Origin of the sequence: Nonomuraea sp. NPDC005650 (assembly GCF_040605375.1) — a bacterium.
Classification (GTDB): Bacteria; Actinomycetota; Actinomycetes; order Streptosporangiales; family Streptosporangiaceae; genus Nonomuraea.
The window spans coordinates 1-57,303 of sequence record NZ_JBEXCR010000014.1; the positions used below are offsets into that span (position 1 = coordinate 1).

A 57,303-nucleotide genomic window follows, 5' to 3' on the forward strand; every position below is an offset into this window, starting at 1 on the left:
CAAGCAATAACCGTCAATAATGACGGGGATATGCATGTGTTACTCATGCACTGGCTTTTAACACACTGTTGAGTTCTCAAGAAACGGACGCGTACATCTTCGCTCAAGTCTCTCGACTTTCGCTCGGAGGCGTGCCTCGCGTTTTCCTAAAATTTACCGAGCTGTTCGGCATCCGTCAAATCCAAGGGATTTACTGGGTACCACTCAGACTTGCTTAGGATGGTGCACCCCGGTTGTCCCAGGGCAACCCTCGTAACTTACCGTGTCATCCAGAGCCTGTCGAATCAACCGATTTTCCGGTGATCTCAAGCGCGCCAGACGACGACCCAGGCTCCGAGCGCGCCGAAGCGGCTCCGCCAAGTGGCTCGTCATTTCAAAGGGCTTGCGCAGGGGCCCGTCCGCCGTGATCGGCGTCCGGCTCACTCCCGGCGCGAACTGAAAGACTAGGTCGCGATCGGCGACACGTCAAATCGCCTCGCCAGAGGGCGTGTCACGGCCATCCCGCCGAATGGCGGACACCCAGTGGCGGGCACCCCACATCCCCCGCCCTCGACCCCGCCCAGCGACACAACCGGCCTGCCTTCACTGGCGTCACAGTTCCAGGGTTGCGCGGGCGATCGCCTCGTTGCATCGGGCCAGCAGGCTCCGCAGCTGCTCCCGCTCCTCCGCACTGAACTCGCTCGCGATCGCCCGTTCGATCACTGTGGCCCGCTCGTCCGCCGCCGTCAGCGCCGCGTGCCCGGCCTCGGTCAGCCGGGTCTCCAGAACGTTGCGGTGCCACGGGTGCGATGAGCGTTCGACGAAGCCGCGTTCCTCCAGGTTCTTGAGGACGACGGTCATGGCCTGGGGTGTGACCAGGCACGCTCTCGCCAGCGCCGCGCCCGAGATGCCGGGGTTGCCGACCAGCGCGAGCAGCGTCGCGTACTGGGGAACGGTCAGTCCCGCCGGCCGGACGGCGGCCTGCTTGGCCGCGATCAGGGTCTGCTCCGCGCGCTTGATGTCCAGACCGAGGCGTTCGTCTACAGGCATCCCCATGGCAGGAATAGTACAACATTGATAGGTATCAAAGCTTTGATAACCTCGTACGTATCTACGCTTTGGAGGAGAGACGTGATCATTCCCGACAGCCACTTGGACCTGCTGGAGCGCCCGCTGTTCGCCCACCTGGCGACGATCGGGGCCGACGGGGCGCCCAACGTGAACCCGGTCTGGACGATCTGGGATGGGGAGTACTTGCGCTTCACGACCACCACGGATCGCATGAAGTACCGAAATGTCGTGCAACATCCGCAGATAGCGGTCTCTATCAACGATCCTGAGCAGCCGTACCGCTACCTGGAGATCCGTGGCGTGGTCGAACGGGTGGACCCCGACCCCTCGGGTGACTTCTTCGACGTGCTGGCCAATCGGTACGGGCTGGAATACGAGCGGCCGGTTGGGGATGCCGAGCGGCGGGTGGTGATTGTTATGAAGCCGACACGCGTCACTCGGCAATGACCGCGTCGGTCCCGGCGACGCCATCCCCGGGTGTCTCTCAGGTGCCGTAAGGGTTCTCTTCTCAAGGGGCGCTGTCCGTAGGTGCTCGGCGCGGATGAGGGGATGGCTGGTGGGCTCGGCACAGGGGCACGGGGAGGGGGCGCACTGCTGTCTTGGACGTGCCCGGCGGGCCGCGGTTGCCAGGAAGGCGCCGTGCTTGAAGCGCTGCACGGCTGCTGTGTGAGCGGCAGGCGTTGCTCAACGCAGATAGCCGTACGGGTGGATCCGGTGCCGATGCTCGGGCGGGCGGTTTTGGCGTGGATGGCCGGGCTGGAGAACGCCGACGTGGACGGCTCGGGTGGATGAATCCGGCGCGGAGGCCGGACGGGGAAACCCGACTCGGACGGCCGAGCGGGGTGGACCCGGCCCAGGCAGCCGGACGGAAGAACCAGCACGCGGACGGCCAGCGGAGCGGCCTGACGGAGACGGCTGAGCGGGTGGTTCCGATGCGGATGGCCGCACGGGTGGGTTCGATGCGGACGGCCGGGCGGGAGAACCCCGGCGCGGGCGGCCGGACGGAAGAGCCTCCACGCAGGCGGGTCGGATCGGTTCTGGGGTGAGACGTTCGTGGGACCGTGATCGCGCAAGGGCCGGCTGGGTGTCCCGGCCGGGCTCCCCCGCAGTCCTGCATAAGGGGCGAACGCGAATAATCCCAACCTTCACCCGCGTATCCTGCCCCGGTGACCACTGCCGCCACGCTCGCTCCCCCCGCCCGCCCCGCCAAACGCCCCCGTACAGGCGCCACCCCGTGGTGGATGTCCGTGGTCGCCGGCATCGCGGCATTCACGGGTACGGGGTCCGCCACCCTGAACGGCGACGAACTGGCCACCATCAGCGCCGCCTCCCGTTCGCTGTCCGGGATGTGGGAGCTGGCGCGGCACATCGACGGTCACTTCCTCCCGTACTACCTGTTCATGCACTTGTGGGTGAAGGCGGGCACGGCGGAGCTGTGGTTGCGGCTGCCGTCGGCGGTGGGGATCGGCGTGGCCGCCTGGTTTCTCGTCGATCTGGGGCGGCGGCTGCACAGCACGCGAGCAGGGGTGATCGCGGCCGCCATCTTCGCGATACTGCCCTCGGTGTCCTACTTCGGGGCCTTCGCCAGGTCGTACGCGTTCGCCGCGGCCGCGGTGGTGTTCTCGTTCTGGGCGCTGCATCGGGCCGTGGAGCGCTCCGAGGCCAGGCGGTGGGTGGTGTACGGGGTCGCGGTGGCCCTCGTGTGCTCCACCCACCTGTTCGCCGTACTGGTGCTGCCCGCCCACCTGCTGCTGGCACGGCGGGCCTGGGTGGTGCCGATGCTGGCGGCCATGGCCGTCGGGAGCGTGCCCGCCGCGGTGCTGGGGCTGGTGGGGTTCGGGGAGCGGCACGCGATCAGCTGGATCCCGCAGCGTGGGCCGGAGGTGTGGCTCAAATTCCCGAAGATGGCGGCGGGTGCGACCGGGCTGGGCGTGATGTTGTTCGTCTTGGCGCTGGCCGGTGCGGTGCTGCTGTGGAGGACCTCGCGGGGGGACGCGCAACCGGTGGCAGTGCGCGGGAGCGCGGACCCAAGAGCGTCGCGCGGGGACGCGGAACCGTTTACGCCGCACGGGAGCGCGGAATCGGTGGCGCCGGGTGAAGGCGCGGGACCGGTGGTGGGCAGGGTGTGGGTGTTCGCGCTGGTGGGATGGCTGGTGTTGCCCCCGGTGCTGCTGCTCGCCGTGTCGCAGCTCGTGACGCCCGTCTACGTGGATCGGTACCTGTTCGTGACCGCCCCCGCGCTGGCGCTGCTGGCCGGGCTCGCCGTGGCGGCGCTCCCCCGGTTCCAGGTGGTGGCCGCGGTCGTGGTGGTGCTGCTCGGGTGCGCGCTGTCCGTCCAGGAGCACATCACGGTACGTGAGGAGAACGGACGTTTCGAGAACATCCCCTGGGCCCTGCGCGTGATCAAGGCCGAACCCGACGACGCGATCGTGTACGGCCAGAGCCAGCTCCGCACCGGATTCGAGTACTACGCGGACTCCTTGATGCCCGTCGATGTGCTCAAGAGCGGTGAGGAGCCCTCGTCCGACGGGTTCGGGTACCCGGAACGGGCCGACGCGGCGGCGGCGCTGGACGGGCGCGAGCGGGTGTGGGTGGTGTGGCGCGGGAGCAAGCAGTCGGGCCTCGACGGCGACGCGGTTCCGCGGGTCGGCGAAGTGGTGAAGGCGGGGTTCAAGCTGAGCCTGGCCAAGCACTCGGCCGAGCTGCCGGGGCTGACGGTGGCGCTGTTCGTCCGGCGATGATCGGATGACGGTGATCGGATGACGGTGATCGGATGACGGTGATCGGATGACGGTGATCGGATGACGGTGATCGGATGACGGTGATCGGATGACGCGAAAGCGAGCCCTTCCCCCAACAAGAAAGCGGGCCCTCCCCAGCAAGAAAGCGGGCCCTTCCCCGACGAACAGGGAAGGGCCCGCTTCGGTGTACGGAGGTCAGCCGACCTCGACCCCGCCGATCGACTTCTTGCCGCGCCGGAGCACCATGAACCGCCCGTGCAGCAGGTCCTCCGAACCCGGCACGTACGCCTCGTCGGTGATCTTGACGTTGTTGAGGTACGCCCCGCCCTCCTTCACCGCCCGCCTGGCCGCCGACTTCGACTCCACCAGGCCGCTGTCGGCCAGGAGGTCCACGAACGGCGCCCCGACCTCCGGGATCACGGCCTTCGGCACTTCGGCCAGCGCCGCACCCAGCGTGGAGGCGGGCAGGTCTTCCAGCGCGCCCTGGCCGAAGAGCGCCTTCGAGGCCGCCACGACCGCGTCGAGCTCCTGCTTGCCGTGGAGCAGCTCGGTGAGGTCCTCGGCGAGCGTCCGCTGCGCCTCGCGGGCGAAGGGGCGCTCGGCGACGGCCTTCTCCAGGGCCTCGATCTCCTCGCGGCTCTTGAACGTGAAGACCTTGAGGTAGTGGATCACGTCACGGTCGTCGGAGTTGAGGAAGTACTGGTAGAAGGCGTACGGCGAGGTCATCTCCGGGTCGAGCCAGAGGGCGCCGCCCGCCGTCTTGCCGAACTTGGTGCCGTCGGCCTTCGTGATCAGCGGCAGGGTGAGCGCGTGGACGTGCGCGCCCTCGATGCGGCGGACCAGGTCGGCGCCGGCCGTGATGTTGCCCCACTGGTCGCTGCCGCCGATCTGCAGCGTGCAGTCGTAGCGGCGGAACAGCTCCAGGTAGTCGTTGGCCTGCAGGATCTGGTAGCTGAACTCGGTGTAGCTCAGCCCCTCCCCCTGCAGGCGCGCGGAGACGGACTCCCTGGCGAGCATGCGGTTGACCGGGAAGTGCTTGCCGATGTCGCGCAGGAAGCCGATGGCGCTCAGCTCGCCGGTCCAGTCGAGGTTGCTGACCATGCGGGCGGCGTTCGGCTGGACGTCGAAGTCGAGGAAACGCCCGACCTGTCCGCGCAGGCGCTCCACCCATTCCGCCACGACCTCGGCGGCGTTGAGCGAGCGCTCGCTGTTGCGCCCGCTCGGGTCGCCGATCAGGCCGGTGGCGCCGCCGACCAGGCCGATCGGGCGGTGCCCGGCGAGCTGGAGGCGGCGCAGCGTGAGCAGCGGCACGAAGTGGCCGACGTGCAAGGAGGGGGCGGTGGGGTCAAAACCGGAATAGACCGTGATCGGGCCCTTGGCCATGGACGCGCGCAGGGCGTCGAGGTCGGTGGACTGAGCGATAAGCCCTCGCCACGCGAGGTCATCGAGAATGTCGGTCACGGGTGCCGGCTTTCCGTTGAGACGTTGGACATGTTGGACGTTAGGTATGACAAGCGTGCCCGATCGCGTGGGCGAACCGCCACTTGGATACGCTCTGTCTCCATGTGGAGGGTCCGTCGCGAGCTGGCCGTTTTCAAGATTTTAGGGGCTCTGGCGTGTGCTGGGCTCGCCGTCTACTGGTGGGCCTCCGGAGATGTCCGCGGCGTGATCCTGGCCGTCCCGGCAACCGTGCTGGTCGGAGCGATGGGGCTGCGTGATCTGATCGCCCCCGTACGGCTGGCGGCCGACCAGAGCGGCATCACCGTGGTGCACGGGTTCGCGGGCAGGCGGCACGTGCCATGGGAGGCGATCCGGGACATCAAGGTCGACGTGGGCAGGCGCTGGGGGCGGCGGAGCGAGATCCTGGAGATCGACACCGGCGACCACCTGCACATCTTCAGCCGTCACGACTTGGACGCCCCTCCGACCGAGGTGGCCGCGGCGTTGCGGCGGCGGGGTACGTGAGCGCGGTAGGGCGACACGGTCGGGTCGCCGTCGATCCAGAACCGCCACGGCGTGTCCTTGGCGGTCGAGATGCCGGTACGCGGACCTGAGCTGACCGACTCCACCCCCGCCGGGATGCCTTCCAGGACCGCCGCGGCCCCATGGGGCACGCCGGTCAACCGGCGGCCGGAGGCGATGGGCGCCGGCGCGATCGCGTCGAGGCCGTTGTGCTCGCGCAGCAGGCCGAGGACCACGGCCAGTCTGGCCGGGCCGCGCGCGAGGTCCCGGTCGGGGATCGCCCTGCCGTTGCCGGAGCGCCGGGCGCGGGCCTCGTCGATGCCCGCCACCACCTCGCCGGCCCGCAGCAGCACGGCCGAGCCGAAGCCTTCCGGCAGGCACACCAGGTTCGCGCAGAAGTGCATGCCGTACGTGAAGTACACGTACAGGTGCCCCGGCGGGCCGAACATCACGGCGTTGCGCGGCGTCCTGCCCCGGTAGGTGTGCGCCGCCGGGTCCTCACCGGGGCCGCCGTACGCCTCGACCTCGGTCAGGCGCACGGCGACCGGGCCGTGCGCGAGCACGCGCCCGAGCAGCTCGGGCGCCACCTCGTGCGACGGCCGGTCGAAGAACCCCCGCGGCAGCGCGGCGGAGCTCAGCTCCCCGCTGCCCATGCCGCCTGCGTGTCGACCGCCTCCCGCAGCGAGACGAGCTGGTCGCGGACGCGGTCGGGCGCGGTGCCGCCGTGGGCCTTGCGCGCGGCCAGGGCGCCGGGCACGTTGAGCACGTCGCGCACGTCGGGCGTCAGGTGCGCGGACACCTTGACCAGCTCCTCGTCGGTGAGGTCGCCGAGGTCCTTGTCGTTGACCTGGCACCACACCACCAGGTGGCCGACCGCCTCGTGGGCCTCGCGGAAGGGGACCCCGCGGCGTACGAGCAGCTCGGCCAGGTCGGTGGCCAGCGCGAACCCGTCGGGCGCCGAGGACTCCATGCGGGCGGTGTTGACCCGCATGGTCGCGACCAGACCGGCCACCGCGGGCAGGACCAGCAGCAGCGTGTCGACGGCGTCGAAGACGGGCTCCTTGTCCTCCTGCAGGTCGCGGTTGTAGGTCAGCGGCAGGCCCTTGAGCGTGGTCAGCAGCGACATCAGGTTGCCGATCAGGCGGCCGGACTTGCCGCGGGCCAGCTCGGCGACGTCGGGGTTCTTCTTCTGGGGCATGATCGACGAGCCGGTGGAGTAGGCGTCGTCCATCTCGATCCAGCGGAACTCCTGCGAGGCCCACAGGACGATCTCCTCGCCCAGCCGCGACAGGTGCACGCCGATCATGGCCGCGTCGAACAGGAACTCCGCCGCGAAGTCACGGTCGGAGACGGCGTCCATCGAGTTGGGCGCGGCGGCCGCGAAGCCGAGCTCCTCGGCCACGGCCTGCGGGTCGAGCGGCAGCGACGAGCCCGCCAGCGCGCCGGCTCCGAGCGGGGAGATCGCGGCGCGCTTGTCCCAGTCGGTGAGCCGGTCGATGTCGCGGGCGAAGGCGTGCACGTGGGCCAGGAGCTGGTGGCCGAACGACACCGGCTGCGCGTGCTGCAGGTGTGTCATGCCGGGTGCGGCCGTCTCGGCGTGCTGCTCTGCCTGGGCCATGAGCGCCGTCTCCAGCTCGACCAAGCGGGAGACGATCGTGCGGGCGTGATCGCGCAGATAGAGGCGCAGGTCGGTGGCGATCTGGTCGTTGCGCGAGCGCCCCGCGCGGAGCTTGCCGCCCAGCGAGCCGAGCCGCTCCAGCAGGCCGCGCTCCAGCGCCGTGTGCACGTCCTCGTCGGCGACCGTCGGCCGGAACTCGCCCGCCTTGCAGGCCCGCTCCAGGTCGTCGAGCGCGTCGATCATGCGCTCGAGCTCCTCGTCGCTCAGCAGCTCCGCCCGGTGCAGCACGCGGGCGTGCGCCCTGGACGCGGCCAGGTCGTACGGCACGAGCCGCCAGTCGAAGTGCACGCTCACCGACAGCCGGGCCAGCGCGTCGGACGGGCCGCTCTCGAAGCGACCGCCCCACAGCCGCATCGGCTTGCCATCACTCACCGTTATCTCCTTCGTGTCCCCCGCGACCATAGTGCAAGTCACCCCTTCTTGGCGTCTCGTGCGGCGGCGATCTTGGTGCGGCCCGAGACAGTGGCCGGCCCGCCGTACAGGATCATGCGGATCTCGGCTCGGCGGCGCGCTAGGCGCGCCGGTCGGCCACCTTCAGCAGCGCGTCCGCGACGGCCTGGCCGCCGGCTGGGTCGCGGCTGATGACGAGAATCGTGTCGTCTCCGGCGACGGTGCCGAGGATCGACTCCCAGTCGGCGTGGTCGATGGCGGAGGCCAGGAACTGGGCCGCGCCCGGCGGAGTGCGTACGATGATCAAGTTGGCCGACGCCTCGGCGCCGACCAGCAGCTCCTCCGCGATGCGGTGCAGCCGCGCGGCCGGGCTCTCGCCGGTGCCCAGCCGGGTGAGCGGGATCCGGGCCCCGCCCTCGCCGGGCAGGGCGTAGACCAGGGATCCGTCGTCGGCGCGCAGCTTGAGCGCGCCGAGCTCGTCGAGGTCACGCGAGAGCGTGGCCTGGGTGACCTCGACGCCGCTCTCGGCCAGCAGCTTGGCCAGCTCCGGCTGGGAGCGCACGGGCTGCCGCATCAGCAGATCGGTGATCTTCGCCTGCCGCGCCGCCTTGGTCATCGGAATCGTCATGAGCCCTCCGGCCTCATGACGTCATTGCTGTGCTTATCGGTGCCCTCGCTCCGCGAGGGCACCCGTGACACCAGCCAGTGGAGGAGCGCCTTCTGGGCGTGCAGCCGGTTCTCCGCCTGGTCCCACACGACGCTCCTCGGGCCTTCGAGGACCTCGTCGGTGATCTCGTAGTCGCGGTAGGCGGGCAGGCAGTGCAGCACGATCGCGTCGGGTGCGGCGTGCTCGAGCAGCTCGGAGTTCACCTGGTACGGCATGAGCGCGGCGACCCGCTCCTCCTTGCCGTCCTGGCCCATCGACACCCACGTGTCGGTGGCGATCACGTGCGTGCCCTGGGTGGCGGCCACCGGGTCGGACAGCGCTATCACCGAGCCGCCCGTCGTGGCGGCGATGGCGGCGGCCTGGTCGAGGATGACCGCGTCGGGCTGGTAGGCGGCCGGGGCCGCGATCCGTACGTGCATGCCGGCGGTGGCCCCGCCGAGCAGGTAGGAGTGGGCCATGTTGTTGGCGCCGTCGCCCAGGTAGGTGAGCGTGACCCCGGCGGTCCGGCCCAGCCTCTCCTGAACGGTCTGCAGGTCGGCCAGGATCTGGCAGGGGTGGAACTCGTCGGTGAGCGCGTTGACGACCGGCACCCGGGAGTGCGCGGCCATCTCCTCGATGAGCTCCTGCCCGGTGGTGCGCCACACGATGGCGGAGACCTGCCGGTCGAGCACCCGGGCGATGTCGGCGGTGGGCTCGCCGCGGCCCATGAGGACCGAGACGTTGTCCACGACCAGCGGCAGGCCGCCGAGCTCGCCGATGCCGGTGTGGAAGGAGACGCGGGTGCGGGCCGACGGCTTGTCGAACAGGACCGCGACCGTCTGCGGGCCCTCGAACGGGCGGTAGCCGAAGCGGTCCTTCTTCATGGCCGCGGCGAGGTCGAGCACCTCCGCCTGCTCGGCGGGCGTGAGGTCGTCGTCGCGCAGGAAGTGTCTGATTTGCGCCGAGTCCGCGCCGTGTCGCACGGTCACTTGGCCGCCTCCGTGAGGATCGCCGGGTACGCGGCCACGAGCGTGTCGATCTCCTGCGCCGTGACCACCAGCGGCGGCGCGAGGCGCACGGCGTCCGGCTGGAGGGCGTTGACCAGGAAGCCGGCACCCTGGGCGGCCTTCTGGACCTCGGCCGCGCGCGGCTCGGTCAGCACGGTGGCCAGCCAGAGGCCGCGCCCGCGCACGCCCTTCAGCAGCGGGTGCCGGACCGACTCCAGGCCGGAGCGCAGCCGCGCGGAGGCCGACTTGACGTGGTCGAGGTCGAGGTTGCCGAGCACGGCCAGGGCCGCGGCGCACGCGACCGGGTTGCCGCCGAACGTCGAGCCGTGGTCGCCCTTGGCGAACAGCTTGCCCGCGTCGCCGAACCCGATGCACGCGCCGATCGGCAGCCCGCCGCCCAGACCCTTGGCCAGGGTCAGGATGTCGGGCGTGACGCCGTCGGCCTGGTGCGCGAACCAGTGGCCGGTGCGGCCGATCGCGGACTGGATCTCGTCGGCGACCAGGAGGGCGCCGGTGGAGTCGCAGATCTCGCGGGCCGCCTCGAAGTAGCCCTCGGGCGGCGGCACGACGCCGGCCTCGCCCTGGGTGGGCTCCAGGAAGACCGCGATGCAGTCGCCGGTCACGGCCTCCTTGAGCGCATCGGCGTCGCCGTACGGGACGAAGCGCACGTCGACGGGGAACGGGCCGAACTGGTCGCGGATCGACGGCTTGCCGGTCAGCGACAGCGCGCCGATCGTGCGGCCGTGGAAGCCGTTCTCGGCGGCCACGAAGTAGGAGCGGCCCTCGCGCCTGCCGTACTTGAGGGCGAGCTTGTAGGCGGCCTCGTTCGCCTCGGTGCCCGAGTTGGCGAAGAAGACCTTGCCCGGGGCGTTCAGCAGGGTGAGGAGCTTCTCGGCGAGCAGCACCTCGGGCTCGTGCAGGAACAGGTTGCTGGTGTGCGCGATCGTGGCGACCTGCTTGGAGACGGCCTCGACCAGGGCGGGGTGGGCGTGACCGAGCGAGCTGGTCGCGATGCCGCCGATGAAGTCGAGGTATTCGTTGCCGTCCACGTCCCAGACGCGAGTGCCCTCGCCTCGTGCCAGCGCCACCGGCGGCACGCCGTAGTTGGGCATGAAGGCCGTCTCGAACCTTTTGTACAGGTTCATGCGGCCGACTCCGTCGTCCGCATGAACCTAAGGCTGCTGTACTTATCGATTCGCTCGCTCATCCGGGCATCACCATCGTTCCGATTCCCTCATTGGTGAATATCTCAAGCAGCAGTGAGTGCGGCACGCGCCCGTCGAGCACGTGGGCCTGCGGGACGCCGCCCTGGACCGCGGTCAGGCAGGCCTCCATCTTGGGGACCATGCCGCTGGACAGCGTCGGCATCAGCGTCTCCAGCTCGCCGGCGCTGAGCTGGTCGATCACGTCGGTGTCGTCGGGCCAGTTGGCGTACAGGCCCTCGACGTCGGTGAGGACGATCAGTTTCTGCGCCTCGAGCGCCACGGCCAGCGCGGCCGCGGCAGTGTCGGCGTTCACGTTGTAGATCTCCCCGTCGTCCCCGCGCGCCACGCTGGAGACGATCGGAATGCGGCCGTTGTCGATCAGAGCCCCCACCGCGCCCGGATCGACCTTGATGATCTCGCCGACCTGGCCGATGTCCACGGGCTCGCCGTCCACGATCGCGTGCTTGCGCACGGCCGTGAACAGGTGGGCGTCCTCGCCGGACATGCCGACGGCGAACGGGCCGTGCCGGTTGACCAGGCCCACGATGTCGCGGTTGACCTGGCCGACCAGGACCATCCTGACGACCTCCATGGCCTCCGGCGTGGTGACCCGCAGCCCGGCGGTGAACGTGGACTCGATGCCCAGCCTGGCGAGCGCGCTGCTGATCTGCGGCCCGCCGCCGTGCACGACGACCGGGCGCAGGCCCGCGTGCTGCAGGAAGACGACGTCCTCGGCGAAGCCGGACTTGAGCGACTCGTCGGTCATGGCGTTGCCGCCGTACTTGATGACGACGGTCGCGCCGTGGAAGCGGGTGAGCCAGGGCAGCGCCTCGATCAACGACTCGGCCTTGGCCTGCGCGCTGAGGGTCCTCATGAGGAGTACGCCGAGTTCTCGTGGACGTACTCGGCCGTCAGGTCCGTGGTGTGCACGGTCGCGGTGTGCGGGCCCGCCGACAGGTCGATCGTGATCGTCACGTCCCTGGGGCGCATGTCCACCTTGGAGCGGTCGTCGCCGACCGCGCCGCCGCGGCAGATCCAGATGCCGTTGATGGCCACGTTGAGGCGGTCGGGCTCGAACACCGCGTCGGTGGTGCCGACGGCGGCCAGGACGCGGCCCCAGTTGGGGTCCTCGCCGTGGATGGCGCACTTGAGCAGGTTGGAACGGGAGACCGTGCGGCCGACCTTGACCGCGTCGTCCTCCGAGTCGGCGCCGATGACCTCGATGGCGATGGCCTTGGAGGCGCCCTCGGCGTCGACCAGGAGCTGCCTGGCCAGGTCGGCGCAGACCTCGTGGACCTTCTGCCCGAACTCGGCGAGGTCCGGCTTGACCCCGGCGGCGCCGCTGGCCAGCAGGAGCACGGTGTCGTTGGTGGACATGCAGCCGTCGGTGTCGAGGCGGTCGAACGTCCTGGCCGTGGCCCCGCGCAGCGCGGCGTCGAGCTCCTCGCTGGTGAGGTCGGCGTCCGTGGTGATCACGCACAGCATCGTGGCCAGCGCGGGGGCGAGCATGCCCGCGCCCTTGGCCATGCCGCCGACCATGTAGCCGCTGCCGCGCCGGAAGGAGATCTTGGAGACGGTGTCCGTGGTGCGGATGGCGTCGGCGGCGGCCAGGCCGCCGTCGCGCGAGAGCTGGGTGGAGACGGTCTCGACACCGGTCAGCAGCGCGTCCATCGGCAGCCGCTCGCCGATCAGGCCGGTGGAGCAGACCGCGACCTCGCCCGCGGAGTCCTGGAGCACCTCGGCCACCTTCTCGGCGGTGGCGTGGGTGTCCTGGAAGCCCTCGGGGCCGGTGCAGGCGTTGGCGCCGCCGGAGTTGAGCACGACCGCGCGCAGCCGTCCGCCCGCCAGGACCTGCTGCGACCACAGCACGGGGGCGGCCTTCACGCGGTTGGCGGTGAAGACGCCCGCGGCGGCCCTGCTGGGCCCGTCGTTGACGACGAGGGCCAGGTCACGCGAGCCGCCGGACTTGATCCCGGCGGCGATGCCCGCGGCCCGAAAACCGAGTGGTGCGGTTACGCTCACGCCGCCTCCTTCGTCGGCAACGCAAGCGTAGGACGCCCGTGCCCATTGGTTCGTTCGCTGCGCTCTCTCACGGTGCGACTCCTGTCAGGGGAAGGCCGAACTCTTCGGGGAGGCCGAGTGCGAGGTTCACGCTCTGGACGGCGCCTCCGGCCGTGCCCTTGGTGAGATTGTCGATGGCGATGACGGCGACCACGCGGCCCGCGCGCTCGTCGAGCGTCACCTGCAGGGCGGCGGTGTTGGCGCCGTAGGTCATGGACGTGGCCGGCCACGTGCCCTCGGGCAGCAGCTTGACGAACGGCTCCGCCTTCAGCGCGGCCTCGTACGCCGTCCGCAGCGACTCCTTGGTGAGGCCGGGCGCGGCCGGAGCGGTGCAGGTGGCGAGGATGCCACGGCTCATGGGGGCCAGCGTCGGGGTGAACGAGACGCGGACCGAGGTCCCGGCCACGGCCGACAGGCCCTGCTCCATCTCGGGCGTGTGCCGGTGGACGCCGCCCACGCCGTACGCGCTGACCGAGCCCATGACCTCGCTGCCGAGCAGGTTGGGCTTGAGCGACTTGCCGGCGCCGCTGGTGCCGCTGGCGGCCACGACGACCACGTCCGGCTCGGCCAGGCCCGCGGCGAACGCGGGCGACAGGGCCAGCAGGACCGAGGTCGGGTAGCAGCCGGGGACCGCGATGCGCCTGGCCGTCTTGAGGATCTCCCGCTGGCCGGGCAGCTCGGGCAGCCCGTACGGCCAGGACCCGGCGTGCTCGCCGCCGTAGAACTCCTGCCAGGCGGCCGGGTCGGTGAGCCGGTGGTCGGCGCCGCAGTCGACGACGATCGTCTCCGCGTCGAGCTGGGCGGCGACGGCGGCCGAGTGGCCGTGCGGCAGGGCGAGGAAGACGACGTCATGCCCGGCCAGCGTGTCGGCGGCGGTGTCCTCGATGACCCGCTCGGCCAGCTGGGGCAGGTGCGGTTGGTGGGCGCCGAGGCGGCTGCCCGCGCTGGACGCCGCGGTGAGCGCGCCGATTTCGAATTCGGGGTGACCGAGGAGGAGGCGGAGCAGCTCTCCCCCCGCGTAGCCGCTGGCCCCCGCGACAGCTGCCCTCATTCAGCCCTCTCTTCTGTATATTCATGCATCATTGCTCATGACCTTACTGTGAAGATAATGCACTTCACGGGATGGACATGCAAGCTGGAGGCGTCCAGATGACCACATGGTGAGACGGGGAGTGTTCCCAGTCGGCTGCAGGTGAATGCCCAGCGGGGGCGGCGACGATGGGGCGCATGAGCGACTTCTTGCCCGATGTGCAGTTCGTTACCCCTGGCGGGAGAGACCCGGGGCGGCTGGGGCGGATCGTCCTCGTTCTGCTCTGGCTGACGGCGTGCCTGGCGCCGGCGGCGTTCGCGATCGGCGATCTGGAGCTGGCCGCGGGGCGGACCGGCACGCCGGGGACGCTGCGGGTGGCCTCGTGCGCGGCGCTGGGCCAGGGCCGGTACGACTGCCGGGGGATCTTCACGCCCGACTCCGGCGGCGCCGCCGTGGCCGTGGCCGCCTCACCGGACTCCGAGGCGGGCGAGGTGACGCGGGCCCGGCTCTCGCCGGAGGGCGACCGCGCGGTGCCGGCCGGGACGAAGGGGGTCCTGGCGGCCTTGACGTTGCCGGCGGTCGGGTTCGGGGGGCTGGGCTTCCTGCCGTACGTGATCATGTGCTGGGCGGGCGCGCGCAGGGGTCGGCGGGCCGCCGTGACCGGGGGGTTCCTGGTCACGGCGGCCGGAGCCACGCTGACGGTGATCGGGATGGCGGCCGCTTACTCCTGAAGGGTCATCGCAGGAAGGCGGCGGCCACGCCCGCGTCCACCGGGATGTGCAGGCCGGTGGTGTGGGTGAGGTCGTCGCCGGTGAGGGCGAAGACGGCGGCGGCCACGTGCTCGGGCAGGACCTCGCGCTTGAGCAGGGTCCGCTGGGCGTAGAACTCGCCGAGCTTCTCCTCCTCCACGCCGTAGACGGCTGCGCGGTTGGCGCCCCAGCCGGAGGCGAAGATGCCGGAGCCGCGCACCACGCCGTCCGGGTTGATCCCGTTGACGCGGATGCCGTGCGGGCCCAGCTCGGCCGCCAGCAGCCGGACCTGGTGCGCCTGGTCGGCCTTGGCCGCGCCGTAGGCGACGTTGTTCGGGCCGGCGAAGACGGCGTTCTTGGAGGAGATGTAGACGATGTCGCCGCCCAGCGCCTGGTCGATCAGGACCCGGGCGGTCTCGCGCGCCACCAGGAACGAGCCCCTGGCCATCACGTCGTGCTGCAGGTCCCAGTCGTCCAGGGTGGTCTCGAGCAGCGAGCGCGACAGCGACAGGCCGGCGTTGTTGACGACCAGGTCGACGCCGCCGAAGGCCAGCACGGCCGCGCTTACCGCCGCGGCGACCTGCTCCTCCGAGGTGACGTCCACGGCGACCGCCGCCGCCACGTCGGACACCCGGTACGCGGCCGCGCCGAGCTCGGCGGCGATCTTCTCCGCGGCGGCCACGTCGCGGTCGGCGACCACCACGCACGCGCCCTCGGCGGCCAGGCGGCGGGCGGTGGCCGCGCCGATGCCCGAGCCGCCGCCGGTCACCAGCGCGACGCGGGTGGCCAGGGGCTTCGCCTTGGGCATGCGGCGGAGCTTGGCCTCCTCCAGCTCCCAGTACTCGATGCGGAACTTCTCCGACTCGGGGATGGGGGCGTACGTGGAGACGGACTCGGCGCCGCGCATGACGTTGATGGCGTTGACGTAGAACTCGCCGGCCACGCGGGCGGTCTGCTTGTCCTTGCCGAACGAGAACATTCCGACGCCCGGCACCAGCACGATCGCCGGGTCCGCGCCGCGCATGGGCGGCGAGTCCGGGGTGGCGTTGCGGTCGTAGTAGGCGGTGTAGTCCGCGCGGTAGGCGGCGTGCAGCTCGCGCAGCCGTTCGATGGCCTGCTCCAGGGGCGCGTCCGGCGGCAGGTCGAGCACCAGCGGCGCGACCTTGGTCCGCAGGAAGTGGTCGGGGCAGGACGTGCCCAGGGCCGCCAGGCGCGGGTGCTCGGCGCGGGAGACGAAGTCCAGCACCTCGGGCGTGTCGGTGTAGTGGCCGACGACGCGGACGTCGGTGGAGGCCAGGCCGCGGAGGTGCGGGAACAGCGCGGCGGCCCGCGCGTGCCGCTCGGCCTCGGGCAGGGTCGCGTAGATCACCGAGCCGAACGGGTCGGGGCGGCCGTGCTCGGCCAGGTACGCCTCCGCGGTGCGGATGATCTCCAGCGAGCGCGACTCGCACTCCTGCGCCGTGGCGCCCCAGGCGGTGATGCCGTGGCCGCCGAGGATGCAGCCGATGGCCTGCGGGTTGGCCTCCTTGATGGCGGCGATGTCCAGGCCGAGCTGGAAGCCGGGCCGCCGCCACGGCACCCACACCACGCGGTCGCCGAAGACGCGCCCGGTCAGCTCCTCGCCGTCGGCGGCGGTCGCGAGCGCGATCCCGGCGTCGGGGTGCAGGTGGTCGACGTGCGCGGAGTCGACCAGGCCGTGCATGGCGGTGTCGATCGACGGCGCCGCCCCGCCCTTGCCGTGCAGGCAGTAGTCGAACGCGGCGACCATCTCGTCCTCGCGCTCCACGCCCGGGTAGACGTTCACGAGCGCGCGGAGCCGGTCGAGGCGGAGCACGGCGAGCCCGGACTCCTTCAGCGTGCCCAGGTCGCCGCCCGAGCCCTTGACCCAGAGGAGTTCGACGTCCTCACCGGTGACCGGGTCGGGCGCCGCGCCCTTGGCCGAGGTGTTGCCGCCCGCGTAGTTGGTGTTGCGCGGGTCGGCGCCCAGCCGGTGAGAGCGTTCCAGCAGTTCCTTGACGACTTCCATGGTTGGTCAGGCCCCCCAGCCGGCCTGGGTGCCGCCGACACGCTCGGCGGCGATCTTCTCGAAATATCCGGACTTGGCGTACGCGGTCATCGGGTCGGGCGCCAGCCCCGACTCCTCCCGCAGCTCGGCGAGCAGCGGCCGCACGTCGGTGTTGTAGGCGTCCATGAACACGGCGTTCGCGCCCAGCACGTCGCCCTCGGACTGGGCGGCGGCCAGCGCCTCCCGGTCGACCAGCAGCGCCTTGGCGGTGGCCTCCTGGACGTTCATGACCGAGCGGATCTGGCCCGGGATCTTGGGCTCGATGTTGTGGCACTGGTCGAGCATGAACGCCACCCCGGTCGCGGGGTCGAGCCCGCCGCCGCGTACGACCTCGAACATGATGCGGAACAGCTGGAACGGGTCCGCCGCCCCCACCATCAGGTCGTCGTCGGCGTAGAAGCGCGAGTTGAAGTCGAACCCGCCGAGCTTGCCCTCGCGCAGCAGGAACGCCACGATGAACTCGATGTTGGTGCCCGGCGCGTGGTGGCCGGTGTCGACCACGACCTGCGCCTTGGGGCCGAGCTTGACGCAGTGGGCGTACGCGGTGCCCCAGTCGGGCACGTCGGTGGCGTAGAAGGCGGGCTCGAACAGCTTGTACTCCAGCAGGAAGCGCTGGCCCTCGCCGAGCCGCCCGTACACCTCGGCCAGTGACTCGGCCAGGCGGTCCTGGCGGGCCCTGATGTCGTCCTGGCCCGGGTAGTTGATGCCGTCCGAGAACCACAGCTTGAGCGTGTCGGAGCCGGTGGCGTCCATGATGTCCACGCACTCGAGCAGGTGGTCGGTGGCCTTGCGGCGCACCCGCGCGTCCGGGTTGGTGACGCTGCCCAGCATGTAGTCGTCGTCCTGGAAGACGTTGGAGTTGATGGCTCCGATGCCCACGCCCAGCTCGCGGGCGTGCCTGGCCAGGTCGGCGTAGTCGTCCACCTTGTCCCACGGGATGTGCAGGGCGACCGTGGGGGCGATGCCGGTGTAGGCGTGCACCTGGGCGGCGTCGGCGAGCTTCTCGTACGGGTCGCGCGGCACCCCCTTCTGTGCGAACACCTTGAACCGCGTGCCGCTGTTGCCGTAGGCCCAGGACGGCGTCTCGATGTGCTGGGCCCGCAGCGCGGCCTTGATGTCAGTCATTACTCCCCGATCAATCCAGGTGGAACACTTCGTCCAGCGGGTGCATGCCCTCGTCGGGCCGCCCGTCGAGACTCTCGAAGAACGGCGCCATCTCGGCCTGCCAGCGGGCGTTGACCTCGGTCTCGGCCATGGCCTTCCTGGCCGCCTCGAAGTCCTCGGTCTCCAGGTAGCCCACGAGGAGGCCGTCGTCTTTGAGGAAGAGCGAGTAGTTGTGCCAGCCGGTACGCGCGAGCGCCTCTCGCATCTCCGGCCAGACGTCTCGGTGGCGTTCGCGGTACTCCGCCAGCCGCTCTGGGCGGACTTTCAGCAGGAAGCAGACGCGTTGCACTGACACTCCCTTCAAAACGTTTTAATCCTTCGTGCAGGAAACTACGATTCCTGCTGCTCGCTGTCAATGCACCTGGGCCAGGGACCGTGCAGGGTGATCGCGCGGTCACGGTGACACGTTTTAATCCCCGGCCCAGGCGGAGTCGGGGTCAGGTGGGGAGTTTGTCGCCGACGAGGGCCAGATTCTGGATGGCGGCCAGGCCGTACAGGGCCGTGGTGTTGGTGGAGACCCAGGCCGCCTCGTCCGTCGGGTTGAGGGTCGTCGTGACCTTCTCCGACTTCCACGGCAGGTCGGGCGCGTAGCCGTCCCCCGTGGCGAACTCCGTCCACGCCCGCGTCGCGAGGTCGTCGCGCCGCAGCCGGACCGCCGCGTACGCCGTGAGCCGGGAGTGCCCCTGCTTGAGGATGAGGTTGCCGAAGTTCGCGCCCGTCTCGGCGGCCTGCTCGGCCTTGGTGGCGTTGAACAGGCGGCAGTACTGGAGCCAGGCCCGCTCGAACTCCGGCATGTCGACCAGGTCGATGAGCTCGGCGCAGATCTCGACCTGGCCGAACATCGCCGACAGGTGCGACACCGCGACCTTCTTGGCGGCCGGGGCGAACTCGCCGGTGCCGAGGTTGTAGAGGCCCTCGCCCGTGACGAAGCCGTTGGGCATGGCGGCGATGGTCCGCATGGTGGCCTTGAGCTTCTTCTCGGCCACCGGGTCCCCGCCACGCTCCCACTCGGTCAGCCAGGCGGCGGCCAGGCCGCTCCAGTCGGTGCCCAGCCCGATCGCGAGGGCCGAGGGGTCCGGCGTGTACGGCTCCGTGCGGATCTTGCGGAGCGGGTCGATGGCCAGGAACGTCTTGTCGGAGTCCACCAGCGCCCGCATGAGGTCGCCGGTGCGCTCGTCGGCGGTCAGGAAGTAGAAGATGCGCCGGTAGACCGCGGTCGAGATGCGCTGCTGCTTGGCGCTGCACCCCCAGTGCTGCACGTTGTGCCGGCTGCCGAGCCCGGCCCAGGGCCCGAGGTGGTAGACGTCCACCTCGCCGGTGTGCCGGGTCATCGCCTCGGCGAAGCGGAACACGTCGGCGCGGCCCGAGCGCAGGTACGCGTACCAGAGCCACAGGTCGGGCGAGAGCTCCGAGTTGTCCCAGGCGTAACCGCCGACGTCGTAGCGCCACACGTGCCGGTCCTCGTCGAACGTGTGCATGATGTCGCCGTAGTCCCAGAACCCGTACCAGTGCCGCTGCTCGACCTGCTTCGTGTAGTAGTCGAAGAGGAAGTCGAGGTGGTCCTCGATGGTCTTCCTGCCGGGCGTCGACCGGTCGACCGGGCTGAACAGGCCGCCGAACACCTTGGCGGCGGCCAGGTGCGCGGGCGGCGCGACGATCAGGGGCGGCGTGCGTACGGCGTCGGCCATCGCCCCGAGCCGGGCGGCGTCCGGGGTGGCGGCCAGCGCCCAGAACGTCAGCTCGCTGGTCCGCGCGATCCCGAGCGGCGTGCCGAAGCCGGGCTCGTAGTCCTCGTACGTGATGTTGAGGCCCTCGATCTGCTCCGGGTAGGTGTCCTGGCCCATGCCGTCGTGGTAGAAGCGGGTGTCCATCGGCCCGGCCTCCGGCGACCAGAGCCAGAGGGTGACCTCGGCCTCCTCCGTGGCGGCCCCGCGGATGTCGAGCTGGGTGGGGTGCCGCTGCCAGAAGTCCCGCAGGCCGAACGCGAACCCGCCGCTCGGCCCGCCCACGTACCCGAGCCCCGAGGCCCGCCGGCCCTGGTCGACGGCGACCCAGCCGTACCCCTTCTTGGTGCGCTTCTTGAGCGTGAAGCCCTCGGCGGAGAGCTGGGCGAGCGTGTAGTCGCCCCAGTCGGGGATGAGCTGGACGCGGCTGCTGACGCGGGTGTCCCAGGTGGCGATGTCCGGCAGCCGCTGCCCGGCCACCTGCGCCTTCCGCACGGCCGCGCCGGGGTCGCGGCGCAGCCCCGTGATGCCCTTGACGGCCTCGGTGAGCAGGCCGTGCCCGTCGCCGACGAAGCGGATGTGCCGGTTGTACGGCTCGTCCCGCATCGGGACGCGGAAGCGCACGCCGAGCCCGGCGACGAAGTCGTGCTGCCCGTCGCGGTCGAACACGAACGTGTGCGTCATCCGCACGCTCTCCGCGCCCGCGTAGAAGTAGAGCCGGATCGTGAACGGCAGCCACGACCGGCCCTTCTTGGAGGTGTGGCGGCCCTCGATCCGCACGACCGCGCGCACCGGGCCGGCCTGCTCGACCTCCACCTTCGAGATGTCGCTCAGGTAGGAGTCGACCTCGACCGTGCGGTCGTCATCGTCGTCGATCTTGCTCTGGCGGAGGTTGACGAGCTGCCCCTTGCGGGCGATCTCCGTCTCGCCGCGCCAGATCTGGCTGATCAGCTCGCTGCCGCTCTTGCGGACGCGGGCGCGGATCACGCCGGTGTCCACGTCCACGTACTGCTTCTCGTCCTTGACGGTGACCGGCCTGGCGGGCGCGGCGACTGTGGCCGCAACTGGGCCGGGCCGCAGCGTGTACGTCTCGGCCGCGGCCGCCTCGGGGCCGATCGCGTGGGCCGTCCACTTCAGCGACCCGTCCGGCCAGTACGCCAGCGGCCACGTCTGCACCGGCACGGCGGCCCCGCCGTCCGCGGTGAGCGCGAACGCCTGCTCCTTGGCCACCGCGCCCTTCGGCCACGGAACGCCCCAGGTGGTGCCGGGCGCCTCGGCGGGCCTGTCCTCCAGCCAGCGCAGGGGGACGTCGGGGACGGCCAGCGCGGCCAGCGCGGGCGACTCCAGGGCCGAGGCCAGCGGGACGGCGGCGCCGGCGACGGCTAACCCCTTCAGGGCGTCGCGGCGTGAGATCTGCTCGGACACAGTGCACCTCCAGGCGGGAAGGGGCGCGCGCCCCTTCGGGGGGGTTGATCGGTGGTACCGCTCCCAGGGGAAGCGCTTTCCAGAGCCGCACGCCGGGGCGCCCGCGGGCCTCCGCACCGGGACGCCCGCGAGCGCCCGGCGTCAGGCGATGATCACGCGGACGTCGCCCGCCGCCACCGTGACCGGGTCGCCGCCGGGCGGGGTCACGACCGCGTCCTCGCCCGTGTGGTTGACGGCGAACAGGTAGGAGCGGCCGTCGGCATGCGAGCGCCGTACGACCTCCACCCCGGCGGGGGCGGCGGCGACGGGCTCGACGCCCGCCTCCGTCGTGACGGCGGCGATGACATCGGCCAGGCCGTCGTCGTCGAGCCGGGTGGTGAGGTAGTGCGCGAACCCGTCGCCCCACTCGTTGCGGGTCCAGGCGGGCTCCCCGGTGGCGTACGCGTCGAGGACCTTCGCGCCGGTGACGTGCGCCACCTCGCTCCAGGCGGTCCCCGACGCGCCCGAGGCCAGCGGGATCGGCCCGTCGAGCGGGAAGAACTCCTCCACGCTCACCCCGAGCAGGTCGCGCCACGCCCCGGGGTAGCCCCCGAGCCGCACCCGGTCGTGCTCGTCCACGATCCCGCTGTACGGGCCCACGAGCGCGACCCCGCCCCGCTCCACGAACCGCGCGAGGTTGGCCGCCCCCGCGTCACTCACCAGGTAGAGCGCGGGCACCAGCACCAGGCGGTAGCCGGTCAGGTCGCCCTCGGGGTGGGCCAGGTCGCAGGTGACGCCGGCCCGCCAGAGCGCGGCGTGCCAGCGCTTGGCCTCCTCCACCGGGTCCATGTCCACGGAGGGCTGGGCGGGGTGGTCCTGGGCCCAGACGCTGGAGTGGTCGATGAGGATCGCGACGTCGGCGCTGACGGTGCTGCCCGCCACATCGGCGAGCCCGGCCAGCTCGGCGCCGAGCGCGGTCATCTCCCGCCAGATCTTGGTCCCGGTGCCCGCGTGCGGCAGCATCGCCGAGTGCCACTTCTCGGCGCCGGCGCGCGAGGCCCGCCACTGGAAGTACATGATCCCGTCCGCTCCCCTGGCCAGGTGGGTCAGGGAGTTGCGGCGCAGCTCGCCGGGGGCCTTGGCGCGGTTGCGCGACTGCCAGTTGACCGCGCTGGTCGAGTGCTCCATCAGCAGCCAGGGCCGCCCGCCGTTGAGCGAGCGGGCGTAGTCGGCGGCGAAGGCCAGATCGATGTGCGGCTCCGCGCGGGCGCCGATCAGGTAGTGGTCGGTGGAGACGACGTCCATCTCGGCGGCGAAGGCCCAGCAGTCCATGTCCCAGTGCGCGCCCGCCATCAGGTTGGTGGTCGCGGGCACGTCCGGGGTGATCTTCCTGAGCAGGTCGCGCTCGGCGGTGTAGAGCTCGATGAGCGCGTCGGAGCTGAAGCGGCGGAAGTCGAGCTGCTGGCCGGGGTTGGGGAAGGTGGGGGTGGCGCGCGGCGGCAGGATCTGGGCCCAGTCGCCGTAGCGCTGGGACCAGAACGCGGTGCCCCACGCGTCGTTGAGCGCGTCGAGCGAGGCGTAGTGAGAGCGCAGCCAGGCGCGGAAGGCCGCCGCCGAGGTGTCGCAGAAGCAGCGCGCGTTGTGGCAGCCGTACTCGTTGTGCACGTGCCACAGGGCCAGCGCCGGGTGGTCCCGGTAGCGCGTGGCCACCTGCTCGGCGATGCGCAGCGCCTTCTCGCGGTAGATCGGCGAGCTGGGGCAGAAGCCCTGCCTGCTGCCGTACGTCAGCCGCCGCCCGTCGGCGTCGACCGGCAGCGCCTCCGGGTAGGTGTCCCCGAACCAGGGCGGCGGGGCGGCGGTCGGCGTGGACAGGTTGGCCTTGATCCCGTTCGTGGCCAGCAGGTCCATAACGCGGTCGAACCAGCCGAAGTCGAACACTCCCTCGGCCGGCTCCAGCAGCGACCAGGAGAAGATGCCGACGCTGACCCGGTTGACGCCGGCCTCGCGCATCAGCGCGACGTCCTGCTCCCACGTCTCCTCGGGCCACTGCTCTGGATTCCAGTCCCCGCCATAGGCGATGACGTCCGGCATGAAACCTGCCTTTCGCAAGTCTGTTAGCGCTCACAGCGTGTTACGTCAGCGTTTACGGGGGATTAAAACGTTCCTCAAGCGCGTCGCACAAGGCCCGGCTCGCCCCCGACGACGGGTTCGTGCTGATCAACCGGGGTGATTGCGCAGGCAGGCCGGTCAGATCCGGATGTGACCCGTGATGCTGGTGTTATCTGAACGTTATGAATAGCGGGGAAAACAGCCCCTGTGCGCGTCTCGATACAAACGTTTTACTAGATGCGCGACGCAACTTCCCCCACACCAGACGCGGAAACGCGGTTCCACCGGTGCCGCGACTGGCGCCCCACTCGTTAGTACGTTTTAATTGGTCCCCATGGCCATGGTCAGCATCAAGGACGTCGCAGCCCACGCCGGCGTGTCCCCGGGCACGGTCTCCAACGTACTGAACCGGCCCGGAAAAGTCGCACCCGCGACCCGGGAGCGGGTGGAGGCGGCGATCAACGAGCTGGGGTTCGTCCGGCACGGCTCGGCCTCGACGCTGCGCGCCGGGCACAGCAGGACGATCGGCCTGAGCGTGATCGACATCGGCAACCCGTTCTTCACCGAGGTCGCGGCCGGGGTCGAGGACGTGGCCAGCGAGCTCGGCTACGCGGTGATCCTGGGCAACTCGGCGGGCTCGCAGGACAAGGAGGACCGCAACCTGCGGGTGCTGGCCGAGCACCGGGTGCGCGGCGTGCTGATCACCCCCTCCGGCGAGGACCCCGGCCGGCTCGACCGGCTGCGCGAGCGCGGCATCAGCGTCGTCCTGGTCGACCACCCGGCGCACCGGCCCGACCAGTGCGCGGTGGCCGTGGACGACGTCGCGGGCGGCCGGGCCGCGGTCGCCCACCTGCTGGCCAGGGGCGCGCGCCGCGTCGTCTACGTGACGGGCCCGATGACGATCAGGCAGTGCGTGGAGCGCTGGGAGGGCGCGAAGGCCGCGATGCGGGCCGCCGGGCTCGACCCCGAAGACCTGAAGGTGACCGAGGCCGCCACGATGACGGCCCGCGCGGGCGAGAAGGCCGCCGCCGACCTGATCGAGGGCGACCTGCCCGAGGCCGTGTTCTGCGCCAACGACCTGCTCGCGCTCGGCGTGCTGCGCGCGCTGCTGCGGGCGGGCGTGCGGGTGCCTGAGGACGTGGCGCTGATGGGCTACGACGACATCGACTTCGCCGCTGCCTCCACCGTGTCGCTCAGCTCGATGCGGCAGCCCACCTACCAGCTCGGCCGGATCGCCACCGAGCTGCTGCTGGACGAGTGCGACAACCCGGACACGCACGCGCACCAGCACATCATGTTCCAGCCGGAGCTCGTCGCCAGGGAGTCCACACAATGAGCCGCCGTTTCGCCGCCGTCGACCTCGGGGCCTCCAGCGGCCGGGTGATGCTGGCCGACCTCTCCGACGGGCTGGAGCTGACCGAGGTCCGCCGCTTCCCCAACGAGCCGGTGACCGAGGCGGGCCGCCTCCACTGGGACATCACCGGCCTGTATTCGGAGATCATCGCCGGCCTGCGCGAGGCGGGCCCGGTGTCGTCCATCGGCGTCGACTCGTGGGCGGTCGACTACGGGCTGCTCGACGAGTCGTACCGGCTGATGGGCAACCCGGTGCACTATCGCGACGACCGCACGCGGGGGGTGGCCGCGCGGGTGGCCGAGTCGGTCGGGGCGGAGACGCTGTACGACGTGTCCGGGCTGCAGGTGCTGCCGTTCAACACGATCTACCAGCTGCTCGCCGACCCGCTCGACGGGGCGGTGACGATGCTGCTGATCCCCGACCTGATCGGCTACTGGCTCACCGGCGAGGTGGGCGCGGAGGTGACCAACGCCTCGACGACGGGGCTGCTCGACGTGCGCACCAGGTCGTGGGCGTTCCCCCTGATCAAGCAGCTCGGGCTGCCGGCCGGGCTGTTCCCGCCGCTGCGGCAGCCCGGCGAGACGGTCGGCGGGCTGCGGCGGCACGTGGCCGACGTGATCGGCTGGTCGGCGCCCGTCACGGCGGTCGGCTCGCACGACACCGCCTCGGCCGTGGCCGCCGTGCCCGCCTCCGGGCCGGCGTTCGCCTACATCTCGTGCGGCACCTGGTCGCTGGCCGGGGTGGAGCTGCCCGAGCCCATCGTGACGCCCGAGAGCCGGGCCGCGAACTTCACCAACGAGGCCGGCATCGACGGCACCGTCCGCTATCTGCGCAACGTCATGGGGCTGTGGCTGCTGCAGGAGTGCCTGCGGGCCTGGCCCGGCTCCGACCTGGGCGAGCTGCTGAGGGCGGCGGCGGGCGAGCGGCCGTTCGCGGCCGTGGTCAACCCGGACGAGCCGGCGTTCCTGCCGCCGGGCGACATGCCGGCCAGGATCGCCGCCGAGTGCCGCCGCACGGAGCAGGAGCCCCCGTCGTCCCCGGCCGCGTACGTGCGATGCGTGCTGGAGAGCCTGGCGCTCGGGCACCGGCTGGCCGTGCGGCAGGCGATGGAGCTGTCCGGGCGCGACGTCGAGGTCGTCCACCTGGTGGGCGGCGGGTCGCGCAACGAGCTGCTGTGCCAGCTCACCGCCGACGCCTGCGGGCTGCCGGTGGTGGCCGGGCCCGCGGAGGCGACCGCGTTGGGCAACGTGCTCGTGCAGGCGCGGGCGGCGGGGCTCGTCTCGGACCTGGCGGAGATGCGCGCGCTGGTCGCCGCCTCCCAGCCGCTGCGCCGCTACGAGCCCTCCGGCGACCCCCAGGCGTGGGAGCGGGCCGCCGCACGTATCGCCTGAACCCTCCCGACCTGCGGGTTTTCGCCTCCCGGGAGGGGGGCAGGAACCCCGCCAGGGGTTTCGGGGGGCGTCATGGATGTGGGGTGGCCGCTGCTGCGGCAGCTGACCGGCGAGGACCGCAGCGGGCGGGGAGCCGCGGTCAAGTCGGCCAGAACGGCGGCGCTGCGAGCGCGCACCGCCACGGCCGACCGGGTGGTCAAGTCGGTCTGCCCGTACTGCGCGGTGGGCTGCGGCCAGAACGTGTACGTACGCGACGAGCGGGTCGTCCAGATCGAGGGCGACCCCGACTCCCCCATCAGCCGCGGCCGGCTGTGCCCCAAGGGCGCGGCCAGCCTCCAGCTCACCACCGCCTCCGGCCGCCGGCACAAGGCGCTCCACCGCCCGCCGGGCGCGGCCGACTGGCAGGAGATCGACCTCGACACCGCCATGCGCATGGTGGCCGACCGGGTCATCGCCACCAGGCGCGAGACCTGGGAGTGGGAGAAGGACGGCAGGCGCACCGCCAGGACCATGGGCATCGCCAGCCTGGGCGGCGCGACGCTGGACAACGAGGAAAACTACCTCATCAAGAAGCTGCTGACGGCCCTCGGCGTGGTGCAGATCGAGAACCAGGCCCGCATCTGCCACAGCTCCAGCGTGGTCGGGCTCGGCACGTCGTTCGGCCGGGGCGGGGCCACCACGTTCATGCAGGACCTGCAGCACTCCGACTGCGTGGTCATCCAGGGCTCGAACTTCGCCGAGGCGCACCCGGTCGGCTTCCAGTGGGTGATGGAGGCCAAGGCGCGCGGCGCGGTGATCATCCACGTCGACCCGCGCTTCACGCGTACGAGCGCGGTGGCCGACCTGCACGTGCCCATCCGCGCGGGCTCCGACGTGGCCTTCCTCGGCGCCGTCATCAACCACGTGCTGGAGAACGACCTGTACTTCCACGAGTACGTGGTCAACTACACCAACGCGGCCACCATCCTCTCCGAGGACTACCGCGACGCGGAGGACCTCGACGGCGTCTTCTCCGGCTTCGACCCGGAGACCCGCGTCTACGACGACGAGACCTGGCAGTACGAGGGCATGACGGTCGCCCCGGCCTCCGGCGCGCGCGACGAGGACTACGAGCGGCGGGTGGGCAAGCTGCCGCCGGGCCGCTGCGAGATGCTGGGCGCCGCCGGCCTGCCGATGGACGGCGTGCCGCAGCGCGACGAGACGCTGCGCCATCCGCGCTGCGTCATGCAGGTGCTGCGCCACCACTTCGCCCGCTACACGCCGGAGATGGTCGAGCGGGTGTGCGGGGTGCCGCGCGAGCTGTTCCTGCGGGTGTGCCGCCATCTGACGGAAAATTCCGGCCCGGACAAGACCGCCGAGTTCGTGTACGCGGTGGGCTGGACGCAGCACAGCGACGGCTCGCAGTTCATCAGGGCGGCGAGCATCCTGCAGCTGCTGCTCGGCAACATCGGCCGGCCCGGCGGCGGCATCCAGGCGCTGCGCGGGCACGCCAGCATCCAGGGCTCCAGCGACATCCCCACGCTGTTCAACCTGCTGCCGGGCTACATCCCGATGCCGCACGCGCACGAGGATCTGAGCCTGCGCAAGTTCCTGCGCGCCGACGCGCCGCACAAGGGCTGCTGGGCGAACATGCCCGCCTACCTGACCAGCCTGCTCAAGGCGTGGTGGGGCGAGTCCGCCCAGCCGGACAACGACTTCAGGTTCGGCTACCTGCCCAGGCTGACCGGGTCGCACAGCACGTACGACACCGTGCTGGCGCAGCTCGACGGCACCTGCAAGGGTTACTTCCTGCTCGGCGAGAACCCGGCGGTCGGGTCGGCCAACACCCGGATGCAGCGCCTGGGCATGGCCAGGCTCGACTGGCTGGTGGTCCGCGACCTCAACCTGATCGAGAGCGCCACCTGGTGGCGGGACGGCCCGGAGATCGAGACGGAGGAGCTGGTCACCGAGGACATCGGCACCGAGGTGTTCTTCTTCCCCGCGGCCTCGCACACCGAGAAGAACGGCAGCTTCACCAACACCAACCGGCTGATCCAGTGGCACCACCAGGCGGTCGAGCCGGGCGGTGACGCGCGCAGCGACCTGTGGTTCATGTACCACCTGGGGCGGATCATCAGGGAGAAGCTGGCGGGCTCTGCGGACCCGATGGACGCGCCGGTGCTGGAGCTCACCTGGGACTACCCGCTGGAGGGCGAGCTGGCCGAGCCGTCCGCGGCGGCCGTGCTGGCGGAGATCAACGGCTGGGGCTCCGACCGGCGGCCCCTGTCCGGGCCCGGCGAGCTCAAGGACGATGGCTCCACGACGTGCGGCTGCTGGATCTACTGCGGCGTGTACGCCGACGGGGTCAACCAGGCCGCCCGCCGCAAGCCCCACACCGAGCAGGACTGGATCGCCGCCGAATGGGCGTGGGCCTGGCCGGCGAACCGGCGCATCCTCTACAACCGGGCCTCGGCCAGGCCGGACGGCAGCCCGTGGAGCGAGCGCAAGAAGCTCGTCTGGTGGGACGCGGACGCGGGCCGGTGGACCGGGTTCGACGTGCCGGACATCGACGAGGACAAGGACCCCGGCTACCGGGCCCCGCAGGACGCACAGGGCGTGGCGGCGCTGTCGGGCACCGATCCGTTCGTCATGCAGGCCGACGGGAAGGGCTGGCTGTTCGCTCCGTCCGGGGTGATGGACGGGCCGCTGCCGACGCACTACGAGCCGCAGGACTCGCCGGTCGCCAACCCGCTCTACGGCCGCCAGCGCAACCCGGCGCGCAAGGTCTACCCGCACGAGGACAACCGCTACCAGCCGAGCGGCGACGAGCCGGGCGCGTCGGTCTACCCGTACGTGGTGACGACGTACCGGCTGACCGAGCACTTCACGGCGGGCGGGATGAGCCGGCACACGCCGTACCTGGCGGAGCTGCAGCCGGAGATGTTCTGCGAGGTCTCGCCCGAGCTGGCCGCCGAGCGCGGGCTCGTGCACGGCGACTGGGCCACGATCATCACGGCGCGCAACGCCATCGAGGCCAGGGTCCTGGTCACCGACCGGATGCCGTCGCTGCGCCTGAACGGGAAGGTGCTGCACCAGATCGGGCTGCCGTTCCACTACGGGCCCAACGGCCTGGCCAGGGGCGACGCGGCCAACGAGCTGTCGGCGATCGCGCTCGACCCCAACGCCCACATCCAGGAGGTCAAGGCCCTGGCGGCCGACATCCGGCCGGGGCGGCGGCCGCGCGGACCGGCGCTGCCCGAGCTGGTCAGGGCCTATCAGGAGCGCGCGGGCGTCAGCGCCGGCACCGGGACGGAGGCGTGATGGGCCGCGTGGGGTTCTTCACCGACACCAGCATCTGCATCGGCTGCAAGGCGTGCGAGGTGGCCTGCAAGGAGTGGAACGCCGTCCCCGAAGACGGCCTGGCCTTCACCGGCATGTCGTACGACAACACCGTGGGCCTGGGCTCCGACACCTGGCGGCACGTCGCGTTCATCGAGCAGCGGCGCCCGCTCGGCCACCAGGAGCCCGGGGTCGGCGACATGGACTTCCGCTGGCTGATGGCCTCCGACGTGTGCAAGCACTGCACGGAGGCGGCCTGCCTGGACGTGTGCCCGACGGGCTCGCTGTTCCGCACCGAGTTCGGCACGGTCGTGGTGCAGCAGGACATCTGCAACGGGTGCGGCTACTGCGTGTCCGCCTGCCCGTTCGGGGTGATCGGCAAGCGGGAGAGCAGCGGCGTGGCCGCCAAGTGCACCATGTGCTACGACCGGCTGGGCGACGGGCAGGAGCCCGCGTGCGCCAAGACGTGCCCGACGGACTCGATCCAGTTCGGGGACCTCGACGAGCTGCGCGAGCGGGCCGAGCGCCGGCTCGGCCAGGTACGCGCGGCGGGCACGGCCTCCGCCCGCCTGTACGGGCACGACACGGGCGACGGGGTGGGCGGCATGGGGGCGTTCTTCCTCCTGCTGGACGAGCCCGAGGTCTACGGCCTGCCGCCCGATCCCGTGGTGACCACCAGGGACCTGCCGTCGATGTGGCGGCACGTGGGGGTCGCGGCGCTCGCCCTGCTGGCGGGGGTGGCCGCGACGGCGTTTTCCGGATGGAGGAGACGGGGATGAGCAGCCAGACCGACGTGCGGCTGGACGGCTCGGCCGGGCTGCGCACCGAGCGCGAGGCCACGCCGGGCTCGGCGGGCGACCGGCGCGAGCGGCCGGAGCCGGGCCCAGAGAAGGGCCCAGAGAAGGGTTACGACTCCTACTACGGCCGCCCGGTGCTGAACAAGCCGACGTGGCAGGAGCACGACATCGCCGGCTACCTCTTCCTGGGCGGCCTGGCCGGCGCGTCGTCGACGCTGGCGGCCGTCGCCGAGCTCACCGGCAGGCCGCGCCTGGCCAGGGTGGGCAAGGTGGCCGCGCTGGGCGCGCTGGGCGGCTCGCTCTACTCGCTGATCCACGACCTGGGGCGGCCCGAGCGGTTCGTGAACATGCTGCGGGTGTTCAAGGTGACCTCGCCCATGAGCGTCGGCACGTGGATCCTCACGGCGTACGGGCCGCAGGCCGTGTGCGCGGGGGCCGCGGACCTGTCCGGGCGCCTGCCCCGGCTGGGCCGGGCCGCCACGGTCGGGGCGGGGCTGGCGGGGCCCGCGGTGGCCACCTACACCGCCGCGCTGATCTGCGACACCGCCGTGCCCGTCTGGCACGGGGGGTATCGCGAGATGCCGTTCCTGTTCGCCGGCTCGGCCTCGGCCGCGGCGGGCGGGCTCGGGATGCTGGCCGCGCCGCTGGCGGAGGCGGGCCCGGCCCGCCGGCTGGCGGCGCTGGGCGCGGCCGTCGAATGCGTGGCCGCCACCCGGATGGAGCGGCGGCTGGGGCCGCTGGCCGAGCCGCTCAAGCGCAGCTCGCTGCTGCGCGCGGGCGAGGCGCTGTCGCTGGCGGGCGCGCTGGCCGGGGTGACCGCCGGCCGGCGCAGCCGGATCGCGGCCATGGCGGCGGGCGCGGCGCTGCTCGCGGGCTCCGCCTGCACCCGGTTCGGGATCTTCCGTGCCGGGATGGAGTCCGTGAACGACCCCAAGTACACCATTCAGGCACAACGGAGGAAACTCGCATGAGCCGGAAAGTCATCTCCTACCTGCCGTTCGTCGGCATCATGCTGGTCACCTGCACGGCGTCCTGGCTGGCCGGCAGGACCGGCCCCGAGGGCCGGAGCCGGGGACGTACGATCAGCAGATGACCGAAAAGACCGAAACCGCGCCTGGATGGCTCGCACCCGACGAACTCGAGTCGGTGCGAGGCCAGCTGCCCATCCTCTACGTCGACGCCGTGCCGGTGCGGGTCGACGACACCGGCGTGGTCACCCGCGTCGGCCTGCTGCTGCGCATCGCGTCAGACGGCACGGTCAGCCGGGCGCTGGTCTCGGGACGCGTGCTGCACCACGAGCGGATCCGCGACGCGCTCCTGCGCCACCTGGAGAAGGACCTCGGCCCCGTGGCGCTCCCCCACATCCCCGCCTCGCCGCAGCCGTTCACCGTCGCCGAATACTTCCCGACGCCGGGCGTCACCCCCTACCACGACCCCCGCCAGCACGCCGTCTCCCTGGCCTACATCGTCCCCGTCGCGGGTGACTGCCGGCCCCGGCAGGACGCCCTGGACCTGGAGTGGTTCACCCCGGAGGACGCCGCGTCGCCCGCGGTGCAGCAGGAGATGACCGGCGGGCAGGGCGTGCTGCTCAAGCAGGCCCTGGCCCACGTCGGCTGCCTGCCCTGATCAGACGGCCTTCCTGAAGGACAGGGAGCGTCCGCCCGCGTCGAAGCCGGCGCGGGCCGTGATCTGTTCGCCGCTCCCGCTCCCGCGTGGGAGCGGGAAGCCGACCGAGATCGCCGTCCCCGGGTCCACGCGCGGCATCGTGCGGGCCCGGTTGACGGCGCCGGCTCCCTTCAGGCTCAGCTTGACCTCGCGCCACGGCGCCGCCGAGCCGTTGTGCAGCGTCACCACGACCTGGCCGCCGGTGATCTCGGTCTTCAGCCCGTACGGGATGCGCGGGTCCGGCCCGATCGAATCGTCGAGCATGATCATCAGCTCGTCCACCAGCTCCACCCGCTCCGCGGCCAGGTCGCGGCTCTCGGCCGGGTCCTTGGCCAGGTCGTACAGCTCGATCCGGCCCTCGGGGCCGGCGCCCGCGATGTGCGGGGCGAAGCGGACCAGCTTCCACCGGCCGCGGCGGATCGCCTGGGCCTTGCGGGGCCGGTTCCACACCAGGTGGTCGTGCTTGGGGGCGCCCGCGCCGGTGAGCAGGCCGCGGAAGGACAGGCCGTCGAGGTGCGCGGGCACCGGCACCCCGGCCAGGTCGGCGAGGGTCGGCAGCACGTCCCACGAGGCCACCGGCTGCTTGACCACGCGCGGCCGTAACGCGGGTGACCAGGCGATCATCGGCACGCGGATGCCGCCCTCGTAGACGTCGCGTTTGTCCCCGCGCCAGGGCCCGTTGGAGTTGAACAGCTCCGGCGTCACGCCCTTCTCGCTGTGCGGCCCGTTGTCGCTGGTGAACAGCACGAGCGTGTTCTCGGCGAGGCCGGTCGCGCGTAACTCCCGCACCAGCGTGGCCACGTCGGCGTCGAGCCGGGCCACCTGCGCGGCGTGCCGCCGGTTCGGGCCGCTCCACGGCCGGTCCTCGTAGCGCCCCGCGTCGCCGGGGATGACGCTCGGCGAGTGCGGCAGGGTGGTGGGGTAGTAGAGCAGGAACGGGTCGTCGCCGCCGCGCCTGATGAACTCGACGGCCCGCTCGCGGAACAGGTCCGGCGCGTACGACCTGCCGTCGAGGCGCACCTTGGCCCGGTTGTGCCACAGGTACTTCGGGAAGTACTGGTGGGCGTGGGCGTGGCCGATGAAGCCGAAGAACTCGTCGAAGCCGCGCTCGTTCGGGTGCGAGGGCTGCCCCGGCCGCTCGGGGCCGAAGCCCCACTTGCCGAAGCAGGCCGTGCGGTAGCCGGACAGTTGCAGCAGCTCGGCGAAGGTGAGGTCGGCGTCGGTCAGAGAGCGCTGCGGCCCGCCCTCCGGGTTCTCGCGTACGGTGCCGTGGCCCGCGTGCAGCCCGGTGAGCAGCGCGCAGCGCGACGGCGCGCACAGCGGCGCCCCGGAGTAGGCCGTCTCGAAGCGCACGCCCTCGGCCGCCAGCCGGTCCAGGTTCGGGGTGCTGATCAGGCGCTGCCCCTGCACGCCGATCTCGCCCCAGCCCAGGTCGTCGGACAGGATCACGACGATGTTGGGCCGCGACGGCAGGCCCGCCGACGCCATGGCGGGTGTGGGCCCGAGAGCGGGCAGAGTGAGGCCGGCGAGGCTGCCGGCGAGCAGGGTACGGCGGGAGGGCCCGTTGATCACGATCGGCAACCTATCGGAGCCCAGGGCGAACAGGAGACAAATCGCCGGCGAACATCCGTCACCGCGCGTAGCCCCACAGACGGCAGATCTCGCGCAGCTCCTCGGGGATCTCCTCGGCCGCCGGCAGGGGGCGGCCCGCGACGACCGTGCCGGAGCGGATCTTGTCGCGCCAGTCGCCGATGCCCTTGACGAAGCCGCCGTGGTCCTTGTCGCCGTAGGTGAGCATGGCCGGCTCGAACTCCAGCCCCAGGAAGAGGCAGAGCCGCCGCAGCTCGCGCTCGGGGTCGGCGACCAGGTCCTCGTAGCGCAGGGTCAGCCCGTCGAGGTGGGTGCGGGCCTCCTCCAGGTAGGTCATGTAGCTCAGGGTGCGCGGCACGGCCTCCTCCATGGGCCGCTTGACCGGGTCGGCCTCGTGCCAGGACTGCACGATGGACATGGGGTGGCGCAGCAGGAAGATGAAGCGCGCGTCGGGCCAGCAGGTGGCGATGCGCCGCCAGGCGAACACGTTGCTCGGCGTCTTCTCCGCCAGGATCGGCTTGCCGCTGCGGGTCAGCTCCCGGTGGAGCAGCCGGTCCCACACGATGTGCTCGATGTCGCTGTGGGCGTGGCCGAGCGCCTCCATGGCCTGCCGCACGGGCTCGGTGCCGAGGCCGATCGTGACCCGCCTGAAGTGCGTCTCGATGGGGGAATGCATCCGGGAGTGGCTGTTGAGCATGACCCGCAGCAGCGTCGACCCCGACCGCACGGACGACAGCAGGAAGACCGGCTCGCGCAGCAGGCGGTCGTGCACGGGATCTGCGGGCGGCCGCACCTCGTCGCCGGGCAGCCGCTGGAGCACCAGCGGCGGCGGTGGCGGCGGCTTCGGCGGCTGCTTGCGCGGCCGCCGGGTCAACGTGTATCCGGTCAGGCCCTCCAGCGTGGTGTTGGCCCGGTACTTCCAGCTCATGGCCCACAAAGGTAGAGACAGCCCGTGAACCCCAGGTGAATCCGGGCTGTGAACCTCACCCTCGCTTGTGCACGACCCGCTCGTGCACGACCGCGTACGTGTTGCGCAGCGCCGCCATCGACTCGTCGTAGGACGCCTGCGCGACCCCGGTGAACAGGCAGTCCACCACCATGAGCTGGGCGATGCGGCTGCCCAGCGCGCCCGAGCGGAACTTCGTCTCCCTGGCGGCCGTCGTGAGCGTCACGTCGGCGGCCCTGGCCAGCGGCGAGTCGCGGAAGTTCGTGATGGCCACGGTCGAGGCGCCCGACTTGCGGGCGATCGACAGGAACTCGACCGTGTCCACGGTGGCGCCCGTGTGGGAGACGGCGACCGCCACGCAGGCGGGGTCGAGCGTGGCCGCCGACGTCCAGGCCGAGTGGGAGTCGTGCCAGTTGATCGCGGTCCGGCCGATGCGCGACAGCTTCTGCTGCAGGTCGAGCCCCACGAGGGAGCTCGCGCCCACCCCGAAGCTGTCGATCCGCCGGGCCGCCAGCAGCAGCGACACGGCGGCGGCCAGCGCCTCCATGTCCAGCGAGCGGGCCGTGTCGGCGATGGACAGCGTCTCGTTCATCGCCACCTTGGAGACGATGCCCGCCAGGCTGTCGTTGCGGTCGATGTCGCCGGACGCCTCCGGCAGGCTCGACGTGGCCAGCTCCTCGCGCGCCACCGCCCTGGCCAGGTCGATCCTGAGGTCCTTGTAGTGGGCGTAGCCCATGCGCTGGTAGAAGCGCACCACCGAGGTGGTGGAGGTCGCGCAGCGGGCGGCCAGCTCGGCGATCGACAGGTTGGCGGCCCTGGCGGGGTCGCCGACGAACTCCTCCGCGATCCGCCGCTCCGACGGCCGCAGCGCGGGCATGGCGGCCCGGATGCGGATCAGCACGGTCCCGTCTTCCTCGGACATCCTCACCCATCCCCGCAACGGAAAGAAAAGTACCCAAGTGGTAGGGTCTGCGTAATTTTATGACCAACTCCCCCCAGGAGACCAACATGCCCCGTGGCGCAATCTCCGCGGTCGGCATCGCCGCTGCGCTGTCCGTCGCCCTCACCAGCTGCTCGTCATCTTCGTCCTCATCCTCTGGGCCCGCCCCGGGCGCCGGCGGCGCGGCCTCCGGCAAGACCCTCGTGGTCGGCGTGACCACCGACCCGGACACGCTCTTCCCCTGGAAGGCCACCCAGTTCCAGGCCGTGAACGTGCTGCAGAACCTGTACGGGACGCTCACGGAGTTCGACAAGGACCTGAACGTGGTCCCCGGGCTCGCCGAGTCCTGGCAGCCCTCGGACGACGGCAAGAAGCTCACCCTCAAGCTGAGACAGGGCGTCACGTTCGCCGACGGCAGCGCCTTCGACTCCCAGGACGTGAAGTCGTCGCTGGACAAGATCATGGACGAGAAGACGGCGGCCGTGGCCAGGGCGTCGCTGTCGTCGGTGAAGTCGGTCGAGGCGCCCGACGCGGGCACCGTGGTGCTGGAGCTGACCGGGCCCGACGCCGCACTGCCCGCCAACCTGGCCACGGTCAACATGGCGATGCTCTCCTCCGAGGACACCGAGGAGAAGCTCAACACCACGCCGAACGGCACCGGGCCGTTCAAGCTGCAGGGCCGCGTGGCGAGCCAGTCGATCACGCTGGCCAGGAACGACGCGTACTGGGGCGGGGAGAAGCCGAAGGTGGCCGCGGTCGAGTTCCGGGTCATCCCCGACGAGTCGTCCATCGTGTCGGCCATGCAGTCGGGCAACGTGCAGCTCGCGGTCTTCAACGACCCGCTCGTCGCGCAGACCGCGCAGGGCGGCGGCACGATCACCGTGGCCAAGACGCCGCAGCTCAACTACCACGTGCTCCAGCTCAACGCGCAGCACGGCGACCTCAAGGACGTCAACGTGCGCCTGGCGATCCAGTGCGCGATCGACCGCAAGCAGGTGCTCGACACCGCCGCGCTCGGCGAGGGCGAGGTGACCGGGCCGATGACCGCGCCCGCGTTCAAGTCGGACCCGAACAAGCGCCCCTGCCCGGCCCGTGACCTGGCCAAGGCGGCCGAGTATCTGGGCAAGGCGGGCAAGCCCGGCGGGGTGACCGTCAAGACGATCGTCTCCCAGGGCGAGTACGCGACCTCGGTCAACGAGGCCCAGAACCTCAAGGCCCAGCTCGCCGAGGCCAAGATCAACCTGGAGCTGGAGGTGCTGGAGTCGGGCGCGTTCGTGGACCGCTGGGTGGCCGCCGACTTCGACGCGGCCGTGGCGCTCAACGGCGGCCGGCCCGACCCGGACGGCGCCTACGGCCGCTACTTCACCAGCAAGGGCAACCTGAACAAGGTCGCCGGCTACAGCTCGCCCGAGCTGGACAAGCTGTTCGCCGAGGGCAAGGCGACGACCGACCAGGCCGCCCGCAAGGCGATCTACGAGCAGGTCTCGGCGCAGCTGGAGGAGAACGCCCCCTGGATCTGGCTGTTCGCCGGCTACACCTACACCGCCACGACCTCCGGCGTGCAGGGCTTCGTGCCGATGGCCAGCGGCTCGCTGCAGTACCTCCGTACGGCCAGCGTGAGCTGATGCGCGTCCGCAACCGGATCCTGAGCACGGCCGGAACCCTGTTCGGGGTGGCCGTGCTCGTGTTCGTCATGCTGCGGGCGATCCCCGGCGACCGGATCACGGCGGGGCTCGGCACCGAGGCCGCGGCGCTCACGCCCGCCCAGCGGCAGGCCCTGGAGCAGTACTACGGGCTCGACCAGCCGCTGATCACGCAGTTCTTCTCGTGGCTGGGCAACATGTTCACCGGGAACTTCGGCTACTCGGCCCGCCAGCAGCAGAGCGTGCTCGACCTGACCCTGCACTCGCTGCCGGTGACGTTCGAGCTGGCGGTGCTCTCCATCGTGCTGGCGCTGCTGATCGGGGTGCCGCTGGGCACGCTGGCGGCCTCCCGGGCCAACTCCCCCAGGGACGCCCTCGGCCAGCTCGTGAGCCTGGCGGGACTGTCGGTCCCGGCGTTCCTGCTGGCCACCGCGCTGCTGTCGATCTTCGCGGCGTCGTTCGGGTTCAACCCCAACGGGCAGGGCTTCGCCATGCTCCTCGACGATCCGCTGCTCAACCTGCAGCAGATGTTCCTGCCTGCGCTGGTGCTCGGCTTCGGCATCGCGGCGCCGATCCTGCGCACCACCCGGACGGCGGTGCTGGAGGTACGCTCGGACGACTTCGTCCGCACCGCCCGCGCCAAGGGCGTGCCGGAGCGGCGGCTGCAGGTCAGGCACGTGCTGGGCAACGCGCTCGTGCCGATCGTGACCATGACCGGCCTGCAGTTCGGCTACCTGCTCGGCGGCGCGGTCGTGGTGGAGCAGATCTTCTCCGTGCCGGGCGTCGGCAGGCAGGTGCTGCTGGGCATCCAGCAGAAGGAGTACGCCGTCGTGCAGAGCACGGTGCTGGTGATCGCGCTGGCGTTCGTGCTGGTCAACCTGCTGACGGACGCGCTCTACCGGGTGATCGACCCGAGGGTGAGGGCCTCGTGAGGAGGAGTCCCGCCCTGGTGGCGGGGGCGGTGATCCTCGTGCTGCTGGCGATCGTGGCGGCGCTGTCGTACTCCGGGCTGCTGCCCTACGATCCGGTCGCGCAGCACCCGCCCGCGCGGTTCGGCGCGCCGTCCGGCGCGCACCTGTTCGGCACCGACCAGTTCGGCCGGGACGTGTTCTCCCGGGTGGCGGCCGGGGTCGGCAACTCGGCGCTCATCGCGGTCGTCGCCGTGGCGTTCGCGACCGTGGTGGGCACGCTGGGCGGGCTGGTGTCCGGCTTCTACCGCGGCGTCGCCGACGGCGCGATCGGCGGGGTCACGAACGTGCTGTTCGCGTTCCCGCCGCTGCTGCTGGCGCTGTCGCTGGCGTCGGTGCTGGACCGCAACTGGTTCACCATCGCCGTGGCCATCGCCATCGTGTACGTGCCCATCTTCGTCCGCGTCACCCGGGGCCCGGTGCTGTCGCTCAGGGAGATCGAGTACGTGAAGGCGGCCGTCTCGACCGGCATGAGCCGCTGGCAGATCATGCTCCGGCACGTCCTGCCGAACATCACCTCGATCGTCATCGTCCAGGTGGCCCTGTCGCTGTCGTGGGCGGTGCTGACCGAGGCGTCGCTGAGCTTCCTCGGCCTGGGCACGCCGCCGCCGGCGCCGTCGCTGGGCTCGATGATCTTCGAGGCGCGGAGTCTGGTCTTCGTGGCCCCATGGACGCTGATCGCGCCTGGCGCGCTCGTCGTCCTGCTGGTCGTGGGCCTCAACCTGCTCGGCGACGGCCTGCGTGACACCTTCGACCCGCGAGGAAGACGATGAGAATTCTAGGGATGATCTCCGGCACGTCGCACGACGGGATCGACGTGGCCGTGGTGGACTTCGAGCTCGTCGGCGGCCTGCTGGAGGGCCGGGTGGGACACACGGCCAGCACGCCGTACCCGGCGGAGCTGCGGACGCGGCTGATCGCGGCGCTGCCGCCCGCGCAGACGACGCTGGCCGAGATGTGCGTGCTCGACACGCTCATCGGGCAGAGCTTCGCCGACGCCGCGGCGGCGGCGATCGCGCTGGGCGGGCCCGTCGACCTGATCGTCTCGCACGGGCAGACCGTCTTCCACTGGGTGGAGGGCACGCACGCGCTCGGCACGCTGCAGATCGGCCAGCCCGCCTGGATCGCCGAGCGGACCGGCGTCCCGGTGCTGTCGGACGTGCGCATCCGCGACATCACGGCGGGCGGGCACGGGGCGCCGCTGGTGTCGGTGCTGGACGGGCTGCTGCTGCGGGCCCACGAGGGCGGGGCGGCGGCGCTCAACCTGGGCGGCATCGCGAACATGACCGTGGTGCGCGGCGGCGAGCTGTACGCCTACGACATCGGGCCCGCGAACGCGCTGATCGACGCGGTGGTCACGAGCAGGGGGCTGGACGGGCGGGGCTTCGACGCGGACGGGCGGATCGCGGCCTCGGGCCGGGTGGACGAGCGGCTGCTGGAGGTGCTGCTGGAGGAGCCGTACTACGCGCTGGCGGCCCCCAAGAGCACCGGCAAGGAGCTGTTCCACCTCGGCTACGTGGACTCCGCCCTGGCCCGGGCGGACAGCGCGCCAGGGGACGCCGACCTGGTGGCGACGCTGACCGAGCTGACCGTGCGGACGGTGGCCCGGGACGTGCGGGCCGCCGGGGTGGGCGCGCTGGTCGTCTCGGGCGGCGGCTGCCGCAACCCCGTGATCATGGACGGGCTGCGTGCCGCGCTGCCCGGCATGGACGTGGCGCCGTCCGACGACTACGGGGCCCCCTCCGACGACAAGGAAGCCATCGCGTTCGCGCTGATCGGCTGGCTGACCGCGCACGGGCTGCCCGGCACGGCGCCGGGCGGGACCGGCGCCCGCGAGGCCCGCGTCCTCGGCACGCTGACGCCCGGCGCGCGGCCGCTCGCGTTGCCCGCGCCGGTCGCCGAGCCACCGCGCTCGCTGGTGCTGACGCGATGAGCGAGCCCTCGGGCGAGGAGCCGGCGAGCGCACCCGCGGGGGTGGTCATGGCCGCGCGGACGCCGTGGTTCGACCTCACCGAGTGCTCCGGTCACCGGACCGTGCGCTGGGAGGGCGGCGAACGCGCCGGCGAGGCGCCGATGACCCTGGACACCTGCCACGACCTCGCCTCGGTCACGAAGGTCGTGGCCACCACGACCGCGCTCATCCGCCTGGTGTCCGACCGGCTGGTGGACCTGGACGCGCCGCTGAGCGCGTACCTCGCCCGCTCGTACGAGGCGATCACCGTGCGGGACCTGCTCCTGCACCGCGGCGGGCTGTGGGAGTGGTGGCCGCTCTACGTCCAGCCGGAGCAGCCGCCCCCGCGCTACCGCCCCGGCCGCGCCCGCCACTACTCCGACCTCGGCTTCGTCCTGCTCGGCCGGATCGTCGAGGCCGTCACCGGCCTGAGCCTGGACCTGGCCGTGGCCGAGCTGGTCACCGAGCCGCTCGGCCTCGGCTCGACCTCGTACGCCCGCCCGGCGGGCCCCGAGGTGGCCATGAGCGCGCTGGACGACCGGATCGAGATGGACATGCTCGACACCGGGCGGCCCTACCCCGTGCCGTACCGCAGCTCCGACTTCGCGCGCTGGCGGCGCGGGCCCGTGCTCGGCGAGGTCGCCGACGGCAACGCCCACCACGCCTTCGGCGGGGTCGCCGGGCACGCCGGGCTCTTCTCGACCGTGCCGGACCTGCTCGCCTACGGCCTGGCGATGTCCCGGTACCAGGAGTACGACCGGCTGTGGCGGCCCGAGGTGGTCAGGGAGTTCTTCACCCCCGGCCCCGACGCCGGTCAGGCCCTGGGCTTCCGCACGTACGAGCTGCGCCTGTGGGACGAGACCGTCACCGTGCTCGGCCACCCCGGTTACGTCGGCTGCGCGGTCGGCTTCGTGCCCGGCCGTGACATCGCCCTGGCCCTGGCGAGCAACCGCCTGCTCGTCCAGGGCGACCCCACCCCCACCGACACCCTCTGGGCCGGCCTGCTCGAGGCCGCCACGCAACGATCGAGGACCGCATGACCCCGCTCCTGGAGATCCGTGACCTCTCGGTCGCCTTCCGCACCCGCAGGCAGGACGTCACCGTCGTCAAGGGCGTCTCGATGGAGATCCTGCCCGGCCAGACCGTCGCGGTCGTCGGCGAGTCGGGCTCGGGCAAGTCAACCACGGCCGCCGCGGTCAACCGGCTGCTGCCCGACAACGGCCGCGTCACCAGCGGCCGGATCGTGTTCGACGGCCGCGACCTGACCTCGGTCAGCGACCGCGAGATGACCGCGATCCGCGGCGCGGGCATCGGCCTGGTCCCCCAGGACCCCATGTCCAACCTCAACCCGCTCATGCGCGTCGGCGACCAGGTCGCCGAGGCGCTGGAGGTCCACGGCGTGGCCACCGGCAAGGCGGCGCGGGCCCGCGTGCTCGAACTGCTCGACCTGGTCGGCATCCCCGACCCGGCCCGCCGGATCGGGCAGTACCCGCACGAGTTCTCCGGCGGCATGCGGCAGCGCGCGCTGATCGCCATGGGGCTGGCCTGCCGGCCGAAGCTGCTCATCGCCGACGAGCCCACCTCCGCGCTGGACGTGACCGTGCAGCGGCGCATCCTCGACCAGTTGGAGCGGCTCACCGCCGAGATGGGCACGGCCGTCCTGCTCATCACGCACGACCTGGCGCTGGCGGCGGAGCGGGCCGACGTGGTGGCCGTCATGCACGACGGCCGGATCGTCGAGACCGGGCGGGCGGAGGAGATCCTCGCCGAGCCCGGCCACGAGTACACCAGGCGGCTGCTGCGGGCCGTGCCGAGCCTGTCGTCGGTCCGCGTGCCGGAGCCCGCCCAGGAGGCCGGGGACCTGGTCGTGGTCGAGGGCCTGCGCAAGGTGTTCCCGATCAGGGGCACGGGCGAGGAGCTGACCGCGGTGGACGCGGTCTCGTTCCGGATTCCGCGCGGCCGTACCGTGTCGATCGTGGGCGAGTCGGGCTCGGGCAAGTCGACCACCGCGAACCTGCTGCTCGGCCTCGACGACCTCACCTCCGGCAGCATCCGCTTCGACGGCACCGACCTGACGGCGCTCGGCAGGCGGGAGCTGTTCGCCTTCCGCCGGCGGGTCCAGCCGGTGTTCCAGAACCCGTACGCCTCGCTCGACCCCCGCTACCCGGTCGGGAAGTCCATCGCCGAGCCGCTGCGCGTGCACCGCGTCGGCACCCCGGCCGAGCGCAGGAAGGTCGCGGCGGAGCTGCTGGAGAAGGTGTCGCTGCCCGCGTCGACCGCCGACCGGCTGCCGCACGAGCTGTCCGGCGGCCAGCGCCAACGCGTGGCCATCGCCAGGGCGCTGGCGCTCTCGCCCGAGCTGGTCGTGCTGGACGAGGCCGTCTCGGCGCTCGACGTGCTGGTGCAGGCGCAGATCCTGGAGCTGCTCGCCGGCCTGCAGCGCGAGCTGGGGCTGAGCTACCTGTTCATCAGCCACGACCTGGCCGTGGTGCGGATGATCTCGCACGAGGTGCACGTCATGAAGGAGGGGCGGATCGTGGAGAGCGGCACCGCCGAGGACGTCTTCGACCGGCCGTCCGCGGACTACACCCGGGAGCTGCTCGCGGCGATCCCCGGCAGCAGGTAGGTTGGAAATCCAGACTGTCTCGGAGGTGAGCATGCCCAGGGAATGCTCGATCGCCAACGCGCTGGCGGTCGTCGGCGAGCGCTGGAGCCTGCTGGCCATGCGGGAGGTCCTGCTGGGCGTGCGCCGCTTCGACCAGATCGCCCGCAACACCGGCGCCAGCCGCGACATCCTCACCGCCAGGCTGCGCAAGCTGGAGGAGGTCGGGCTGCTGGAGCGCGAGCTGTACGAGTCTCATCCGCCGCGCTACGAGTACGTGCTGACCGAGGCGGGGCGGGCGCTGCACACGGTGCTGCTGTCGCTCATGGACTGGGGCGACCGCTACGTCACGCGGGGCGAGCCGCCGACGGTGTGGCGGCACAGCTGCGGCGAGGCGCTGGAGCCGCTCATGGTGTGCGCGCACTGCCGCGAGCCCGTTCACGTAGAGGACATGTCCGTTATACGCGTACACCAGCCCCAATAGGTCGTCCACCCGTCACAGTGGAGGGGTGAAGATCCTCCTGGTTCAGCCCCCTCACTGGTCCCCCGACGGCCACGCCAACTTCGACGCGATCGAGGAGCTCCTCACCGGGCACTCGGGGGACGTGGCGCTCCTGCCCGAGCTGGTGGGGGCGACCCTGCCGCGGGCCGAATACCTGGCCAGGGTGCGCGCCCTGGCCAAGGGGGCGGGGATGGCGGTCGTGGGCGGATCCCACTACGACGGCCCGGTCAATGGCCCGGTCAACGGCGCCGTCAACCGGGGCGCGGCCTTCGACGCCGGGGGCGGGCTGCTGACCGAGTACGACAAGGTCCACCCCTACGGGCTCGAACTGCGCTCAGGCGTGGTCCCCGGCCTCCCGGGCGACGGCTTCGAGCTGAACGGCCGCCGCCTGCACGTCCTGCTCTGCGCCGACCTGTGGTACTCGGCCAGCCTGGCCGGGCGCGACGGCCTCGACGCGGTGCTGGTGCCGGCCTTCTCGGTCACCCGCTGGGACGGTCCCGCCCCGGCGCGCGAGCTGTGGCAGCACATGACCGTGGCGCGGGCGTACGAGTTCATGACGTACGTGGCCGTGAGCGACTGGCACCACGAGACCACCTACCACGGGCATCCCTGCGCGGGGGTCGCCGGGTTCGCCGACCCCTGCCCGCGGACCCGCGCCGGCTTCTTCACCGGCACGGGCGACGCGCCGGTCGCCGCCCACGACCTGGACTTCGACCGCCTGGACGCCTTCCGCCGCGACCGCGCGGACCGCGGCTTCCGGTAGGGCTGTCCCTACCATGGATTGGGCCGCGCGCAGGTTCGATCCGGCCCGGCCCCGGTCCGTAGCGTTCTTCCCATGAGAGCCCTCCAGCGCAGACTCGCCACCGACACCCGCTACACCCTGCTCGGCCTCCCCCTGGCCCTCGCCTCGTTCAGCGTCACCGTCGTCGGGGTCTCGGCCGGCCTGGGCGCGGCCGTCGCCTTCGTCGGCCTGCCCGTGCTCGCCGCGACCGCCGCCGCCTCCCGGCACCTGGCCGACCTCGAACGCGTCGCGCTGCCCGGCGTGCTCGGCCACCGCGTCGCCCGCCCGCCGTACACGCCCGCCCCCGAGGGCGCGGGCTGGTTCCGCCGCACGATGAACCCCCTGGCCAGCGGGCAGGCGTGGATGGACCTGCTGCACGGGATCATCGCGTTCCCGTTCGCGCTGGTCTCCTTCGTCCTGACCGCCACGTGGTGGATCGGGGCCGCGGCCGGCCTGACCTTCCCCCTCTACGGCTGGGCGATCGCCCGGATCCCGGGCGTCGGCGACGGCGTGCCCGAATGGCTCGGGTTCTACGACGACCCCACGACGTTCGTGATCGTCAACACCGTGGCGGGCGTCCTGTTCGCCCTGACCCTGGTGCCGGTGGTCCGGATGGCCGCCCTGTTCAAGGCGGGCGTGGCGCAGAGCCTGCTCACCCGGGCCGCCTTCCCGCAGGAGCCCGCCGTCACCCAGGAGCAGGCTTGGCTCGCCGGCCGGTGACCCGCCCCGTCCCCACGGCCGCCTGTGTCCCGCCCGAGCGCGGACCAGGCGGCCTCATCCACGTCCGGGGGAGGGCGTGAGGGCGTCGGCGACCTGGCGGGTTACCTGGCGGCCGATGAGGGCCAGGAGCTTGCGCGGGCGGCGCGGCATCAGGTGGGCCAGGCCCAGGTTGCCGCCGCCGGGGACCACGTAGCCGCGGTCGCGGTCGAGCGCGCGCAGAGCCGAGGCGACGACCAGTTCGGGGGCGGCGGGCTTGGCGCCGATGGCCGCCTGCCTGGTGCCGATCTTGTCGAAGAACGGGGTCTCGACCGGCCCCGGCGCGACCGCCAGCACCTTCACGCCGCTGCCGCGCAGCTCGCTCCAGAGCGCGAGGCTGAAGTTGAGCACGAACGTCTTGGACGAGGCGTAGGTCGCGAAGTACGGGGCGACGTTGAAACCGGCCGTGGAGCCCACGTTCACCACGCCGCCGGAGCCGCGGGCGAGCATGCCCGGTAGGAACGCGTGCGTCAGCCCCACCAGCGCGACGACGTTGACCATGAGCTCCTCGTGCTCGCGCTCCGGCGCGATCTGCGCGAAGTGCCCGGCCGTGCCGAAGCCGGCGTTGTTGACGAGCAGCTCGACGGCGATCCCGCGGGCGGCCACCTCCTCGGCGACGCGCGTGGCCGCGTCGGGGGCGGACAGGTCCTGGACGAGCACCTCGGCCCGGACCCCGTGGGCCTGGCGCAGCGCGGCGGCGAGGGTTTCCAGCGCGGGGCCGGACCTGGCGACCAGCACCAGGTCGTGCCCGCGGGCGGCCAGCTGACGCGCGAACTCGGCGCCGATCCCGGAGGAGGCTCCGGTGACAAGTGCGTAAGTCATGAGTTAGAAAGTAGCAGGTTCTAATGGATCTGCAACTTTTCGTCTCAGTTATTGGCTGTACCGTCTCCTTCATGGGAAGACTGCGGGCCGACGCCGAGCGCAGCATGCGCGCGATCATGGCGGCGGCGGAAGACGTGCTCAGCGCCAATCCGGTGGCCACGATGGAGCAGGTCGCCGAGGCGGCGGGCGTGGCCAGGGCCACCGTTCACCGCAGGTTCGCCAGCCGGGAGGCGCTGATCGAGGCCATGGAGGTGGCCGCGTGGCAGGAGATCCAGGAGGCCGTGCACGCCGCCCGCCCGCACACCGCGCCCGCCCAGGTGGCGCTCCACCAGGCCACGGCCAACATCCTGCAGATCAAGCCCGGCTGGCGGTTCACGCTGGCCCGCCAGGTGCCGCTCAGCAAGCGGGCGCAGGCGGTGCAGGCCGAGGTGATGGAGCTGTGCGAGGCGGTGTTCGGCAAGCTGCTGGGCCCGGACGCCGACCTCGTCTGGGCCCGGCAGGTCTATCTCGCGCTGCTGGGGGAGGCCGCGCACGGCTCTCCCCCAGGCTCCGATCCCGACGCGCTGGCCACGAGGGTGATCGACACCCTCATGCACGGCGTTCAGCGCACCGCGTAGGCGCGGATCACCTCCTGCGACAGGGTGTTGCCGTTGACGTCGGAGGCCTTCAGCCGCAGCGAGACGAAGCCGGACGGCGATGCCGCTCCCTGGCGGCCGACCGTCGTCTCGTAGGCCCGGTCTCCCTTGTCACGCAGGCGGGCCGGCTTCCAGGTGGCGCCGTCGTCGTACGACACCTCCAGCGAGACGTCCTTGACCGCGCTCTGCGGCGCGCCCTCCTGGTGGTAGAGCGACAGGCCGAGCCGTTGTGACCTGGCCTGGTTCTTCAGGTCCACGGGCGCGTCGAAGGAGGCCAGCAGCAGCGGGACCACCGTCGTCTCCGTGGTGTGCTCCGAGCCGAACGTCCACACCGCCCGCGTGCGGGTGGACAGCCTGGCCCACTCGGCCTCGTTGGCGACGTCGTACTCGATCCGGTACGTGCCCTGCTCCGGCGGGAGCATCCCCGACCCCGAGGGCAGGTAGTTCGTCTGCAGCAGCAGCTTGTCGCCCTGGTAGAGCCGGAAGTCGGTCTTCAGGCCGTGCTCGAACATGCTGGTGTAGGCGTCGCCGTAGTTGCGGTCGGCGTCCACGAAGCCCTGCATCGAGATGCGCAGCCGGTCGCCGTCCCGGCGCAGCGGGTTGCGCGGGTTGACGCCGGGCAGCACCGGCTGCTTGAACAGCGTCCGGCTGACCCGCTCCCCCACCTCGTAGGGGCGGAACTCCGGCGACGACATCAGGACGCGCGGCGTGTCCGGGTGCGGCCACATGTTGTTGTAGGACCGCTCGGGGCTGCCCGCCGACGTGCTCCACTTCAGCTCGGGGTCGGGGGTGACGTAGTCCGTACGGGTGCGCGGCGTCTTGGCCAGGGGGAGGTTCGTGGAGATGGACGAGGTGTCCCACGGCTCGAAGACGAACCTGGCCTCGTTCATCGTCACGTCGTCGGCCAGCTGGCTGTGGTAGCCGGTCTCGATCCTGGCCAGCGACCTCGTCCTGACCACGTAGGTGAGGGAGTCGCGTACGCGGCCCTTCTCGCGCAGGTAGAGGTCGTAGACGTACGGGCTGGCGACGACGCCCTTGGCCAGGATCGGCACGGGCAGGCGGCGCAGCCGCTCGACCAGCTTCAGCCCCTCCTCGTGCGTCAGGCGCACGGTCGGGACGGCGAGCTTGACCCTGTTACCACCAGTGGTGACGTCGGCCCCCGGCTGGTCGCTGTAGACGGCCACCATCTTCGCCCCGGCGGCCGCGGCGGCGTTGGACTGGGTGGAGACGGGCACGCCGTCGGTGCGGCGGATGACGGCGAGCTTGCCGCGCAGGTCGCGGGCCTTGATCTCCTCGGCGCTGCCCCGGCCCGCGTCCACGGCCATGAGCAGCTTGGTGCCGTCCAGGCGCGGGTACTCGGTGGAGAAGTCGCTGAACTGGACCGGGTCGACGTACTGCGGCTCCAGGTCCAGGCCGGGTGTGGACAGCTCGATCTCGGGGGCCGCCAGCCGCCAGCGGGTGGCGACGGTGAAGACGCCCTTGGTGACCTTCCTGGTGGGCTGGACGAACAGGCGCTCCTCGATCTGCCCGCCGGGCGTGATGGTGGTGCCGCCGCGCAGCGCGGTGCCCTGCTCGCTGGAGCGGTACCACATGAGGGCCCCGGCGGCGCCGGTGTTCCGCTTGGTCTTGTGGTCGGGCGTCTCGATCTTCACCTCGACCGCCTTGCGGGCGTCCAGCACGACCTCGGTGTTCTCCGTGATCTTCATTTCCGGGTCGCCGAGCAGGCTCTCGTTGAGCGGCTTGCCGCCGGCGGTGCTGTCCTGCGTGGCGGGCATGGTGAAGATGTGGCCGAGCACGGAGTAGGTGCCGGGCTTGACCAGCAGGCAGGTGCCGGTGCCGTACTTCTGGTCGGTGCAGGGCTGGGTCGCGTCGCCGGGGAGCAGGCGGCCGACCAGGGTGCCTTCGTCCAGGTTGAGCACGGTGAACCCGCCTCGGCCGGTGCGGCCGTCCCGGGCGATGCCCCGTACGCGGAGCTCGACCCGCTTCTCGTCGACACTGGCGGTCAGCAGAGTGCGGACCGGGCTGCCGCCCGCGACGGCGGCCGTCAGCTCCTGGCGCACCAGCCCGCTCTCGGCGGCCTTGGCCGTGACCGTCACCTCGGCCTTCCCACCGGCGGGCACGGTGAGCTCGGCCGGCTCGACGGTGAACGCGTCGCCGGCCGACAGGTCCAGCTCGGCGGGCGCCTGTCCGAGGTTGTGGTAGCCCACGGTGAGGCTCTTCCGCTCGCCGGTGGTGAGCTTGCCGAAGCTCGCCGAGCCCGTCGAGGCCACGACCGAGCCCTTGAGCGCGGCGGCCACGTCGATGCGGCCCGCGCCCTGCGCGTCCACGGGGATGTCCCCGCCCGGCCTGGCGGTGGTCATGAGCAGCGACTTCAGCTCGTTCGCGGCGATCCCCGGGCGGGCCTGGCGCAGCAGCGCCGCCGCGCCAGCGACGTGCGGGGTGGCCATCGAGGTGCCGGACAGCGTGAGGCTGCCGCCGCCCGCCTTGGCGGCGGTGATGTCCACGCCGGGGGCGGTGACGTCGGGCTTGACGGACAGGTCGGCCACGATCGGGCCCCTGCTGGAGAACGGCGCCAGCGCGTCCTTCTTGTCCACCGCGCCGACGGTCAGCGCCTCGGGGGCGTCGCCGGGGGCGCCCACGCACTGGTCACAGCCGTCGTTGCCGGCGGCGACCACGAACAGGGTGCCGTACTGCCTGCTGAGCTGCGTCACCGCCGCGGTCAGCGGGCCGCCGGGCTCGCGGCTGCCCAGGCTCATGTTGACGACCTCGGCGTGCTTCTCGCCGGCCGCCCACTCCATGCCGTCGATGATCCACGACAGCTGGCCGTAGCCGTCGGCGTCGAGCACGCGGCCGTTGAGCAGCCGCGCGCCGGGCGCGACGCCCTTGCCGACGCCGCCCGCGCCCGTGCCCGCGATGGTGCTGGCGACGTGGGTGCCGTGCCCGTGGGGGTCGCCGGTGACGCTCTGGCCGGTGAAGTCGCGCTGGTCCGCGACCTTGCCCGCGAGGTCGGCGTGCGCGGCGTCCACGCCGGTGTCCAGGACGGCCACGGTCGTGCCGGTGCCGTCGTACCCGGCCGCCCACGCCTCGGGGGCGCCGATCTGCGGCACGCTCTGCTCCAGGTCCGGCTTCACCTTGCGGTCGAGCCAGATCTTCCGCACGCCCGCCAGCGGGCCCGCCGCCCTCAGGCTCGGGGTGGCCAGCTTGGCCAGCTCGGCCCCGAACGCCGCGGCGTCCCGCGTGTCCACCGACACGCCCGCGCCGCCGATGCTCTCCAGCGTGCGGGTCTGCTTGACGGCGGGGACGGCCGACCTCGCGCTGTTGCCCTCGTAGGTGAGGATGAGCGGGATGGCGCCGTCGCCGTAGCCCTGCTCGGCCAGCCCGGTGACGTCGAACAGCGCGGTGTCGAGCCGGTCGGGCACCAGCGCGGCGACGTCGTCGGGGATGACGGTCATGCCGGTGTCGGTCTCCAGCACCTGGAACGTCGGCACCGAGCCGTCCGCCCGCGGCGCGGGGGTGACCGTGACCGCGCGGTGCTCGCCGTCCACGGCCCGCACCTGCACCTGGTCACCGGTGATCAAGGTGATCTCGCCGCCGGCCTGGGCGCTCGTGAACGCCGTCGGCGCTCCGGCCGCTTCGGCGCCCGCGTGGGCGCCGGGTGCCGAGACTAACGATGCGACCATGACCATGGAGACGGCCGCAACCCGCCATCGCCCCATGGACGACCTCCAGAAAATCGGTTAGCACGAATACCGAATTCCTAGCCATCCGGATGGGGCGTTGTCTATGGCATTGGCGTGGCTAGATCCCGACTTGTCGGGAATCCGCCACCGGCGAGCTCAGGTCCTTGCTGAGGTGACCGGCGCGTGCATTGCCGGGCGCGATCAAGTTGCTTAACGTGCTAAAGGCTGATCTTTCGACTTTCCGTGGGGAGCCGCCTGACATGCACGATGACCGAAACCTGGTCGAGGCCCGCCTGCGGCGGGTGCTGGACGAGCGCATCCGCCCGGCCGTCTATCCCGAGTCCGTCCCGCTGGAGGTGGCCGTCTGGCACGCGCCCGGCGAGCCCGTGCCGGTCGCGGAGGGGCTCGCGGCGACGCCCGAGCCGATCGCGCCCGGCACCGCGTGGGGTGCTCCATGGGGCACGAGCTGGTTCACGGTCACCGGCACGGTGCCCGCCGCGTGGGCGGGCAGGACCGTGGAGGCCATCCTCGACCTGGGCTTCAACGAGCACTCGCCGGGCTTCCAGAGCGAGGGCCTGGTCTACCGCCCCGACGGCTCGCCGGTGAAGGGCCTCAACCCGCGCAACCAGTGGGTACGCATCGGCTCCCCCGTCGAAGGCGGCGAGCGGGTGCGCCTGCACATCGAGGCCGCCTCCAACCCGGTCATCCTCGGCCATCCGCCGTTCCAGCCGACGCACCTGGGCGACAAGGAGACGGCCGGCGGCGACCCGCTGTACCGGCTGGCCCGCATGGACCTGGCCGTCTTCGACGAGACCGTGTGGCAGCTCGTGATGGACCTGGAGGTGCTGGGCGAGCTGATGCTGGAGTTGCCCGCCGACGGCACCCGCCGCTGGGAGCTGCTGCGGGCCCTGGACCGCGCGCTGGACGCCGTCGATCTCCAGGACGTCAACGGCACGGCGGCCGCCGCCCGGGCCGAGCTGACCGGCGTGCTGTCGTCACCGGCGGTGCCCTCGGCGCACCGGATCAGCGCCGTCGGCCACGCGCACATCGACTCGGCCTGGCTGTGGCCGCTGCGCGAGACCGTGCGCAAGGTGGCCCGCACCGCCGCGAACATGACCGCGCTCCTGGAGGACGAGCCGGACTTCGTGTTCGCGATGTCGCAGGCACAGCAGTGGGCGTGGATCAAGGAGCACCGCCCCGAGGTGTGGGCGAAGGTGACCAAGGCGGTGGCCGCGGGCCGGTTCGTCCCGGCGGGCGGCATGTGGGTGGAGTCCGACACGAACATGCCCGGCTCCGAGGCGATGGCCCGGCAGTTCGTGCACGGCAAGCGGTTCTTCATCGACGAGTTCGGCGTCGACAACGAGGAGGTGTGGCTGCCGGACACGTTCGGGTTCGCAGCGGGGCTGCCGCAGATCATCAGGGCGGCCGGGTCGAAGCGGCTGCTCACGCAGAAGATCTCGTGGAGCCAGACGAACACGTTCCCGCACCACACGTTCCTGTGGGAGGGCATCGACGGGACGCGGATCTTCACGCACTTCCCGCCGGTGGACACCTACAACTGCTCGATGACCGGCCGCGAGGTGGCGCACGCGGCCCGCAACTTCAAGGACAAGGGCCTCGCGCGGCACTCGCTCGCGCCGACGGGCTGGGGCGACGGGGGCGGCGGCACGACGCGCGAGATGGTCGCCAAGGCGGCCAGGCTGCGCGACCTGGAGGGCTCGCCCGCCGTCACGTGGGAGCCGCCCGCCGACTTCTTCGCCAAGGCCGAGGCCGAGTACCCGAACCCGCCGGTCTGGGTGGGCGAGCTCTACCTGGAGCTGCACCGCGCGACGCTCACCAGCCAGGCCAAGACCAAGCAGGGCAACCGGCGCAGCGAGTCCCTGCTGAGGGAGGCCGAGCTGTGGGCGGCGACCGCGGCGGTGCGCACCGGGGCTTCGTACCCGTACGAGCGGCTCGACCGGATCTGGAAGACGGTGCTGCTGCACCAGTTCCACGACATCCTGCCGGGCTCGTCGATCGCGTGGGTGCACCGGGTGGCGCGCAGGACGTACGAGGCGGTGGCCGCGGAGCTGAACGAGATCATCGACACCGCGCAGCGCGCCCTGGCCGGCGACGGCGATCGTACGGTGGTCTTCAACGGCGCCCCGCACACCCGCCACGGCGTGCCCGCGGGAGGCGCGCGGGTCCTCTCCGGCGGGCGGTGGACGGAGGTGCGCGAGCGCGACGGCGGCGGCTTCGTCCTGGAGAACGACCTGCTCAGGGTGGCGATCGACGCCCGCGGCCTGGTCGTGTCCGCCTACGATCTGACGGCGGGCCGGGAGACCGTCCCGCCCGGCCAGGCGGCGAACCTCCTCCAGCTCCACCCCGACTTCCCCAACAAGTGGGACGCCTGGGACGTGGACGAGTTCTACCGCAACACGGTCACCGACCTGACGGACGCGGACGAGGTGAGCCTCGACGGCGACTCGGTCCGGATCCGGCGCTCGTTCGGGTCGTCCACGGTGACGCAGGTGCTCACGCTGGCCGGCGGGCGGCTGGACATCCTGACCGAGGTCGACTGGCACGAGACGGAGAAGTTCCTCAAGCTGGCGTTCCCGCTGGACGTGCGCGCCGACCGGTACGCCTCCGAGAGCCAGTACGGCCACTCCTACCGCGCCACGCACACCAACACGAGCTGGGAGGCGGCCAAGTTCGAGGCGTGCAACCACCGCTTCGTGCACGTGGAGGAGCCGGGCTGGGGCGTCGCGCTGGTCAACGACTCGACCTACGGCCACGACGTCACCCGGGCCGTGCGCCCGGACTCGGGCACGACCACCACCGTGCGCGTCTCGCTGCTGCGCGCCCCGCGCTTCCCCGACCCGGAGACCGACCAGGGCGTGCACCGGTTCCGGCACGCGCTCGTGCCGGGCGCGACGATCGGCGACGCGGTGCGCGAGGGCCACTTCATCAACCTGCCCGAGCGCCCGGTGACCGGCGCGGCGGCCGAGGTGGAGCCGCTGGTCACGGTGGACGACGACGCCGTGGTGGTGACCGCGGTCAAGCTGGCCGACGACGGGAGCGGCGACGTGATCGTACGCTTCCACGAGTCGAGGGGCGGCCGGGCCCGCGCCACGCTGACGCCGGGCTTCCCGGTCGCCGAGGTCGTGGCCACCGACCTGCTGGAGCGCCCCACGGGCGCGCCGGGGCAGGGGCTGTCGGTGTCGCTGCGCCCGTTCGAGCTGGTCACGCTCCGGCTGAGGCGTGCCTAGTCGCTGAGGAGGGTGCCCAGGCGGGGCGCGTAGGTGGCGTGGAAGACCAGTGAGGCCGCGCCGATCGCGGCGGCGTCGGCCGCGATCGGCGAGGTCTCCACGCGGACCGCGTGCAGCCGCCGGGCCAGCGTCCTGGTCGACACGGCCCGCGCGATCACCTCGCGGTAGAGCTCCCCCACCTCCCTGAGCGCGGGCCCGCCGAGCACGATCAGGTCGATGTCCAGCATGTTCACCACGCTCACGGCAGCGTCGGCCAGCCGGTCCGCCACCCGTTCGATCACCCGCCGCGCCTCGGGCTCCCCCTTGGCGGCGGCCGCGCAGACGGCGGCGTGGGAGGCGCGCCCGCCCATGGCGGCCTCGATGGCGCTCGGGCAGCAGACCGCCTCCACGCAGCCCCGGTTGCCGCAGTAGCATTCGGGCCCGTCGGGCTCGACCGTGATGTGCCCGAACTCGGCCGCGTTCAGCGACCGCCCCCGATACACCTGGTTATCCAGAAATATCCCGCCACCGATGCCCGTCCCCAGGTACAGGTAGGCGAAGCTCGGCGTGGTCCGCGCGATCCCGGCCCACCGCTCCCCGATCGCCGCCGCGGTGGCGTCGTTGTCCACGGTCACCGGGAAGCGCGTGTGCTCGCGCAGCAGCGCCTTGATCGGCACCTGGTCCCATTCGGGCAGCCTGGGCGGCGACACCATCACCCCGTTCGCGTCCAGCGGCCCCGGGCAGGCCAGCCCCACCCCCAGTACCTTGCCGTCCGCCACCCCCGCCTCCCGCAGGATCCGCCGCGCGGCCCTGGCCATCCGCCGGACCACCGCCTCGGGCGCGAGGCCGGGCCGTACGGGCAGGCGCAGCGACTCGACCGGCCGCCCGGCCAGGTCGGCCAGCACGCACGAGATCTCCTTGGGGTCGAAGTGCACCCCGATCGCGTAGCCGGCGTCCGGGGCCACGCGCAGGATCGTCCGCGGCTTGCCCCCGCCCGACGGCACGGACCCGTCCTCGACGACGAGCCCGTCCTCCAGCAGCCTGCGGACGATCACGGACACGGTCTGCGCGGTCAGCCGGGTGCGGGCGGCGATCTGCACCCGGCTGATGCCGTCGGACGCCTGGATCGCCTCCAGGACCACGGCCCGGTTGTAGCTCCCCACCTTGGGCAGGTTCGTGCCCACTCGCATGTGAGCCATGTCACCACAGAGTGTTGACTTAGTAAATCAAAAAGATTTACGTTCTCCGCAAACCCAAGGAAACATGGGGAGCACGTGATGAGACGTACGCTGGCCGGTTCCCTCCTTCTCCTCCTGACAGCCGCCGCCGGATGCGGCGGCGGCACCCCGCAGAACACTTCAGGCGCCAAGGAACTCGAGGTCCTCTACAAGGTCGAGACGACGTGGCCGTATCTGGAGAAGATGCTCGCCACCGCCAAAAAGCAGTACGAGGCCGCCCACCCCGGCGTCACGATCAAGCTCACGCCCGTCCAGGGCAACAACGAGGCGTACTACACGAAGCTGGCGCTGCTCAACCGCTCCCCCGACTCGGCTCCCGACCTCTACTACCACGACACGTTCCAGGTCAACGCGGACGTCGCGGCCGGCAAGCTGGCCCCGCTCGACGACTACCTGGCCAAGTGGCCCGACTGGGGCACCCAGTTCCCCGACTCGGTCAAGCAGGCCGCCAAGGGCGGCGACGGCAAGATCTACGGCGTGCCCATCAGCACGGACACGCGCGGCCTCTGGTACCAGAAGGACGTCTTCGCCAAGGCCGGCCTGCCGGTGCCGTGGGAGCCGAAGACCTGGAACGACGTGCTCACCGCGGCCCGCACGATCAAGCAGAAGCTGCCCGGCGTCATCCCGTTCAGCATGTACGCGACGAAGATCCACGGCGAGGCGGCGACCATGCAGGGCTTCGAGATGCTCCTGTACGGCACCCCCGGCGGCACCCTGTACGACGACGCGCAGAAGAAGTGGGTGGCCGGCGGCAAGAACTTCACCGACGCCCTGACCTTCGTCAACACCGTTTTCCGGGAGGAGCTCGGCCCGAAGCAGGCCGACGCCCACAACCCCAAGCTCGGCGACAAGGTGACCATGGAGTGGTTCCCCGCCGCCAAGCTCGGCATCTCCCTCGACGGGGCGTGGGCCGGCTCGGCCTGGCGGCCGACCGGCACCAAGCCGTGGCCCGAGTGGACGCAGAAGATCGGCTGGACGCCCATGCCGACGCAGAACGGCGAATCGCCCGGCGCGGTCAGCATGTCGGGCGGCTGGGTCATGGCGATGAGCGCGTACACCAAGCACAAGCAGGAGGCGTTCGACTTCATCACGACGGCCACGAACAAGGAGAACTCGATGGCCTACTCGGTCGGCACCGGTGACCTGACCGCCCGCAAGGACGTGGCCGCCGACCCGAAGTACAGCGCCGACAACCCGGCCGTCAAGTTCTGGACCGACCTGGCCTCCGTCACCCACTACCGGCCCGCGTACGAGGTGTACCCGAAGGTCTCGGCCCAGGTCCAGGAGGCCATGGAGGCGGTCGTGACCGGCTCGCAGAGCCCTGAGGAGGCCACCGCAAGCTACGCCAAGGCGCTCCCGGCCGCGGTCGGCGGCCCCGACAAGGTCCTCGCGCGATGACGATCGTGACCGCCCCGCCCCCGCCCGTGACGAGCCGCCCGGTACGCGGCTCGGCACGGCGGGGCGCCCTGCGCTGGCTCCTCCCCCTGGGCCCCGCCCTGGTCCTGCTCGCGCTCTTCCTGGCGGGGCCGATCCTGTGGAGCCTCTACATAGCCTTCACCAACGAGACGCTGACGGGCTCGGCCTCGGTTCACTCGCAGTTCGTGGGCCTGGCCAATTTCGTCAAGCTCTTCGGCGACCCGAACTTCCTGAACTCGTTCCTCCTGACGTTCGTCTTCGTCATCGGCTCGGCGGTCATCGGCCAGAACACGCTGGGCCTGATCATCGCCCTCCTCCAGCGCGGCCGCGGCCGCGTGACCCGCAGCGTCGTCAACGGCGTGGTGATCGCCGCCTGGGTGGTGCCGGAGGTCGTGGCCGCGGCCTGCTGGTACTCGTTCCTGGCCGAGGAGGGCACGCTCAACCGGGTCCTGGGCATCTCCCAGGAGTGGCTCTACACGGCTCCCATGCTGGCGGTGATCCTGGCCAACATCTGGCGCGGCACCGCCTTCTCCATGCTCGTCTACTCGGCCGCCCTCTCGGAGGTGCCCGCCGACCTGGTGGAGGCCGCTGCCGTGGACGGCGCCGGCCCCGGCCGCCGGCTCCTGCACATCACGCTGCCGCTGATCCGCCGCTCCATCATGGCCAACCTCATGCTGATCACGCTGCAGACCCTGGCCAGCTTCGGCCTCATCTACGCCCTGACGGGCGGCGGGCCGGGCACGGCCAGCCAGACGACGCCGCTGTACATGTACGAGCAGGCGTTCCGCTACTTCGAGATCGGCTACGGCTCGGCGATCGCGCTGGTCATGCTGGTCATCGGCGCGCTGTTCTCCCTGGTCTACCTGCGCCTGATCAAGGTGGAGGACGCATGACGAGGCTCGCCGCCCGCGCCGCCGCCCTGCTGTCCCTGGCGCTCATCACCCTGGCCTTCCTGGGCCCGTTCCTGTGGATCGTGGTCGCCTCCTTCCAGCCCGGGGCGAGCCTGACCGCCCAGCCGACGCCCACGTTCTCGCTGGAGAACTTCAAGGCCGTCCTGACCTGGGACACGATCATCCTGCCGCTGATCAACTCGATCGTCATCTCGGGCTCGACGGCGGTGCTGACGGTCCTGGTGGCGGGCCTGGCCGCGTACCCGCTGTCGCGCTACCAGCTCCGCTACCGCCGCCACTTCATGCTGACCCTGCTGTTCACCACGGGCCTGCCTGTGACGGCGATCCTCGTGCCGGTCTACGCGATGTTCTTCCGCTTCAACCTGTACGGCTCCGTGCCGGCCATGGTGCTCTTCCTGACGGCGAGCGCGCTGCCGTTCTCGATCTGGATGATGAAGAACTTCATGGACGGGGTGCCGGTGAACCTGGAGGAGGCCGCCTGGGTGGACGGCGCCGGCTGGTTCCGCTCGCTGACGGCGGTGGTGGGCCCGCTGATGGCCCCGGGGATCGCCGTGGTGGCCATCTTCGTCTTCGTCGGCCAGTGGGGGAACTTCTTCGCCCCCTTCGTCCTGCTGGACACCCCGGAGAAGCAGCCGGCGGCGGTCACGATCTTCACGTTCTTCTCGCAGTACGGGCAGGTGGCCTACGGACAGCTCGCCGCCTTCTCGATTCTCTACACGGCGCCGGCCGTGGTCCTTTACGTGGCCGTCAACAAATACCTCGCCAGCTCCTTCAGCTTCGCCGGTTCGGTGAAGGGCTGACGGTGGCTTACCAGAGGTAGTTGAAAGGCGTACGGTTGAGGCATGGCTGCGACCCCGGACACGGTGCACTGGCGCGGCGTGCACCACCTTGCCCTGGTGACCGCGGACATGGACGCCACCGTGCGATTCTGGCACGGCGTGCTCGACGCCCGCCTCGTCACCACCCTCGCCATCCCCGCGTTCAAGCACTACTTCTTCGAGGTGGCGCCGGGTAACACCGTCGCCTTCTTCGAGTACACCGACCAGCCGCTCGACAGCTTCGCCAAACCCGCCGGCGTGCCGTACCCCAAGGCGGCGCAGTTCGACCACCTGTCGCTGCACCTGCCGGACGAGGACGCGCTCAACCGGCTGCGCGACCGGCTCAAGGCGCACGGCTGCGAGGTCA

At 71.6% G+C, this 57,303-nt stretch carries 48 protein-coding genes (1 of these 48 only partly in view); 27 read left to right on the top strand and 21 right to left on the bottom strand.

Going from position 1 to position 57,303, the window contains the following annotated elements; genetic code table 11:
• Positions 1-591: 591 nt before the first annotated feature.
• Positions 592-1,035 (bottom strand): MarR family transcriptional regulator, encoded by a 444-nt coding sequence (locus tag ABZS69_RS24105; protein WP_355376413.1) that lies wholly within the window; start codon positions 1,033-1,035, stop codon positions 592-594.
• A 75-nt stretch (positions 1,036-1,110) separates the two neighbouring features.
• Between ABZS69_RS24105 and ABZS69_RS24110 the strand changes: the two genes are divergently transcribed.
• The 3 genes from ABZS69_RS24110 (at position 1,111) to ABZS69_RS24120 (ending at position 3,791) form a co-directional block, all read left to right on the top strand.
• Complete coding sequence (locus ABZS69_RS24110; RefSeq protein ID WP_355376415.1) at positions 1,111-1,497, top strand: PPOX class F420-dependent oxidoreductase; 387 nt, start codon at positions 1,111-1,113, stop codon at positions 1,495-1,497.
• Positions 1,498-1,689: 192 nt separating this feature from the next.
• Entirely contained in the window at positions 1,690-1,842 is a 153-nt protein-coding gene (locus ABZS69_RS24115) for a hypothetical protein (protein WP_355376417.1), read from the top strand.
• Positions 1,843-2,216: 374 nt separating this feature from the next.
• Positions 2,217-3,791 (top strand): glycosyltransferase family 39 protein, encoded by a 1,575-nt coding sequence (locus ABZS69_RS24120; RefSeq protein ID WP_355376420.1) that lies wholly within the window; start codon positions 2,217-2,219, stop codon positions 3,789-3,791.
• A gap of 195 nt (positions 3,792-3,986) precedes the next feature.
• Here the strand turns inward: ABZS69_RS24120 and tyrS are convergent, their stop codons facing one another.
• Positions 3,987-5,252: a tyrosine--tRNA ligase gene (gene tyrS / locus ABZS69_RS24125; RefSeq protein WP_355376423.1), complete on the bottom strand. Its 1,266-nt coding sequence runs from the start codon at positions 5,250-5,252 to the stop codon at positions 3,987-3,989.
• Between the two features lie 204 nt (positions 5,253-5,456).
• Here tyrS and ABZS69_RS24130 point away from each other — a divergent pair, with 204 nt between their 5' ends.
• Entirely contained in the window at positions 5,457-5,756 is a 300-nt protein-coding gene (locus ABZS69_RS24130) for a PH domain-containing protein (RefSeq protein WP_355376426.1), read from the top strand.
• On the opposite strand, the gene ABZS69_RS24135 is transcribed toward ABZS69_RS24130, so the two are convergent.
• The 8 genes from ABZS69_RS24135 to argC all read right to left on the bottom strand — a co-directional run bounded on the left by ABZS69_RS24135 (position 5,696) and on the right by argC (position 13,791).
• A complete protein-coding gene (locus ABZS69_RS24135; protein WP_355376428.1) occupies positions 5,696-6,406 on the bottom strand; it encodes a DNA-3-methyladenine glycosylase in 711 nt (236 codons plus the stop codon). The two genes, ABZS69_RS24130 and ABZS69_RS24135, sit on opposite strands and share 61 nt — an antisense overlap.
• Positions 6,388-7,833 (bottom strand): argininosuccinate lyase, encoded by a 1,446-nt coding sequence (argH, locus tag ABZS69_RS24140; protein ID WP_355376430.1) that lies wholly within the window; start codon positions 7,831-7,833, stop codon positions 6,388-6,390. The genes ABZS69_RS24135 and argH overlap by 19 nt, the downstream gene beginning before the upstream one ends.
• Before the next feature lie 109 nt (positions 7,834-7,942).
• On the bottom strand, positions 7,943-8,449 hold the full coding sequence (locus ABZS69_RS24145; RefSeq protein ID WP_355376432.1) for an arginine repressor: 507 nt from the start codon (positions 8,447-8,449) through the stop codon (positions 7,943-7,945).
• Positions 8,446-9,456, bottom strand: a complete 1,011-nt coding sequence (gene argF, locus ABZS69_RS24150) for an ornithine carbamoyltransferase (protein WP_355376433.1) — start codon at positions 9,454-9,456, stop codon at positions 8,446-8,448. The genes ABZS69_RS24145 and argF overlap by 4 nt, the downstream gene beginning before the upstream one ends.
• Positions 9,453-10,619 (bottom strand): acetylornithine transaminase, encoded by a 1,167-nt coding sequence (locus tag ABZS69_RS24155; protein WP_355376435.1) that lies wholly within the window; start codon positions 10,617-10,619, stop codon positions 9,453-9,455. The genes argF and ABZS69_RS24155 overlap by 4 nt, the downstream gene beginning before the upstream one ends.
• A 58-nt stretch (positions 10,620-10,677) precedes the next feature.
• Positions 10,678-11,553, bottom strand: coding sequence for an acetylglutamate kinase (gene argB / locus ABZS69_RS24160; RefSeq protein ID WP_355376436.1), 876 nt, complete (start codon positions 11,551-11,553; stop codon positions 10,678-10,680).
• Positions 11,550-12,701, bottom strand: coding sequence for a bifunctional glutamate N-acetyltransferase/amino-acid acetyltransferase ArgJ (gene argJ / locus ABZS69_RS24165; protein ID WP_355376438.1), 1,152 nt, complete (start codon positions 12,699-12,701; stop codon positions 11,550-11,552). Before argJ ends, argB begins: the two co-directional genes overlap by 4 nt.
• Before the next feature lie 67 nt (positions 12,702-12,768).
• Entirely contained in the window at positions 12,769-13,791 is a 1,023-nt protein-coding gene (gene argC, locus ABZS69_RS24170; protein WP_355376440.1) for an N-acetyl-gamma-glutamyl-phosphate reductase, read from the bottom strand.
• 176 nt (positions 13,792-13,967) lie between these two features.
• Here argC and ABZS69_RS24175 point away from each other — a divergent pair, with 176 nt between their 5' ends.
• A complete protein-coding gene (locus tag ABZS69_RS24175) occupies positions 13,968-14,501 on the top strand; it encodes a hypothetical protein (protein WP_355376441.1) in 534 nt (177 codons plus the stop codon).
• Positions 14,502-14,505: 4 nt separating this feature from the next.
• Here ABZS69_RS24175 and ABZS69_RS24180 read toward each other — a convergent pair whose 3' ends face one another.
• The 5 genes from ABZS69_RS24180 to ABZS69_RS24200 all read right to left on the bottom strand — a co-directional run bounded on the left by ABZS69_RS24180 (position 14,506) and on the right by ABZS69_RS24200 (position 22,967).
• Positions 14,506-16,545, bottom strand: coding sequence for a bifunctional aldolase/short-chain dehydrogenase (locus tag ABZS69_RS24180; RefSeq protein ID WP_355376443.1), 2,040 nt, complete (start codon positions 16,543-16,545; stop codon positions 14,506-14,508).
• A 6-nt stretch (positions 16,546-16,551) separates the two neighbouring features.
• Positions 16,552-17,709, bottom strand: coding sequence for an L-rhamnose isomerase (gene rhaI, locus ABZS69_RS24185; protein ID WP_355376445.1), 1,158 nt, complete (start codon positions 17,707-17,709; stop codon positions 16,552-16,554).
• 10 nt (positions 17,710-17,719) lie between these two features.
• A complete protein-coding gene (locus tag ABZS69_RS24190) occupies positions 17,720-18,037 on the bottom strand; it encodes an L-rhamnose mutarotase (protein ID WP_185077046.1) in 318 nt (105 codons plus the stop codon).
• Between the two features lie 148 nt (positions 18,038-18,185).
• Entirely contained in the window at positions 18,186-20,897 is a 2,712-nt protein-coding gene (locus tag ABZS69_RS24195; RefSeq protein WP_355376446.1) for a twin-arginine translocation signal domain-containing protein, read from the bottom strand.
• Positions 20,898-21,038: 141 nt separating this feature from the next.
• Positions 21,039-22,967: a beta-galactosidase gene (locus tag ABZS69_RS24200; RefSeq protein WP_355376448.1), complete on the bottom strand. Its 1,929-nt coding sequence runs from the start codon at positions 22,965-22,967 to the stop codon at positions 21,039-21,041.
• A gap of 352 nt (positions 22,968-23,319) precedes the next feature.
• Between ABZS69_RS24200 and ABZS69_RS24205 the strand changes: the two genes are divergently transcribed.
• The 7 genes from ABZS69_RS24205 (at position 23,320) to ABZS69_RS24235 (ending at position 31,471) form a co-directional block, all read left to right on the top strand.
• Positions 23,320-24,321 (top strand): substrate-binding domain-containing protein, encoded by a 1,002-nt coding sequence (locus tag ABZS69_RS24205; protein ID WP_355376450.1) that lies wholly within the window; start codon positions 23,320-23,322, stop codon positions 24,319-24,321.
• Positions 24,318-25,730: a rhamnulokinase family protein gene (locus ABZS69_RS24210; RefSeq protein WP_355376451.1), complete on the top strand. Its 1,413-nt coding sequence runs from the start codon at positions 24,318-24,320 to the stop codon at positions 25,728-25,730. The genes ABZS69_RS24205 and ABZS69_RS24210 overlap by 4 nt, the downstream gene beginning before the upstream one ends.
• Before the next feature lie 72 nt (positions 25,731-25,802).
• On the top strand, positions 25,803-29,030 hold the full coding sequence (gene fdh / locus ABZS69_RS24215) for a formate dehydrogenase (RefSeq protein ID WP_355376453.1): 3,228 nt from the start codon (positions 25,803-25,805) through the stop codon (positions 29,028-29,030).
• Positions 29,030-29,827 carry a 4Fe-4S dicluster domain-containing protein gene (locus ABZS69_RS24220; protein ID WP_355376455.1) on the top strand — a complete coding sequence of 266 codons (798 nt, stop codon included), beginning with the start codon at positions 29,030-29,032 and terminating at the stop codon, positions 29,825-29,827. The genes fdh and ABZS69_RS24220 overlap by 1 nt, the downstream gene beginning before the upstream one ends.
• Entirely contained in the window at positions 29,824-30,816 is a 993-nt protein-coding gene (gene nrfD, locus ABZS69_RS24225; RefSeq protein WP_355376457.1) for an NrfD/PsrC family molybdoenzyme membrane anchor subunit, read from the top strand. The genes ABZS69_RS24220 and nrfD overlap by 4 nt, the downstream gene beginning before the upstream one ends.
• Positions 30,813-30,938: a hypothetical protein gene (locus ABZS69_RS24230; RefSeq protein WP_355376459.1), complete on the top strand. Its 126-nt coding sequence runs from the start codon at positions 30,813-30,815 to the stop codon at positions 30,936-30,938. Before nrfD ends, ABZS69_RS24230 begins: the two co-directional genes overlap by 4 nt.
• Complete coding sequence (locus tag ABZS69_RS24235) at positions 30,935-31,471, top strand: NUDIX hydrolase family protein (RefSeq protein ID WP_355376461.1); 537 nt, start codon at positions 30,935-30,937, stop codon at positions 31,469-31,471. The genes ABZS69_RS24230 and ABZS69_RS24235 overlap by 4 nt, the downstream gene beginning before the upstream one ends.
• On the opposite strand, the gene ABZS69_RS24240 is transcribed toward ABZS69_RS24235, so the two are convergent.
• From ABZS69_RS24240 to ABZS69_RS24250, 3 genes are read right to left on the bottom strand one after another with little or no spacing between them, the layout of a single operon-like run.
• On the bottom strand, positions 31,472-33,082 hold the full coding sequence (locus ABZS69_RS24240; protein ID WP_355376463.1) for an arylsulfatase: 1,611 nt from the start codon (positions 33,080-33,082) through the stop codon (positions 31,472-31,474).
• A 58-nt stretch (positions 33,083-33,140) separates the two neighbouring features.
• A complete protein-coding gene (locus ABZS69_RS24245) occupies positions 33,141-34,028 on the bottom strand; it encodes a sulfotransferase (protein ID WP_355376465.1) in 888 nt (295 codons plus the stop codon).
• A gap of 55 nt (positions 34,029-34,083) precedes the next feature.
• On the bottom strand, positions 34,084-34,968 hold the full coding sequence (locus ABZS69_RS24250) for a MurR/RpiR family transcriptional regulator (protein WP_355376467.1): 885 nt from the start codon (positions 34,966-34,968) through the stop codon (positions 34,084-34,086).
• Positions 34,969-35,054: 86 nt separating this feature from the next.
• On the opposite strand from ABZS69_RS24250, the gene ABZS69_RS24255 reads away from it, so the two are divergent.
• The 9 genes from ABZS69_RS24255 to ABZS69_RS24295 all read left to right on the top strand — a co-directional run bounded on the left by ABZS69_RS24255 (position 35,055) and on the right by ABZS69_RS24295 (position 44,153).
• Positions 35,055-36,611, top strand: a complete 1,557-nt coding sequence (locus ABZS69_RS24255; protein ID WP_355376469.1) for an ABC transporter substrate-binding protein — start codon at positions 35,055-35,057, stop codon at positions 36,609-36,611.
• Positions 36,611-37,561 (top strand): ABC transporter permease, encoded by a 951-nt coding sequence (locus tag ABZS69_RS24260; RefSeq protein WP_355376471.1) that lies wholly within the window; start codon positions 36,611-36,613, stop codon positions 37,559-37,561. Before ABZS69_RS24255 ends, ABZS69_RS24260 begins: the two co-directional genes overlap by 1 nt.
• Positions 37,558-38,370: an ABC transporter permease gene (locus tag ABZS69_RS24265; RefSeq protein ID WP_355376473.1), complete on the top strand. Its 813-nt coding sequence runs from the start codon at positions 37,558-37,560 to the stop codon at positions 38,368-38,370. The genes ABZS69_RS24260 and ABZS69_RS24265 overlap by 4 nt, the downstream gene beginning before the upstream one ends.
• On the top strand, positions 38,367-39,530 hold the full coding sequence (locus ABZS69_RS24270; protein WP_355376474.1) for an anhydro-N-acetylmuramic acid kinase: 1,164 nt from the start codon (positions 38,367-38,369) through the stop codon (positions 39,528-39,530). Before ABZS69_RS24265 ends, ABZS69_RS24270 begins: the two co-directional genes overlap by 4 nt.
• On the top strand, positions 39,527-40,588 hold the full coding sequence (locus ABZS69_RS24275; protein WP_355376476.1) for a serine hydrolase domain-containing protein: 1,062 nt from the start codon (positions 39,527-39,529) through the stop codon (positions 40,586-40,588). Before ABZS69_RS24270 ends, ABZS69_RS24275 begins: the two co-directional genes overlap by 4 nt.
• The gene (locus ABZS69_RS24280) at positions 40,585-42,174 is read left to right on the top strand and encodes an ABC transporter ATP-binding protein (RefSeq protein WP_355376478.1); all 1,590 of its coding nucleotides are present in this window, start codon (positions 40,585-40,587) and stop codon (positions 42,172-42,174) included. Before ABZS69_RS24275 ends, ABZS69_RS24280 begins: the two co-directional genes overlap by 4 nt.
• Position 42,175: 1 nt before the next feature.
• On the top strand, positions 42,176-42,634 hold the full coding sequence (locus ABZS69_RS24285; RefSeq protein WP_355376479.1) for a helix-turn-helix domain-containing protein: 459 nt from the start codon (positions 42,176-42,178) through the stop codon (positions 42,632-42,634).
• Between the two features lie 25 nt (positions 42,635-42,659).
• Positions 42,660-43,415, top strand: coding sequence for a carbon-nitrogen hydrolase family protein (locus ABZS69_RS24290; RefSeq protein WP_355376481.1), 756 nt, complete (start codon positions 42,660-42,662; stop codon positions 43,413-43,415).
• A 72-nt stretch (positions 43,416-43,487) separates the two neighbouring features.
• A complete protein-coding gene (locus tag ABZS69_RS24295; RefSeq protein WP_355376483.1) occupies positions 43,488-44,153 on the top strand; it encodes a sensor domain-containing protein in 666 nt (221 codons plus the stop codon).
• A gap of 54 nt (positions 44,154-44,207) precedes the next feature.
• Here ABZS69_RS24295 and ABZS69_RS24300 read toward each other — a convergent pair whose 3' ends face one another.
• Positions 44,208-45,011: an SDR family oxidoreductase gene (locus ABZS69_RS24300; protein WP_355376485.1), complete on the bottom strand. Its 804-nt coding sequence runs from the start codon at positions 45,009-45,011 to the stop codon at positions 44,208-44,210.
• A gap of 71 nt (positions 45,012-45,082) precedes the next feature.
• Here ABZS69_RS24300 and ABZS69_RS24305 point away from each other — a divergent pair, with 71 nt between their 5' ends.
• Positions 45,083-45,628: a helix-turn-helix domain-containing protein gene (locus ABZS69_RS24305; protein ID WP_355376487.1), complete on the top strand. Its 546-nt coding sequence runs from the start codon at positions 45,083-45,085 to the stop codon at positions 45,626-45,628.
• Here the strand turns inward: ABZS69_RS24305 and ABZS69_RS24310 are convergent.
• Positions 45,613-49,326, bottom strand: coding sequence for a S8 family serine peptidase (locus tag ABZS69_RS24310; RefSeq protein ID WP_355376489.1), 3,714 nt, complete (start codon positions 49,324-49,326; stop codon positions 45,613-45,615). The two genes, ABZS69_RS24305 and ABZS69_RS24310, sit on opposite strands and share 16 nt — an antisense overlap.
• 260 nt (positions 49,327-49,586) lie before the next feature.
• Here ABZS69_RS24310 and ABZS69_RS24315 point away from each other — a divergent pair, with 260 nt between their 5' ends.
• The gene (locus ABZS69_RS24315; protein ID WP_355376490.1) at positions 49,587-52,574 is read left to right on the top strand and encodes a glycoside hydrolase family 38 C-terminal domain-containing protein; all 2,988 of its coding nucleotides are present in this window, start codon (positions 49,587-49,589) and stop codon (positions 52,572-52,574) included.
• Here the strand turns inward: ABZS69_RS24315 and ABZS69_RS24320 are convergent.
• On the bottom strand, positions 52,571-53,743 hold the full coding sequence (locus tag ABZS69_RS24320; protein WP_355376491.1) for an ROK family transcriptional regulator: 1,173 nt from the start codon (positions 53,741-53,743) through the stop codon (positions 52,571-52,573). The genes ABZS69_RS24315 and ABZS69_RS24320 overlap by 4 nt on opposite strands.
• Before the next feature lie 87 nt (positions 53,744-53,830).
• Between ABZS69_RS24320 and ABZS69_RS24325 the strand changes: the two genes are divergently transcribed.
• The 4 genes in view from ABZS69_RS24325 to ABZS69_RS24340 are tightly spaced (at most 42 nt apart) and all read left to right on the top strand, a layout consistent with a single transcriptional unit that may run on beyond the window.
• Positions 53,831-55,189, top strand: a complete 1,359-nt coding sequence (locus tag ABZS69_RS24325; protein ID WP_355376493.1) for an extracellular solute-binding protein — start codon at positions 53,831-53,833, stop codon at positions 55,187-55,189.
• Complete coding sequence (locus tag ABZS69_RS24330) at positions 55,186-56,100, top strand: sugar ABC transporter permease (protein WP_355376495.1); 915 nt, start codon at positions 55,186-55,188, stop codon at positions 56,098-56,100. The genes ABZS69_RS24325 and ABZS69_RS24330 overlap by 4 nt, the downstream gene beginning before the upstream one ends.
• On the top strand, positions 56,097-56,918 hold the full coding sequence (locus ABZS69_RS24335) for a carbohydrate ABC transporter permease (protein ID WP_355376497.1): 822 nt from the start codon (positions 56,097-56,099) through the stop codon (positions 56,916-56,918). The genes ABZS69_RS24330 and ABZS69_RS24335 overlap by 4 nt, the downstream gene beginning before the upstream one ends.
• Before the next feature lie 42 nt (positions 56,919-56,960).
• Positions 56,961-57,303 carry the 5' portion of a VOC family protein gene (locus tag ABZS69_RS24340; protein WP_355376499.1) on the top strand. Its footprint extends 263 nt past the window's final position, so only the first 343 of its 606 coding nucleotides appear in the window; it begins with the start codon at positions 56,961-56,963; its stop codon lies beyond the right edge, outside the window.

Excerpts from the sequence above, each read along its gene's own strand:
- ABZS69_RS24315 (WP_355376490.1), top strand. The coding sequence starts at position 49,587 with ATGCACGATGACCGAAACCTGGTCGAGGCCCGCCTGCGGCGGGTGCTG.
- ABZS69_RS24275 (WP_355376476.1), top strand. The coding sequence starts at position 39,527 with ATGAGCGAGCCCTCGGGCGAGGAGCCGGCGAGCGCACCCGCGGGGGTG.
- argH (WP_355376430.1), bottom strand. The coding sequence starts at position 7,833 with ATGGTCGCGGGGGACACGAAGGAGATAACGGTGAGTGATGGCAAGCCG.
- ABZS69_RS24325 (WP_355376493.1), top strand. The coding sequence starts at position 53,831 with ATGAGACGTACGCTGGCCGGTTCCCTCCTTCTCCTCCTGACAGCCGCC.
- ABZS69_RS24320 (WP_355376491.1), bottom strand. The coding sequence starts at position 53,743 with ATGCGAGTGGGCACGAACCTGCCCAAGGTGGGGAGCTACAACCGGGCC.
- ABZS69_RS24105 (WP_355376413.1), bottom strand. The coding sequence starts at position 1,035 with ATGGGGATGCCTGTAGACGAACGCCTCGGTCTGGACATCAAGCGCGCG.
- argC (WP_355376440.1), bottom strand. The coding sequence starts at position 13,791 with ATGAGGGCAGCTGTCGCGGGGGCCAGCGGCTACGCGGGGGGAGAGCTG.
- ABZS69_RS24180 (WP_355376443.1), bottom strand. The coding sequence starts at position 16,545 with ATGGAAGTCGTCAAGGAACTGCTGGAACGCTCTCACCGGCTGGGCGCC.
- argB (WP_355376436.1), bottom strand. The coding sequence starts at position 11,553 with ATGAGGACCCTCAGCGCGCAGGCCAAGGCCGAGTCGTTGATCGAGGCG.
- ABZS69_RS24255 (WP_355376469.1), top strand. The coding sequence starts at position 35,055 with ATGCCCCGTGGCGCAATCTCCGCGGTCGGCATCGCCGCTGCGCTGTCC.
- ABZS69_RS24135 (WP_355376428.1), bottom strand. The coding sequence starts at position 6,406 with ATGGGCAGCGGGGAGCTGAGCTCCGCCGCGCTGCCGCGGGGGTTCTTC.
- ABZS69_RS24260 (WP_355376471.1), top strand. The coding sequence starts at position 36,611 with ATGCGCGTCCGCAACCGGATCCTGAGCACGGCCGGAACCCTGTTCGGG.
- ABZS69_RS24310 (WP_355376489.1), bottom strand. The coding sequence starts at position 49,326 with ATGGTCGCATCGTTAGTCTCGGCACCCGGCGCCCACGCGGGCGCCGAA.
- ABZS69_RS24155 (WP_355376435.1), bottom strand. The coding sequence starts at position 10,619 with ATGAACCTGTACAAAAGGTTCGAGACGGCCTTCATGCCCAACTACGGC.
- ABZS69_RS24305 (WP_355376487.1), top strand. The coding sequence starts at position 45,083 with ATGGGAAGACTGCGGGCCGACGCCGAGCGCAGCATGCGCGCGATCATG.
- ABZS69_RS24220 (WP_355376455.1), top strand. The coding sequence starts at position 29,030 with ATGGGCCGCGTGGGGTTCTTCACCGACACCAGCATCTGCATCGGCTGC.
- ABZS69_RS24245 (WP_355376465.1), bottom strand. The coding sequence starts at position 34,028 with ATGAGCTGGAAGTACCGGGCCAACACCACGCTGGAGGGCCTGACCGGA.
- rhaI (WP_355376445.1), bottom strand. The coding sequence starts at position 17,709 with ATGACTGACATCAAGGCCGCGCTGCGGGCCCAGCACATCGAGACGCCG.
- ABZS69_RS24270 (WP_355376474.1), top strand. The coding sequence starts at position 38,367 with ATGAGAATTCTAGGGATGATCTCCGGCACGTCGCACGACGGGATCGAC.
- ABZS69_RS24300 (WP_355376485.1), bottom strand. The coding sequence starts at position 45,011 with ATGACTTACGCACTTGTCACCGGAGCCTCCTCCGGGATCGGCGCCGAG.
- ABZS69_RS24235 (WP_355376461.1), top strand. The coding sequence starts at position 30,935 with ATGACCGAAAAGACCGAAACCGCGCCTGGATGGCTCGCACCCGACGAA.
- ABZS69_RS24230 (WP_355376459.1), top strand. The coding sequence starts at position 30,813 with ATGAGCCGGAAAGTCATCTCCTACCTGCCGTTCGTCGGCATCATGCTG.
- ABZS69_RS24205 (WP_355376450.1), top strand. The coding sequence starts at position 23,320 with ATGGCCATGGTCAGCATCAAGGACGTCGCAGCCCACGCCGGCGTGTCC.
- ABZS69_RS24200 (WP_355376448.1), bottom strand. The coding sequence starts at position 22,967 with ATGCCGGACGTCATCGCCTATGGCGGGGACTGGAATCCAGAGCAGTGG.
- fdh (WP_355376453.1), top strand. The coding sequence starts at position 25,803 with ATGGATGTGGGGTGGCCGCTGCTGCGGCAGCTGACCGGCGAGGACCGC.
- ABZS69_RS24295 (WP_355376483.1), top strand. The coding sequence starts at position 43,488 with ATGAGAGCCCTCCAGCGCAGACTCGCCACCGACACCCGCTACACCCTG.
- ABZS69_RS24250 (WP_355376467.1), bottom strand. The coding sequence starts at position 34,968 with ATGTCCGAGGAAGACGGGACCGTGCTGATCCGCATCCGGGCCGCCATG.
- ABZS69_RS24145 (WP_355376432.1), bottom strand. The coding sequence starts at position 8,449 with ATGACGATTCCGATGACCAAGGCGGCGCGGCAGGCGAAGATCACCGAT.
- ABZS69_RS24330 (WP_355376495.1), top strand. The coding sequence starts at position 55,186 with ATGACGATCGTGACCGCCCCGCCCCCGCCCGTGACGAGCCGCCCGGTA.
- ABZS69_RS24280 (WP_355376478.1), top strand. The coding sequence starts at position 40,585 with ATGACCCCGCTCCTGGAGATCCGTGACCTCTCGGTCGCCTTCCGCACC.
- ABZS69_RS24210 (WP_355376451.1), top strand. The coding sequence starts at position 24,318 with ATGAGCCGCCGTTTCGCCGCCGTCGACCTCGGGGCCTCCAGCGGCCGG.
- ABZS69_RS24335 (WP_355376497.1), top strand. The coding sequence starts at position 56,097 with ATGACGAGGCTCGCCGCCCGCGCCGCCGCCCTGCTGTCCCTGGCGCTC.
- nrfD (WP_355376457.1), top strand. The coding sequence starts at position 29,824 with ATGAGCAGCCAGACCGACGTGCGGCTGGACGGCTCGGCCGGGCTGCGC.
- ABZS69_RS24175 (WP_355376441.1), top strand. The coding sequence starts at position 13,968 with ATGAGCGACTTCTTGCCCGATGTGCAGTTCGTTACCCCTGGCGGGAGA.